The following is a 57,671-nucleotide window of genomic DNA, read 5'->3' as shown; positions in this document are numbered from 1 at the left end:
TTGATCAACGAGAGCCGTCGATTTCAGGGTCAGTCTTAAACGTGTGGCACATGCTCCAGTCTCTAAAACATTCTCTATACCACCAATCGCGGCAATAATCGTGTCGACATCCTGATCCATGTTTGGATTTACCTGAGTCAGGAACTTTAAAAAACGTTTGAGACCTTTCAGCATGTTGTTGTCTACCTCTGGAACTTGGAGTCTAATGTATAGCGTAAATGCACCTATACATTTGAGGGATAAAGCACAGAGTTATATTTTTCAACAAATAGCCAGTGAGAATAAAGCGAGAAAAAAGAGGCTCCCTAGTGGGGTAATACCAGTCACTTAAGGGCTCCCATACGGTCATTCCAGCGAGCCTAGGAATCTAGTATCAGCTCGCTGGAATATAGAGAAATATCTTTGATAACAAAGTACTCGGATTGAAGATCCTGAATCACGCTCTATTGTCACGGTTTAGGGTGACGGCTGACTGGAGTATCTGCTTACTGTTAACTGGTTAGCTTTTCATCGACGAATCGTTTGAGGTAAGTTGTGAGATTGCCTCGACGATCGGTGCAGGCGTCAGCGTGTGAGGAACTTTGGTGATCAAGGTTCCGTCAGGTTTCAAGAAGTAGAAGTAGGAGCTGTGGTCCAGTGTGTATTTCAGCTCAGAGCCTTCTAATTCTGTTTTGCGGAAAATAACGCCATAGCTGTGTGCCAGCGGAGTCGTGATGTCTAGCGGCGCAGATAACCCCTCAATCATAGGATGGAAGTAGTGCGCGTATTTTGCCGATGCATCCGCTTCATCACGCTCAGGATCGAGAGAGATAAACATTGGGCGTAGCTGGGCCTTTTGTTTTTCGTCAATTTGGTTGAGTGCGCCTGCTAACATAGCGAGTGAAGTCGGACAAACATCAGGACAGCGTGTAAAGCCAAAGTAGACAATACGAATACGAGGGTCACTGACATCGAAAATGTTGACTGGCTGGTCGTTTTCGCCAAACAACACCGACTGCTCTGACTTAGCTGGTTCAGTCTGTTCGTTAGGGACAGCGTCTTGGCTGTCTAAATAGCTTTTAGCGCCAAATCCGAGTACGAAAGCGACGACGAGAAATAGGGACCAGTTGCGGCTCATAATGATTCCTTATCTTTGCATTTTGATAGCGGGGTAAATGGTGTCTTGTCCGTCGGTGAGCTCTCCTACCCAAGTCATCGACTCTTGAGTGCAGACTGGCAAGATCAATTCACCCGTGTATTTTCCTGGAGACACTTTGTTTAATAGGAACTTAGGTTCACCCATTTCCATTTCTAGCCCTGACAAGCTCAGTACGAGTTGTTCGGTTTTGCTGTCTGGCCATTCGACAGTGAGCTGAGCAGGGACTAAGGGCTGAGTGTTGTCTACATTTAGTGTCATGGAGACGTCTTGTTGGACGCAAGATGTGGTCGATAAAAAGCAGTATTCCTCAAGCGGTTTTAGCTCTGAAGAAGCCGATAAGCTTTTGAGTAAAGTCGGGGCGTAAAAACCTGCGACCAGTGCCACAGCGACGCTTGTTATGTTTAACAGTTTCATTAATGCTCAGCATTTATCACTTAACAAGAACCGCATCCTAGCACATCTGAGTAATGCGGAACGAGACAAGTTCGAGAAAATGTGTTCACCTTATTAGATTGAATAAAAAACGGAGCCATCGGCTCCGTTTAGAGAATCATGTTTACTTATCTGAATCAGCGAACTTTTCCAGGCTCAGTACCAGAGCGATCGCTGCCAGCATCATGATAATGGCGATAACGATCTGTGACGGCTGAGAAGTTATGTGTTCATATTCAAACGGCGTCAAGTTGTGCTGAAGTAGCGGAACTTGTTCACCTTTTGAGTTTGTGCGCCAGGTTAACGTTTCTTTCCATGGCCAAATTTTAGGCAGTGTACCAATCATCAAACCGGTTAGGAACATCAATGTTGCGTCTCTAAAGTGGCGCAATAACCAAGAAAGCAAATGTGAGAACGTCAGTAGGCCGATAACACAACCTGTTAAAAATAGCGCTAAGACGTCTACTTGGAAGCCTTTCACTGCCGCTAGTACGGGAGTGTACATGCCGATGAGCAGCAAAATGAAGCTGCCTGAAATGCCCGGCAGAATCATGGCACAAATAGCGATAGAGCCAGCGATAAGTGTATTCACCATTGTCGGCTCCATATGCAGTGGCTTAAGCACTGTAATGCTGTAAGCGAATGCCACGCCTACCAATAAGGTAATGAAGCGAATTGCGTCGCGTTTTTCTACCTGACGCACGATGTGGTAAACCGAAACCAAAATCAGTCCAAAAAAGAATGACCAGATTGGAATAGGGTGCGTATTCAGAAGCCAGGTAATCAGTTTTGCTAGTGTTGCAATGCTAACGCAAATACCGGAAAACAGCGTGATAAGGAAAAAACCATTGATATGGTTAAACGCGGCTTTCGTTCCTTCTCTTTTCCAGATGGATAAAAGCCTTGGGTTGATGCGTCGAATGCTCTCTAGCAAGGTGTCGTAAATGCCTGTAATAAAAGCGATAGTACCGCCAGAGACGCCGGGAACCACATCGGCTGCACCCATCGCCAACCCTTTAAAGAAAGTAATTAGATAGTTCATTGTTGTACTGTTCATTTCTGTTGATGGGACAGAGTATACAAACATTGCCAGTAAAAAAGTATGAAATAGTATTGTTATGACAGCATAATTTCATCCCTAACCAGTTGATTGCAATTCAAACTTTGGCCGTTTTATTCAGTTATCAATAAATAGATCAATAATTGCAGTCGAAGTTTTTTTGCAAATTGCAATTGCTAAATGCAATACCGTTTTTTCGATTTGCTACAGATAATGTTGTAGATATTTAGCTATTGGGATCTCGAGCCCAAAAATAACGCTTTTAATGTTGGCATGTTTTATGCATAATGCTCAGCGACCCTTATTAAGCCGAGGGTCACCTAGCCAACTGACGTTGTTAGTGAATACAGATTGTTCACATTAAATATCAGCCAATCGCGATTATTGCGATTGGCTATTTTTTTGCCTGAGTAAAAGGCTATTTCTGCTTAACCACAGCTAAGTGCAATTCTGAAAGCACAAGTTAAATAAAAAGGGCTGACGCTTTCACGCCAACCCTTCGTTTTAAGCTACTGAGTGGTTTATCTCTTCTAGTAACCCATCAATTGCAGTAAGTTTTCTGCCGTGATAATCGCTTCTTTACGGTTCGCAATGTTCAGTTTCTGATACAGATTACGGATGTGGGTTTTAATGGTTGTCCCAGCCACATCAAGCTCCTGAGCAATTTGTTCATTACTGAAGCCTGAGTAAATCAATCCAAGTACCTGCCACTCACGCTGAGTTAGCGGGCTAGTGCGTACTAACTCTGGCACGTTCGGGTGGTTCACCAAGTTCTCAATGAACTCTTCATCGAAGTGAATTGAACGGCTGCGCTGATTTGACGAAATGTCTTTCATCAGTTGCTGTGCGCGGTGACGTTCTAAATCGCCCAACTCATGGCGCAGGCTAAGCTTCTCTAACAAACCGCCAATGGTTGCCCCATCAATCAAGAAGTTGCCAACCATACCTGTCTGGTTGGTCATTACTAATGCTTCTTTAAGTAAGGCTTTCGCTTGTTCTTCATCTTTCTGACGCGCGGCTAATACCGCTTCAACAACTAAGTTTCGGTTAGTATCAGTGACTAAGTTACTGCGATGCGCTTCACTTTGCAGGAAATTCAACGCTTGGCGAGCTTCGTCATATTGACCAAGATTAATGTGCGCACGAACAATATTACGCCACTGCAATTGACAGAAGTGGTTACACGCAGATTCTGGACGAACTGCACTGTTGAGCCACTCTTGTATTGCATCCATATTGCCGCGAGCTTGCCAAAATAAGATGAGGGACAATGATGCGTTCGCCGTCCAGTCGACGTGGTAGGTCGATTGTTTCATCAAGTGTTGAATATGCTCTATAAACTTACCCGCTTTGTCGAGCTCTCCACGTCCAACGGCGATACGCGCAAGCATTGAATAGCTATGTAAGTGCTTGCTTGGCGAATGGCTTTCTAAGATCTGTAATCCCTTATAAGCACACTCTTCGGCTTCATCCAGACGATTCCAGCACCAAAGCACTTGCGCTCGGATACGGAGTAGAAACTCATGCAGTGGCACGTGCTGAAGCTGATGCTCTTCTATCAGACGGAAACCCGAATCTTGCAACTCAAAGGCAGCCTGAACATAGCCCTGAGCAATCAAAATTTCACTTTGTTGTAGAATCGCCCATAACGCCTGATGGTAAACCTGATACTGGCGAGCCAGCTTTTCCGTTTGCTGCATCATTGGTAGTGCGCGATCGAGCTTACCCAGTACGTGGTTGACTTCACCAACGACTGAGGTCGCCACGATTCGGCTGCGATAGATAGTGTGGTCTAACTCACTAAGTGCGAGCTCTGCCAACTCGAGTGCTTTTTCTGGCTGGTTACTGTTAATCGCGACCTGAGCAAGCAGCGCATTGGCCTGACCCTGATAGTGGACATCCAGCTCAATATCGCGCTTTTGGTGCTCCGCTTCTGCTTCTTCAAGTAACTGACCAACCTGATTGTAACGGTGCTGACTTTGCGCCAGCCATGCACGTAACATCGTCAGTTTTGGGTGACTAAACAGCAGTTCTGAGTCAAGTTGATGAATGGCATTTTCCAAGGTGCTTAACTCGCCTTGGTTAAACATTTTCCAGCCAAATTCGTTAAGAATTTCAACCACTAAATCTTTATCGTCAGATTTCTGAGCGTGGTGAATCGCTTGGTGAGGCGATTTTTGTTGTAACCAAGCTAATGCAGCATTGCGGTGTAGATCTTTTTCTTGCTGCGGAATGCGAGCCTGACGTTCATGAGACAAAAACTCACCAAACAGGTTGTGGAATCGGAACCAGTTATGTTCACCCTCGAGAGGGTAAATAAACAAACCGTAGCGATTCAGAGATTCAATCATACCGAGCGCATCTTCACGCTGAGTCAACGCGAATACCAACTCGTCGTTGAAATGATCCAGAACAGAAACCTGCATCAGGAATTGGCGAGTTTCATGATCGAGCAGATCAAATACCTCTTCTACCAGGTAATCCCATAGATGTGCGTGGTTGAACTGAGAAACAGACTCTACCGTCTGCGCCAGGGTACGGTTTTGATGCTGCGCCTGCAGAGCGATAAGTTGCAATGCAGAAGGCCAGCCTTCAACATAAGTTCTCAGGCTATTAGCCATGTCTTCATCAATACCGTCAGCGATGCGCTGGTTAAAGAAACGGGTCGTTTCTTCCGTGTCGAAGGCTAACATGTCGTTGCCGATTTCGATCATCAAGTCACGCACACGCAGGTTTGCAGTACCTAATGGCGGTGTCGCACGGCTTGTGACGACGACGGTTAAGTTGTCTGGCATGTGCTTTAAAAAGAAGCGCATCGATTCATGAATTTCATCATTGGTGATTAAGTGATAGTCATCGAGTACCACGTAACATTCCTGATGAAAGTCAGCCATTTCGGCAAACAGTTCGCTATACAATGAGCGTAAAGAGGAAATTTGGCGTTTTTCGGCCAGTTTCTGTGCATTAGAACAACTGAAGTTTGTTGCTTTGTTTAATGCCTGCAACAGGTAATTGACAAAACGGAAGCCGTCATTATCGCTGTCATCAATACTGTACCAACCAACATTAGGCTTATCCGACAGCCACTGCGCTGCCATTGTTGTTTTACCGTAACCGGCAGGTGAGCGAAACAAAACCAATTTGTAATAAGGCGCTTGTTGCAGTAAGTCCAGCACTCTTGGACGCACTATGGCGTTATGTAACCGGCCTGGGCGAGTGAGCTTAGATGGAATCCACATTATTCGTTATGTCCTTAATTTATGTAATCTAGCGAAATCTGAAAACGGTTTTCGTCACCAAATTTTAATCTGTTTAAAAAGTAAACAAAAATACAAGTCGAGTGGGATGTTACGACATCGCCATTACAGCTTACTTTGATCCACTTCCTAATTCTCACGAGATGAGGGAAATGGCACCGACTACGCCCTGTATTTGTGAATTTAATCACCTTTTTATCCTAGTTTGTTATGCCCTGTAGGAATTCTTGCACGATGGATATGTAATTTTTGTGTTTGTGAACAAGGGGAGTGTGATCGCTAAGACAAAATTTACATCGTGGTTCGACGGTGTCTTAAAAACTTCATGAGTAAATTTTAGCCTTTTCTCATATTCGCCTGTGATCGAAATCACTAAGAAGCAGAGCGTAAAAAGCTTTGTTGCGATTTAGATCACTAACTGATCGGTTGTACCCCCCTCTACGCCCTCATTCCTCCTCCTTCAAAGGAGGAGAAACAGGAGGATGCTTATTCACACCGGTAAATGCACGATATATGGCAGATGAATTACTAAAAGACGTGAGAATTTCTTAATGAAACCTACACAACAGAAAAAATTTGATAAAAAGTCGTTCCAAGACAGCGTAAAGAAACACCTATCAGTGACTTACGCACATACTGTTGAAAACGCAGATAGCCGCGCATGGTACCTAGCAATGGGTCGTGCACTAGCGGAAATCACTACTTTTGATTTGCTTGCTACTGAAGAAGATCCTCGCATCAAAGGTGCTAAGAGCGTTAACTACCTTTCTCTAGAATTCCTGATTGGCCGTTTAACGGGCAATAACTTAATCAGCATGGGTCTGTACGAGCAAGTAACAGAAGCAATGGCTGAATTGGGTCATAGCGTAACGGACCTTCTTGAAGAAGAACGCGATCCTTCATTGGGTAACGGCGGTCTTGGCCGTCTGGCGGCTTGTTTCATGGATTCATGTGCCGCGCAAGAATACCCAACAGTGGGTTACGGCCTACACTACGAATACGGTCTATTTAAGCAATCTTTCAAAGACGGCCGTCAACAAGAAGCACCTGATGCATGGTGTGGCGTAGAAGGTTACCCTTGGGAAGTGGCTCGTCCAGAGCTTGCTCAAGAAATCGGCTTCTACGGTCATGTTGAAGTGGTCAACGAGAACGGTAAAGAAATTCGTAAATGGGTTCCAGGCATGACAGTAAAAGCGATGCCTTGGGATCTACCAATCGTCGGTTACGAATCAGAAACGGTTTACCCGTTGCGTCTTTGGGAATGTCAGGCAATTGCACCATTCTCATTGGCAAGCTTTAACAATGGTAACTACTTCGAAGCTCAGCATGCGCTGATCGATGCAGGTAACATCACTAAAGTGCTTTACCCGAATGACAACCACGAGAAAGGAAAAACACTTCGTCTAATGCAACAGTACTTCCACTCTGCAGCGTCAGTACGCGATATTCTTCGCCGCCACGAAGCAGCAGGCTACTCATTAGAAGAACTGCCAAAGCAAGAGACTATCCAGCTTAACGATACGCACCCAACTATCGCTATTCCTGAGCTAATGCGCATCCTGGTTGACGAGAAAGGCCTGTCTTGGGAAGCTGCTTGGGAAATCAGCTCGCATACGTTTGCGTACACGAACCACACATTGCTTCCAGAAGCACTAGAGACATGGCCTGAGTCGCTCATTCAGCATTTGCTTCCACGTCACATGGAAATCATTTACGAAATCAACCACCGCTTCCTGCAAGAAGTTCGTGCTAAGTGGCCTGGTGATGTTGCGAAACAGCAAAAACTGTCGATCATCGAAGACGGTTTCCACCGCATGGTACGTATGGCTAACCTGAGTGTAATCGGTTCATACGCGGTTAATGGTGTAGCAGCACTTCACTCTGAATTGGTTAAGAAAGACCTGTTCCCTGAGTTCCATGAGCTGTACCCAACTCGTCTACACAATGTGACGAACGGTATCACGCCTCGTCGTTGGTTGAAGTTCTGTAACCCAGGTCTGTCTCAGTTAATTACTGACAAGATCGGTGGCGAATGGCCAGCGAAACTGGAGCTGTTGGAAGGCATTGCGAAATACGCTACTGACGAGAAATTCCAAAAAGAATTCATGGCAGTGAAGAAAGAGAACAAAGAACGCCTTGCTCACTGGGTGAAAGAAAACATGGGTATCGAGCTGGATACCAATGCGATCTTCGATGTTCAAATCAAGCGTCTACACGAGTACAAGCGTCAGCACCTAGATTTGCTACACGTGTTGTCTCTGTACCATCGTATTCTTAACGAGCCTGGGTTTGATTGTGTACCACGTGTTGTATTCTTCGCAGCGAAAGCAGCACCGGGTTACCACCTAGCGAAAGAAATCATCTTCGCAATCAACAAAATTGCAGAGAAGATCAACAGCGACCCTCGCATCGGTAACAAGCTTAAAGTGGTATTCATCCCTGACTACCGCGTGAGCATGGCAGAAATCATCATTCCTGCGGCGGACGTATCACAACAAATCTCGCTAGCAGGTAAAGAAGCATCGGGTACTGGTAACATGAAGATGGCGCTAAACGGTGCCCTGACTATCGGTACAATGGATGGTGCGAACGTTGAGATTCGTGAAGAAGTGGGTGACGAGAACATCTACATCTTCGGTCTGGATGTTGAAGGGGTGAAAGCGACTAAAGCTCAAGGCTACAACCCGTTTGATTACTACAATGCGGACCATCTACTCAAAGCGTCAATGGATCTTCTTGTCGGTGAAGAATTCACACCAGGTCAGCCGGGTCTGTTACGTGCAACGTACGACAGCCTGCTGGATGGCGGTGACCCTTACCTATGTCTTGCAGACTTCGCGTCTTACGTGAAAGCGCATGAAGAGATGGGCGAGCAATACAAAGACCAGGCTGGTTGGGCGAAGAAAGCCATCCTCAATACCGCCCTTGTTGGCAAGTTCACCTCAGACCGCTCAATTCGAGACTATGTGAACAACATCTGGAAACTGGAACCAGTTCACCGTTAATAAAAGTAAAAACCAAGGTAGCCCTGCGCTACCTTTGGTTATTTTCAAATATAAGTTATTGATAACAATAAAACCCTACATGGAAGGTGTTTGCATTACCTTCGGAGAAAGCGATGAAAGAACTAACAGCATTAAAGAAAGTCGCGGAAATGGCGAGATTGGCTGACAGTTACGTCAGTGCATGGGGAGATGAGGCTAAAGTGTCTGATGAGACTCTGCGCCGTTTGCTCGCTTCACTTGGCTACGATACTAGCAGCGATGAAAAACTATTGGCTTCTGCTGAGAAGAAGCATAAGAAAGACGTACTAGCCCCTGTTCTTGTTTTACGCGACGGCGAGCCTGTCGAAGTAGAACTAAACCTAGGTACGAGTGCTCGTGAGAGTGAATTCAGCTGGCGTTTAGAAACAGAGCAAGGAGAGGTACTTGAAGGCTATCTTCAGTCTCAAATTGTTCGTGATGAACGTGCTGAGGGTGGCCCTCTAGTGTTTGCATTGCCAAAGAACTTGGCATGGGGTTACCACAAATTGATCATCAGTCGTAAGCGTCGTAAAACGCCTTATGAAATGTCGCTGATCATCACTCCAAAAGCTTGTTACAAACAAGATGCGCTTAACGAACACAAAAAGCTGTGGGGGCCAAGTATCCAGCTTTACACACTGCGTACTCAGCATAACTGGGGTATCGGTGATTTCGGAGACCTAAAGCAACTGGTTAGTGACATTGCTTCGCGTGGTGGGGACTTCATTGGCCTGAACCCAATCCACTCGTTGTTCCCGGCAAACCCAGAAGGTGCGAGCCCATACAGCCCATCGTCTCGCCGCTGGTTGAACATCATGTATATTGATGTGGTATCCGTACCTGAATTCGCTCTGAGTGCAGAAGCGCAGCAACAAGTTGGCAGTGCTGAATTCCAGCAGCGCCTGCAAAAAGCTCGTGATTCTCATTGGGTTAATTACACCGAAGTCTCAGCTCTTAAGATGAGTGTACTGCCGTTACTGTTTAGCGAGTTCAAAGCTCGTCATCTAGACAAAAATACCGACCGTGCTCGTACTTTCTTGGACTTTGTAGAGAAAGGCGGTGACAGCTTGTTACACCAAGCGGCCTTTGACGCACTTCATGCCGATCTTCATGCGGAAGATGCCAATATGTGGGGCTGGCCGGCATTCCCTGACAAATTCCGCACATTCGAGTCCGCGGGGACGCAAAAGTACATTAAAGAGCAGAAAGACCGCGTTCATCTGTACATGTACTTACAGTGGATCGCGGACGATCAGATCAAAGAAACTCAAGTACTGGCAGAAGAAAAAGGCATGTCTGTGGGTCTGTACCGTGACCTTGCAGTAGGCGTAGCGGATTCTGGCAGTGAAACTTGGGCTGACGAAGGTAACCTTGTTCTGGACGCAAGTATTGGTGCGCCACCAGATGTACTGGGCCCACTAGGTCAAAACTGGGGTCTGCCTCCACTAAACCCACAAGTGCTTGAAGCAACGGGGTACGAAGCTTTCATCCAACTGCTGCGTGCCAACATGAAGCATTGTGGTTCGCTACGTATTGACCATGTACTTGGTTTGCTGCGTCTATGGTGGATTCCAAAAGGTGAAAAGGCAACAGAAGGGGCTTACCTGTACTACCCAGTCGAAGATATGTTGGCAATTTTAGCGCTTGAATCTCATCGTCATCAATGTTCAGTTATCGGTGAAGACTTAGGTACTGTGCCTGATGAAATCGTGGATATTCTTCGCGATGCCGGTGTGCACTCATACAAAGTATTTTTCTTTGAAACCTCAAAAGACGACGGCGGCTTCATTTCTCCTAAGCATTATGCTGAGCAATCTATGGCGGCACTGTGTACGCACGATATGCCGACGCTACGCGGTTTCTGGCACTGTGATGATTTGAAAATGGGTCGTGAGATCGGTCTGTACCCAGATGAAGAGCAACTAGAAGGTCTGTTTGCTGATCGTCTGAAGTGCAAGCAAGGCATTCTGGATAGCGTTCGCTGGCATGGTTACCTGCCTGAAGGCATTGGTCACGATGCGCAGTTCGTACCTATGGATTCGTACTTAAGCGAAGCGCTTCAACTGCATGTTGCCGCAGGTGGTTCTGCTCTGCTTAGCGTTCAGCTGGAAGACTGGCTAGAGATGGACCAACCGGTCAATATCCCTGGTACTGTTGATGAGTATCCAAACTGGCGTCGTAAGCTGTCGATGAACCTTGACGAAATTTTCAGTCGTGAAGATGTGAATCGAATTGCAAAACGTTTAACGGAAGTCCGCGCTCAGGCAAGTAAGTAAGGACAAATAGAGTGAGTGAGAAAGCGAGCTGATTATAAATTTGTTTGCTTTGAGATAAGAAATTCCCATCTACGTCACTCATTCTATAAAAACAATCCGTTAGGATGGAGTACTGTTATTATGCCCGCAATAATAGCGGGCATTTTCGTTTTTTAATGCTGCTTGCAAACATTGACGTTCGAAGCAGTGCTTTTTAGTAAGTTTACAATGTTGGCTGTGCAAGCCAATATTTTCTTAAACTCGGTGTGTTTAAGGTGGATATTGGTTTTAGGGAGAAAGGTTTGAAAAACACGAAAACAAATAAAATAAAGAGAACAAAGAAAAAGTATGAACGTGCCTATGAACTGCTAGCTCAGGCTTCTTACTCGGATCCGTTTGCGACGCTGGGGCCATTTATTGATGATGGTGAAGGTTCCCTAAGAGTCTGGATGCCAGGTGCAGATAAAGTTGAATTATTGGTTGAAGGGGAGCCAAGAGTTGCCCTTGAACGAGAAGGTGAAAGCGGATTTATTCTCAAAGAAAAACGCGATTTACACCTTACCCATTACCGCTTAGCCGTAGACTGGAATGGCGTTGAGCAGATCATTGACGACCCATACCAATACCACAATATTTACCAAGAGTACGAACACCTGCACACACCGAAAGACATGTATCACTACATGGGTTCGCACTTTGTCACTCTAGAGCGTGGAGGTAAACATATCTCTGGCGTTCGTTTCCTAGTTTATGCACCACATGCGTCAGCCGTGAGTTTAATCGGCGGGTTTAACCAGTGGGATGGCCGTCGTCAGCCAATGCAACGCCTCGATTACGGTATTTGGGGCTTGTTCGTTCCTGGCTTAGAAGAGGGCGTACAATACAAATACGAACTGAAAGGTCCACATGGAGAAGGGTTGCCTCATAAGCAAGACCCATGGGGTTTTTATTCAGAACAGTACCCGTCATTTGCATCCATCACTTACGACCACAATCGTTACCAATGGCAGGATGCTCAATGGCAAAGCCGCCCTGTGACTGAAAAGCGTCATGAAGCATTGTCTTTCTATGAGCTGCATGCTGGCTCTTGGAAACGCGACGATCAGGGAGAGTTTCTTAACTACCGTGACCTGGCTGAACAGTTAGTACCATACTTAGTCGACATGGAGTATACCCACGTTGAGCTGATGCCAGTTTCTGAGCATCCATTCTATGGCTCTTGGGGTTATCAACCTGTGGGGTTGTTTGCGCCAACCAGTCGTTATGGATCGCCAGATGATTTCAAATACTTCGTTGATGCTTGTCACCAGGCGGGTATTGGTGTAGTTCTTGACTGGGTACCAGCGCACTTCCCATCCGATGACCATGGTTTGGCGAATTTTGATGGTACACCTTTGTTCCACGATCCTGACCCGCGTCGCGGCTGGCACCAAGATTGGAACTCCTATATCTATGATGTAGGCCGTGAGCATGTTCGTCGTTTTCTGGTCGCTAATGCACTGTACTGGTTCGAACAATTCCATATCGATGGTATTCGCGTTGATGCGGTTGCTTCCATGATCTACCTAGATTACTCGCGTAGTCACGATCAGTGGATCCCAAATATTGATGGCGGAAATGAAAACTATGAAGCGATCGCGACGCTAAAATGGATGAACGAGGAAGTGTACAAACATTTCCCGAACGCTATGACGATTGCTGAAGAGTCTACGGCATTCCCTGGTGTTTCAGCGCCAACCTTCATGGGGGGCTTAGGCTTTGGATTTAAGTGGAATATGGGCTGGATGCACGACAGTCTTTCTTACATGAAAGAAGATCCTGTTCACCGCAAATACCACCACAATACCATCACATTCCCACTTATATACGCCCACAGCGAGAACTACGTTTTGTCATTGTCACACGACGAAGTGGTGTACGGTAAAGGTTCTATTCACAACAAAATGCCAGGTGATGAGTGGCAACAGACCGCGAACTTGCGTGCCTACTACGGTCACATGTACGGTCAACCAGGTAAAAAGCTCAACTTTATGGGCGCAGAGTTAGGTCAGACAGCGGAATGGAACCACGACGATCAACTGCAGTGGTTCTTATTGGAGTTTGGACGCCACAAAGGGGTGCAAGATCTGACTCGCGACCTGAACCATCTTTACCGAACTGAACCGGCTATGCATGATCAGGATTGTGTTCCAGCTGGCTTTGAATGGCGTCTTCAAGATGAAGCGGACGCGAGTATTTTGGCGCATGAGCGTATTAGTCAGGATGGTGAGCGCATTTTGGTTATCACCAACTTCACACCGGTACCCCACGAGAAGTTCCGTTTAGGCGTTCCGAATGAAGGGAAATACGAACTTCTGCTTAATACCGATGACAGCAAATACGATGGTAGTGGCTTTAAGGTTCTCAACAGTGCTGAGACTGAATCAATTGAAAGTGAATCGCTGCCACAATCTCTTGGGCTGCGTATTCCACCGTTATCGACGGTGTTCTACAAGCTTGTTAAATAAGCCTCTTCTCTAAATCATTAAGCCCGCTTTACATTGTAAATCGGGCTTTTTTTGACCAAACTTTAACCTCAGAAACTTGTTGTTCTTTGCAGATTACGGCAATCTTGATCGCTTGCTTGTAAGGCTGTGAGTTGTCGGGATACGGTGAATGTTCAAAAGGCTAAAGTCATTTCTAATTAAAGTGGTGTTGGTACTGTTGCTCGCTCCTGTTGTACTAGTCGGGGCGGTAAAGTTTGTCGATCCTCCAATTTGGGGCTGGAAGCTCAGTCGCCTTGTCTCACCTCCAACAAATTATCCTGAAAAAAGTCAGCACGAATGGGTACCTTTGTCGCAAATCTCCAAGAACATGCAGCTTGCTGTGATTGCAACCGAAGATCAGAAATTCCCGACGCACTATGGGGTCGACTTTGAGTCTCTATTTAACGTGATAGCGAATGCGGACGAAAATGGCCCATCCCGTGGAGCAAGCACGATTACTCAACAAACCGCTAAGAACGTTTTTTTGTTTCCTGCTCATTCTTATGTGCGTAAGGCCTATGAGCTTTACTTTGCTCTGCTAATGGAAGCGATGTGGAGTAAAAAGCGCATTCTGGAAGTCTACCTAAACGTGGTTGAATTTGGTCCGGGTATTTATGGCACAGAAGCGGCTGCTCAGAACTACTTTGGGGTTAGCTCGGACAGGTTGTCGAAGTGGCAAGCGGCGCAATTAGCTGTCGTGCTGCCTAATCCTTATCGTATAAAAGTTTACCCGCAAAGCGACTATACTCAGCGCCGCACCAGATGGGCGATGAATCAAATGCGGAATTTAGGCAGTGTTCAGTTGTAGAAATATCTAACTACGCCTTGATAAAGCAAAAATGTGAGTTAATCCAAGCTTTAGGGCGTAGTCTATTAGAATGATGTGCTCAAATTTTCATCCATTTACTATTAGTGCGAATAAAACTAATAAATTTGCGTGGGTTACATACGCAATCAATGGATGGAACGATGAAACTGAATCTGATCACGACGACATTATTACTCGCCTCGGCAAGCGCTATCGCTGAACCCAATATCACCATATCTACCACAACCAATAGCCGCGACTTTCCACTCAGTGCCGAGCAACCTTTAGTCGTGCCGCTTACCAAAGACGGCTACACACTAAAAATAACCGGTGTCGAGGGAAGTTGTACCGCGCCCGACGGACAAAACGTAAAGTTCAATACACCCATTTCACTGAACTGTGGCGAGCCGACAGAACTTGCGCTGAAAATACGTTTTACCGGCGATTACTCGTTTGCCTATGATGAGCAGGCAAAAACACTTCTGTTTAAGCGAGAACCAAAGAAAGCGGCGAAGACTGAGTTCAAACGCTCGATCCCAAAAGTCCAATGTGAAGTCTATCAAGGTGGCGAAGTGTCCATTGCATTGGGTGATAGTTTCCCCGATGGAACCAAATTGCGGGATGCTTACTCAGGGCAGGTAGCCGAAGTAAAAAATCAGCAAGTCTCTTTGGTGCCAGACCAAGCGTCAGGTGGAATCGTACTTCTCGAGCCGATAAAGAAAACTAGGCAAGCAATACCGTTTGATTACCGCAATGCCAATATCTACTTTGTGATGGTTGATAGATTCAACAACGCAGATAGCAGCAATGACGCCAGCTATGGGCGTAAAAAAGACGGGAAAGAAGAAATCGGTACCTTCCACGGTGGTGATCTCAAAGGAGTGATTGAGAAGCTCGACTACATTAAGAATTTGGGGACGGATGCAATTTGGCTCTCACCGATCGTTGAGCAGGTACACGGTTTTGTTGGCGGTGGCGACAGTGGCTCGTTCCCATTTTATGCTTATCATGGTTACTGGACCCGTGACTTCACTAAGATCGACGAAAACTTCGGCAGTGAAGCTGACTTAAAGATGCTGGTGGACGAAGCGCACAAACGCGGGCTAAAAGTGCTGATGGATGCCGTCATCAACCACACAGGTTACTCCACACTTGCCGATTTACAGTTTGATGGTATCGAAGTGCTCAAACCGGGCGCTGATTTGCCAAAAAAGTGGGCGAACTGGCAACCAAAGAGTGGCGAAAACTGGCATAGCTATCACCAATATATTAATTACCAAAGTCCGAACTGGGTTAGCTGGTGGGGCGGTGATTGGGTAAGAGCCGGTTTACCGGGCTATCCTGAGCCGGGCAGTAGCGATATCACAATGTCGCTCGCTGGGTTGCCGGACTTTGTCACCGAATCTGATAAAGCGGTAACGCCACCTAAGTGGCTACTAGACAATCCGGGTACGCGTGTTAAAGCGCGAGACAATTTCACCGTGTCTGATTATTTAATTGAATGGCAAACGGATTGGGTGAAGCGCTTTGGCATTGATGGATATCGCGTCGACACAGTAAAACACGTCGAAGGTGACGTATGGAAACGCCTGAAGCAGGAAGCTTCTCAAAGCTTGGAGCAGTGGCGTGAAGAAAACGGTAAATCCGGTCAACCGTTCTGGATGATGGGCGAAGTTTGGGGACATACGGCCTATCGCAGCCCTTACTTTGATGATGGTTTTGATGCACTGATCAATTTTGATATGCAGAAGAAACTCGATAAAGGCGCAGCCTGTTTTAGCCAAATGGCTGACACCTACCAAAGCTATGCCGACACCATCGCCAACGAGAAAGACTTTAACCCTGTCAGCTATATGTCCTCTCACGATACCGAGTTGTTCTTCTCACGCTTCAAAGACTACGCCATGCAGCGTAACGCAGCGAATGCGCTGTTATTAAGCCCTGGCGCTGTACAGGTCTATTATGGCGATGAAGTGGGGCGTAACATTGGCCCGTATGCAGACGACTTCCACCAAGGCACTCGCTCTGACATGGTGTGGGAGCTGACTGACGACAAGCAATCGTTGTTGAAACATTGGCAGACACTAGGGCAGTTCCGTAAAGCACACCCTGCGATTGGAGCGGGTAAGCATCGCGTAATCGCTCAGGATGGAGCGTACGTTTTCTCTCGTACTCTTGCTGGAGACAAGGTAGTGGTTGCGTTTGTCGGCAGAGAGAAACCGTAAGTCACTAGTTCAAAAAGCGAATTCTGGCTTTTAATCTAGATTTCAAAAGTCATAGCCCTCAGACTTAGGTTTGGGGGCTTTGTTCTTTTCGTCATCCTTTTCATTTCAGTAAAGAAGCCCCATTAATGTTACGTTCAGATTTGATCATTACTATTATTGCAATCGTCATAACTACCGGAGGCAATGATGACTACAGCCATGTCTTTAAAATCGGCGCCTAATGACGCCGTTGATGACACGCTAAAAGTGCCAGATGAAAAAACGTTTTGGCACAAGATGAAAAGATCGGTCAAGAAAGCGGGTGAAGAGCTCGCGGTGATGGGGATTAAATCCTGGCTCGCGATGACAGACGCTAATACCTCTGTTCGCCATAAAGCGATTCTTGGTGGGGCATTAGCGTATTTCGTTCTCCCAACGGATATGGTGCCCGATGTGCTGGCTGGCGTTGGATTCACTGATGATATGGCAGCGCTCACATTAGCTGCGAACACGGTTGGCAACGCTATTACGCCAGAGCATGAAGAACAAGCCAGAGCGAAACTGAATTCAATGGCTAATGACTAAAAGCCTTTAAGATTGCTGAATAAACCTTTCTCAATGAACAAAGCCCCGATGTTTCCATCGGGGCTTTGTTTTAGACAGGATAACCGTAAAACGGTTTAAGCGTCAGCGCGTTTAAGATGCACTTCTTCTTCGGCTACGCCGGCCATTGGATCGTTGAAGCGAGCTTCATCCAATGCACCTTCTGATTTAGCAACAATAACCGTTACTGCGCTATCACCAGTAATGTTTACTGCGGTACGAATCATATCCAGTAGACGGTCAACACCCATAATCAGAGCGATACCTTCCAGAGGCAAGCCTACTTGGTTTAGTACCATCGCTAGCATTACAAGGCCAACACCAGGAACACCAGCAGTACCTATAGATGCCAGAGTCGCCGTCATGATAACCATCAGGTAGTCACCCATGGTTAAATCAATGTTGAATGCCTGTGCGATAAACGCGGTAGCGACACCTTGCATGATCGCCGTTCCGTCCATGTTCACGGTTGCACCAAGTGGTACAGTGAACGAAGACACACGGTTTTCTACGCCCATGCGGTGTTTTGCTGTTTCCATCGTAACAGGAATGGTCGCGTTCGATGATGCAGTCGAGAATGCAAACATCACAGCATCTTCCATTTTACGTAGGAAGGTGATTGGGCTAAGACCAGTAAAGCCTTTTAACATCACGCTGTAGGTAACCAGACCGTGTAGCAATAGTGTGCCGGCTAGTACGATAAAGTACTCGGCAAGGTTTAGGATTGCACCCAGACCAAGACCAGTAAACAGCTTCGCCATCAGGAAGAACACACCGAATGGTGCAAGGTTCATTAAAATAGCAACCAGCTTCATGATCACTTCATTCAAGTCTGAGAAGAATGCAGCGATGCGCTCACCTGGCTTACCTGCAGCACTGATCGCGATACCAAATAAAACGGCAAACACGATAACTTGAAGCGTTTTGCCTTCAGCCATTGCACTGATTGGGTTAGTCGGGAACATGTCGATGATCACTTGACCCAAAGACGGTGCTTCTGCTGACTTAAATGAACTTACCGCCGTAAGATCAGCGCCAGCGCCTGGCTGGAACACGGTGCCCATTGTCAGAGCAAGCGTGATAGCGACCGCTGTTGTTACAATGTATAAAGCAAGGGTTTTACCACCCATGCGACCTAAGGTAGATAGGTCTTTAAGAGAGCTAGTACCACAAACCAGTGATACAAATACCAAAGGTACTACTAGCATCTTCAAGCTGGCGACAAAGATCTGTCCACCAACTTCAAATAGTCCATTAACAATGTATGCGTCGACAAATCCGTTGTCGGCAAAAAGTGTGCGAATTGCAAATCCTGTCAAGATACCCGCCACCATACCGAAAATAACACGGCTGGTAAGCGACATCGGTTTCTTGGTATTCATGAGAACACTCCTTATAGTTATGCACTCTGAGTTCACTTCAAAGTGGCGTGCAGGTTAGCAGCGGAGTGAAAAAACACGAAAGAAAAAACCTATTCTTGGTCAGTAGATGTGACCAGGGTCACCATAAAAAATGTCACTTTAACACTTATTTAACTTTGTGGTTGGTTGTAATGGCTATTTTTTAACACTTTTATCGAGTATAAAACTACTGTTTACGTTTTGTTACACTTTCTTGTTTTGCGGTTTGGTTGCATATTGAGCTAGTGGTTATTCACCTCCAACCATGCGGGACTAAATATGCAACTTAAGCTTGTTTATATAATGCGCATTAATAGTCGATAATTCGAGCAACACATTTATCTCACTATCCGTATCGCTCTCTTATTTTTAGCCACTAAGTAGGTAAATTCAGCGCCATATCAACATGGTACATGGGACAGGCTAGATAGCTGCACATGATCCCACTCCCAACGGCTTTTGTTGTTGTTTGGAATTCCACCAACCCAATATTGTTGCTCAAATTTAGCGTTACCGTTTAAGCACTGTATTCCATGCTCGGTTATACACACTTGTTGCTCCCACCAGTTTTTTTCTAACGCATCTACAGCTATCAGTGGTTTCTCATTGGTCGCTAAAGGAAGGACCAGTGCGTAGAACATCACATCACCCAGGTAGGGTAAAGGTTCGCTCTGCTGATAAAGCTGAAACCACTTACTCACTGAAATCGCGTTGCTTTGTTCCTTAAGTGCATTGAGTGCGAGACGCTGAGTGAAGCTCAACCCTGACATTGAATGGGGGAGCTCGCGCAAATGCCGCATAAGAACTGCATTTATATTTGGCAAGCAATCCAATTCATGTTGATCTAATAAAGAGACAATAGAATCTGGCGTTTCTTCTGTGATAGCTTGCCAACACCGACTGGCCTGGCTCATTAATCTTGCGTTTATCGGCTTGCGATCATGCCAGCATGAACGAATCGCCTCTGCGGGTAGCTGTCCAAAGCCGATAAAACGTTCTGTACCTGGGAATTGGTTCAATTCAATAATCTCAATGACTTTATCTTTTACGTTCTCAAGATAAGTCAGGCAACGGATCAACATGAGTTGATCATAGCTATCATGCTCCACCCAAAATACGATGCGCTCAAACTTATCGTCTAGCAGAGTCTCTACGTTACGCTGCTCTTGCTGAGCGACGTTTTGAACAGATTCTTTATGCCCCATGACGGGCAGCAGCGTATCAACAACGAACTGAGCGCGTATGACTAAAAATGATTGCTCAGCTTTAGGAATAGGACCCATGCATAGTGGATCAATCATGGGTAGAAACCGACCTTCAAAGCCGCTTTCTTTAAGCTTTTCCTGAATATCATGCCCACAACGAACATGGAGTGTACTCAGGCTACTGTCTAACGCTTTTTCTCGTTTAGCGATAGCGTTCTTATGCGATTCTAAACGTTCCACGTGAGCTTTTAGTTTGTTCCAACTCGGTAAGCCGAGCTCTCTTGCTAAAGCATGTTGAACATCAGCAAGCCGAATAGACTCGAAAGATAGAGCCTTGGGTTGGGAGTGAAACTGTTTAACCAGATTTAGCGTATTGAAGTCACGTTGACGAATTGCCTTTAAACGCTTTTTAGCGATGACTTTTTGCTGATTGAGATTAATTGAGAAGCTATTGTGAGGTTGCATTTTTCACCTTTCTTATTCTCTTCCACACTCGCCTGAACAGAAGCTTAAAGAAGGTAAAAACAGATTGTACCTGCTGGAAATGCAGGGAAGCCAAATTGCCGTGAACCGAGTTCTTTCCGCGAGTGTTGGGTGCTTTAGGCGTGAGCTCGTTTATCATAGGCGACGGTTGAATGACTGGCAACCGAAAATCAGGGGGCAGGGTGGGGATCGTTAATAAAAACAAAGCCCCACCTCGATTGGCATCATACCGTTCGTTTAACAGCGAACGGTAGATCACAATCATCCGTCATTCTGGATAGCGACGAAGGAGCGTGATTCAGAATCTTATATCCGAGCACTTTGACGCCAAAAATATGCCTATATTTGTTAGCTTGCTGATAATAGATTCCTAGTCTCGCTGGAATGACCCGCTAAGGGCGTTAAGCGATTGTCAGGGCATTGGTCCGTTCAATTTACCGCTTTGCTAATCCTTTGCCATTTAAATAAGGCAGAATATGCGGGCGAGACTCTCCGGCCAATTTCGTCGTCACTTCCTCAGACCAGGTGCTTTGCTTTTGATTACTTGAACGTGTGGCGTAGTAATCGTGCATGGTTTGGTCGTAAGCTTTTATGTCTTCGAGATTTAAAGCTTGGTACTGATTTTCGTGTACGATCACTTTTGCTGGTAAGCGAGGTTTAACTTCTGGATTTTGTTCTGGATGACCAAGACACATGCCAAACAAAATAGCAGTATTGGCAGGTAAGCCGAGCAACTCATCAACACCTTGAGCATTGTTTCTTAAGCCACCAATGTATACGCCACCCAATCCCAGTGATTCTGCTGCTAATAGACAGTTTTGCGCCATGATGCCGGAATCAACGGCACCAATCAGTGTTAACTCGGTAAAGTCTGCTTGTACTTGAGGGTTAATAGCCGAGTGACGCTGATAATCAATGCAGAACACTAAAAACTCCGCCGCACTCGCAACGTAAGCTTGGTTACCTGCGTATTGCGCCAGTTGTGCGCGTTTTTCTGGATCAGTGACTCGGATGATGGAAACGACTTGCAGCATGCTGGAAGAAGATGCAGCGAGGCCAGCTTGAATAATCGTGTCCAGTTGAGTTTTATCTATTGGTTGCGGGCTGAATTTTCTAATCGAGCGGTGGCTCATTATAGTTTCAATCGTATCGTTCATGATGATTTAACATCCTTTGTTATTGTTTTCATATTTCGTGGAACTCACCTTATCGGCATTTGATGGCTGGGTAAACTTTCTCCAAAGAAAAAAGCTCAAAAGAAAAGATCAAACGAAAAAAGTGTGTCTTAAAGCATAAGTTTTACCAGAGACAATCAGTAATCAGGCAAGTCCGAAAATATGGGTATATACTGTCTTAAAATCAATGAATTACATGCGGTAAAAAGATGCAAGAGTTAATCGTTCACACAGTAACGGTATTTATGGGTTTCTTCGCTATCATGAACCCTATCGCGAATATTCCCATATTCTTGAGCTTAACCGCAGATGAAGATAAAGAGACGGTTCGTTCCATTGCACTGCGTTCCGTATTCATTGCCTTTATCATCGTTGCGGTGTTTTCAATTGCGGGAAAACTGATTTTCGATTTATTTGGGATTACGCTTTATGCACTGCGTATTACTGGCGGCATTCTGGTCTTTTTGATTGGTTACAACATGCTACAAGGTGATACTACCCATCAAAAGACCAAGGAAAAGGCTTACTCACCTGCCCAGCAACAAGCAGCGTTAAGTATCGCGGTTTCCCCTCTCGCGATGCCAATATTAGCCGGTCCTGGCACTATCGCAACGGCGATGAACTTTGCGACCGCTGGTGGGTTTGATCAAACAATCATTACCATCATTTCATTTGCTGTACTTTGTATTATTACTTATATCCTGTTCTTATTTGGCGATAAATTAGTTAAAGCGGTTGGTCCTAGTGCGCTCAATGTTGTGACCAAAATGATGGGTCTGATATTGGCGGTCATTGGCACTCAAATGCTGATAGATGGGGCTGCTGAAGCGTATAAGAACGTTTTCTCTTAATCCTACTAGGCTTATGTAAGGTGTAGGCATGGTTACAGGTTGTACTTTGTAGCGAAATCTGACTTGAGTATAGGAATCACCTATCTAAATAATAAGAATAACCAATTGTTTCTATTGCCTTACTTTCAATACTATTTTGAAGCACAGTATTGGGGAGGAAACATGGTTAAAAAAGCAATTGTGGTTGAAGGTGGTGCGATGCGAGGCGTCTTCGCTAGTGGCGTGCTAGACGCATTCATGGAGCAAAATTACAAGCCGTTTGATTTTGCAATCGGTGTATCGGCAGGTGCATCGAATCTGATTGGTTACTTAACTGATTACCCACATCGCAGTATTAATATCATCACCAAGCTTGCAACCTGTAAACGTTTCTTCGATCCAACCCGCTTTATAAAGGGCGGTGACCTTATTGACGTTAAATGGTTATTTGAAGAGTCTAACCGTTTATATCCAGTCGATGAAAAGAAGCTGTTCGATGGCATCCCATTTTTTGCGACCACAACCAATGTTGATACAGGTAAAGCTGACTACTATCGAGTCAATCGCGATAACTTCCATCACGCGCTAGAAGCGACGACTGCTTTGCCTATCGCGTACAAACATACCCCTTGCTTTTCTGGTGGCTGCTACACCGACGGAGGCGTGGCGGACTCAATTCCGGTTCGCGAAGCTTACCGAAGAGGCGCGAGAGACATTACTGTGGTGTTATCCCACCCGCTGAATTATTCGAAGAAGCCTGCCAAAACAACCTGGCTCACTAAGAAGCTGTTTGCCGAGCATCCTAAAATGGTCGAAGCAATGTTGCACCGAACAGAGAACTATAACGAATCGTTGGCGTTTATTCGTAACCCGCCGGAAGATGCGCGTATCCGCGTTATTGCTCCGCCTGATAATTTTCATGTACAGCGTTTATCAATGCGTCAGTCTGTGTTGCTTGAAGGTTATGAGATGGGGCTTGCAGAGGGCAGAGCACACCTGAAAAATCTTGCTGGTGCTCATGGCCTAGATCGAGAAAACTGTCACTTCTGTATTTAGCGCAGCGACGCTTAATCTTTCGTCACTCGTAAATAGGTAAATTGGCTAACCATAGAATATGGTTAGCCAATAAGCGTTAGGCTTGTTTACGCTGTGCTTCTTTTTGAGCAATCTTAGCCGCACGTCGCTCTTCACGTTGCTTCGCGCTTTCACCGCCAACGTGCTGTTCACCACGTTGATCAGCTAAAGAAATTTGCTTTTCACGCTCGCGGAATCGAGCAATCTGCTCTTCTGAATGCGTACCGTGACATTTAGGGCAGCTTACGCCTTGTTCGTAAAGGTCTGACTGTTTGTCTTCTTCTGTGATTGGCAGACGACAAGCGTTACATAAGTCGTAGTCAGCTTTCTCTAGCTGGTGGTTTACAGCAACACGACCATCGAATACGTAGCAATCACCTTCCCACATGCTCTCTTCTTGTGGTACTTCTTCCAAGTACTTTAGGATGCCGCCTTCAAGGTGATAAACTTCGTCAAAGCCTTGCTCTTTCATGTAAGCGGTTGATTTCTCACAACGGATACCACCGGTACAGAACATCGCCACTTTCTTATGCTTGGTCGGGTCCATGTTTTCTTTTACGTAGTCTGGAAACTCACGGAAAGTTTCAGTGTTCGGGTTTACCGCACCTTTAAAAGTACCGATTTCGATTTCGTAATCATTACGCGTATCAACAACAAACACTTCTGGATCTGCGATAAGATCGTTCCAGTCTTTTGGTTTTATATAAGTGCCAACTACATGACGCGGATCGATGCCTTCAACACCTAAAGTTACGATCTCTTTTTTGAGTTTTACTTTAGTGCGGTTAAAAGGCTGTGTCTCAGCAAGCGACTCTTTATAAACAGTGCCCGCAAGACGAGGCTCTGCATTTAGCCATTCAAGCAGGGTATCAATACCCGCACGGTCGGAAGCAACGGTACCGTTGATACCTTCACTTGCCAGCAGAAGGGTGCCACGAATCTGGTTCTTTTCCATCAGTGCAAGCAATGGTTCGCGTAGCTCTTGATAGTTACCTAGTTCCACAAACTTGTACAGCGCACAGACAACATACTGACTCATGAGATTTCCTTTAAAAAAACAGGCTTTAATAAAACAGGTGGTCGACGACCATTAAATTAACGGCCCGGAGTATACCTGACTAAAACGGTCAGGTATACAATTAAACCCATCGATATCAAACAAGCATAATGGCTGATTGGTTAATCTTTTGGTCAAGCCAAAGTCGCCGCAGTCTGGTTACCCATAGCGATTAAGGTATCCAGAATGCGCTCACCGTCAGCACGCAGACCATTGTGTTCATATTCGTTGGTGATCCACGCTTTTGCATTCGGCATGGATGTGAGTGTTTCTCGGCTGATGTCCATTTCCACAAACATATCGTCGGCGTAAACCGCACAGCTTACCGGGACTTGGTTCATTGCCAGTTGGTTTTGGTCATAAAGTGATGGCCAATCTTCTTTACTCGCCAGCATTTCAGCGGCTTGTTTCAATGGTTTTAGGTTAACGTATTGGTCAAACATCCATGGGAAAACCATTTCTCCGGTAAAGTAGAAAGGCTTACCTTTTTCATAGTTAAACGCTTGGTTTGACTGCCGTACCCGGTGTGCACTCCAGTTTGAAGCAAAGCCCTGGCAGTATATCGATTCGTGCAAAATGGCGTAAATTGGGTTGGTTTGGAAGTTTTGCTGCGCCAGCATGTCACTTAAAAATTCGTAACGCAGCTGCGCTTTTCCGTTTACTTCTATTAATGCGCTTTCAAGCCAGTAATACGTTGGTAAGAAGGTATCGCTGACCCCAAAATTAATCCCAATCTGTTGGAATTGCTCAACGGTAAAGCGTTGCCCATTTGGCAGGAACTCTTCATTTTCTAGCAGGTGATCGGCAATCGTTTGGCAAAGCTGTTGTGCTTTAGGAAATTGCTGGAAAAACGCCCGGTTTTTATCCATCGTACGTTTAAACGTTGCTTGATAGACATCGTCTGGGTGACGCGAAACAGATGGCACGCCACCAGTAATGTAGCTTCGAGTCAGACTTTCAGGGAACAGCGACAAATAGGTTAAAGAGCAAAATCCACCGAAGCTTTGTCCTAATATCGCCCATTTTTCTACACCAAATTGCTGACGTATAAATTCAGCATCACGAACGATATTGTCTGCGCGGAAATGACTCAGGTGTTCCGCCTGCTGCTGTGGTGTCAGGTGCGCCAGCGTTTGATGATTGATTACTGAGCTGTTTCCGGTACCTCGCTGATCAAGCAGTAATACCCGGTACTCTTGAAGCGCTCGTTTTATCCAGCCGTTGTGGCCATTTTGACGTGGAGAAGCAAAGCCGGGACCACCTTGGAGATACACCAGCCATGGCTTTGTTGAGCCTTCATCTCCCACCAGGCAAACCGAGCGGGCAAAGACTACAATGGTGCCTTTGCTCTCATCTTTGTAATCCAAAGGGACCTTAAATGTGTGAGGAGTGTAGTGTAATCCTGCGTCGACAAACGATTGAGCATTCATTGTTATTGTTTATATCCTTGTTGGGTTCAGCATCTAGTAGACCTTACGCTCGTTACTTTACTTGGAAATGCGTGATTAACCAAGATTCCGCAACTGAGTTGGTCTCTCCTGAGCATTAACTCTCTTTTGTAAAATCAGCGTAAGTTCAAGGAATTGAAACGATTAGCGACTGGTGCAACTGGTTGAGTGAGCTATGCTAAGTAGAGTTGCTACAAAGTGCAGTGCGAATCGTGGAGGATGTTGAATGAAAGTGTCACTGGCTCGATGGATTATCGTGACTTGTTTAGTGAGCGTGCCAGCCTTTGCAGTGGTTACGCCAAGCCCACCTCAGTTACAGGCAAAAGGGTATGTGTTAATGGACTTTCAATCGGGAGCCATTATTGCAGAACAGAACGGGAGAGCTGGATTAGCACCTGCAAGTTTAACCAAACTTATGACAGCGTATGTTGTGGGTCAGGAAATCAAAGAAGGCCGACTCAATTGGGATGATTTAGTGACGGTCAGCGAAAATGCATGGTCAGAAAAATTCCCCGGCTCCTCAAAAATGTTCATCAAACCGAAAGATGAAATCAGCGTTGCGAATCTAATGCGTGGTGTCATTATTCAATCGGGAAACGACGCATGTGTTGCGCTTGCTGAGCACATAGCTGGTAGTGAACGTGGATTTGTTGCGTTGATGAATGGCTGGGCCGAAAAGCTCGGGCTTCAAGATACTTACTTTGTAAATTCTCACGGGCTTGATAGTGAAGGGATTCAAACTTCTCCTATCGATATGGCAACCTTGATGCAATCGATCATCAACGATGTGCCTGATGTCTATGCGCTTTACAATGAAAAGGTGTTCAAGTGGAACGATATTACCCAATACAACCGTAATAAACTGTTGTGGGATAAGTCTGTAAGAGTGGATGGTGGCAAAACAGGTTACACCAGCAACGCAGGGTATAGTCTGGTCAGCTCAGCAACCGAGGGTAAAATGCGGTTGATATCTGTCGTGATGGGAACACCTAGCCCACAGGCGCGCATCAGTCAGTCTAAAAACTTGCTCAGCTATGGTTTCCGCTTTTATGACACTAGGAAGGTGGCCACACAGGGACAAGTAGAATCAAAAGTTAGAGTTTGGAAGGGAAAGGTGAGTGAAATAGAAGCAAGCTTTCCGAAGGATGCTTACTTGACCTTGCCTCGCTCAATGACCGCAGGATTAGACAGGAGCGTCGAAATCAAGGAGCCTTTGATGGCGCCAATTGAGCAAGGAGAAGTGGTTGGTAAAGTCGTCTGGAAAGATAACGATGAAACCGTAGCCAGTTATCCACTGGTCAGCAACCAAGCTGTTGAACCTGCTTCGTGGTTTGGCCAAATTTGGGATAGCATTGTTTTATGGGTAAAATCGTTCTTTTAGCAAATCGAACATTGGTTAGCTGATCAAGCGATGAATCGAACAAACAACAGCCTGCTTTTAGTCGGGCTGTTTTCAGTCTAATACAAATAACAGTTGGGTATCTCGTTGCCTTCAGTTAGATTAGCCCACCAAATCGCCTGATAAATTGTTGGATTGAAATCATGAGCAACGAACAACCGAATAACCCATTGCACGGGTTGAGTTTAGAAAAAATTGTCACCCGTTTGGTTGAGCACCTTGGCTGGAATGGCATGTATGAACGTGTTCGTGTTAACTGCTTTAAAAAAGACCCGTCTATTAAGTCGTCGTTAAAGTTTCTGCGTAAGACGCAATGGGCCAGAGATAAAGTTGAAGCTCTGTATATCGAGACTTTTTGTTGATTAGCAAAATAAGGTAATGATTCCCGAAAGCGACGAATGCGCGCTGTCGGGAATCTGAACGTGATGATTACTCTAGATGGTGAGTACTCCCCACAGTCGCTTCCAGTTCCAGAATCGACTTACGGACGTTGTCTGGAATCTCAGTCTTAGTGTTATTTTTAAAATCAAACATCACACCTGTTGCCGTCGCGACGGTGACCACTTTTCCCCACTTTTTACTGAATACCTGATATTCCATCGTCATGCGGTCCCCCTGCATGTCGATTACTCGTGAGCCAACCAGCAGGGTGTCTGGGTAAGTCACAGGTAACTTGTAGCGACACTGAGTTTCACTCAAAACAGGACTAATTTGCGAGGTTTGCAGGTCAACGAGCAAATTAATCGCTTCGAAATAATCCAAACGCGCGGTTTCAAAGTAACGAAAGTAGACGACGTTGTTGACATGCTGCAAGGCATCCATCTCTCCCCAAGCGACTCTGATCTCAGTAATGACAGGGAAATCTTTTAGTTGTGTGTCCATTTTTTTGGTTCCTTTTTCATCAACGTTGCCACAAATTGTGAGGTTACTTATTAGTCTGAGTATTTATTCTAGATGCAATTCTTTAAGATGTAATAAAATTGTTCTGTAAGTGTGAAATAAAATGACTCAATATGTAAAGTTAAATCTTTACATAGTGTCGTTGGAAGCGTAAGTTTATTTGAGAGTAGTTAAAATGGAGAGGTCTCATGGCAGAACTGAAAAATTTCAATCTCGCCAGAGTTGAGAAGCGAATAGACTGGACACAAGATCTGTTCAGCTTAAGAGTATCTGGCGCTCCACTTTCCTTTAAAGCTGGTCAATTTACCAAACTCGGGCTGTTAGATTACAGTGGAAATCTTATTAGCCGTGCATACTCCGTGGTGAATGCTCCGAGCGAACAGTTTGACTGGCTGGAGTTTTTGATTGTCGCCGACCCACAAGGGCAATTGTCTCCAAAACTGCAAAAGCTAAAGACTGGTGACAGCCTCTATGTTGGTGAAACAGCACACGGTGATTTGATCCACGATACAATTCCAAAGCAAGCACATGATCTTTGGTTGCTTTCAACCGGTACCGGTATCGGGCCATTTTTGTCTTTATTAGATGATATCAATCTGCTTCCGCATAACGAAAAGATTGTTTTGGTTCATGGAGTTCGCTACGAGAAAGACTTGGTGTACAAATATTTAATTGAACACCTGGAACAGCGTTATGAAGGCCGGTTGAAGTATGTGCCGATAGTGAGTCGAGAAACGGTGGAAGGTAAGTTGCAAGGCCGAATTCCAGACTTTATTGCTTCTGGAGAGCTTTGCGAACGAGCTGATGTAGAGTTTTCACCTGGAAGTAGCTTTGTCATGTTGTGTGGCAACCCAGGAATGATTAAAGATACTTTACCCGTGTTACAAGGGCGCGGTTTAGATAAGTTTCGAACCAATACTGGTGGTAACATCATTTACGAACGTTACTGGTAAGTCTGAAAGTAGTTAGATACTCCATTGGTCAATACCCTTAATCAATGGATTAAGGGGATAGTATAGTCATGGTAAATTTAACTCCCTCAGTGCGAAATTTACCATGAAGGTTTGAGTGATAAAAAATGAAACCAAATAAGCTGCTGAAATTAAAGGATTAAAAAGTTGGCATCGTACGTGCTTTGTAAACATGTACCCAAAATAAACTGCTAATCCTCAAGGAGCTTGCTATGAAAAGCGTATTTCTTTCTACTCTTGGTCTTATTGCTGTCATGTCATCATCAATCGCTGCTGCTAACACGCTAGACAAGGAGGAGTGGAGCTCTGATTTACGTCAAGACTTCTCTGCAATGAAGCAAGAAGCGATAGCGGATGTTCAGCAAATGAATATGGATGAGATCGATGCTCGAGATGCACGATTCGTTAAACGTATTAAAGAAGAGCAGGCGCAATTGGTAAAGGTTGCGTGCCAAAAATCAGAAGCGAGTAAGTCATAGTTTCTGAATGGCCCTGGTCAAAATAAAGAATGACTCCTAATACACGTTCAGCGCTAGATAGCAGTAGGCGCTGATCTTGTTGCTCAACTTGCCAGCTTACAAAAGCTGGCTTTTTTCTGTCCATCAGTAAATCGCAGGCAGAAAAAAGCCCGCAAAGAACGATCTTTGCGGGCGAAAAAGGGCACCAAATTCGGTGTCTATTCATTATGGAGATGGTCGAACATCCTTATCAAACTGACAATAGCTTGGTGAGAGGCTTACCACCAGTGCGACCAACTGCGCTAAAGTTAACATTGTTGTAATGATTGTTAAAATGTTAATTTCTCAATCAATGATTTCATTATCGTTACTTATAATTGCGAATATGTTGTTGTCCTGTGTTTGGGGTGTGCTAAAACTAAGGTTTTGATAACATTTTGATTTGTAAACGGCAGGCTGAGCATCATTTTGCACATGTGAGCTCAGTTGTGTATGGCGTGATGTTTTATACTTTGCTTAGTCCAATCAATTAAACTGCTTGCTTTTGTTAATGACATGTTTCAATTCATAATGCATTCAGCTAATCGATACTTAGGTTTTTTAGTGTGAATAGAGAAAGAGTAGCTTTCCGTGCTACTCTTTTTGATTGGATTAGAAGTAAATGTTCGACAAGATATGTCTAACTAGTCCCAACTTAATACCGTCCAGTTTGGCTGATTCGCATGCTCTCGCAGGCGAGGGCATGGATTGACCAAATAGGCGTAGTCAGCGTGCTGACAAAGCGGTAAGTCGTTGATCGAATCGGTATAAAAGTGAATTTCTGAGTACAATTCTGGCTGTGCTTCTAGCCATTGCTGCAGTCTGGTGACCTTACCCTCTCTGTAGCTTGGTATCCCAGAAATCTCAGAGCTGTAAGTGCCTTTTTGTTCAATCAAGTCGATCCCCAATGACGTTGGGATTCCCAAACGTTGGCCTACCGCTTCGACTAAGAAAGTCACGCTCGCGGAAATGATCACCATATCAATGCCATCTCGGGAAAGTTGTGCGATCAACGTTTTGGACTGCTTAAACTGCTTGGGTAGAATCTGTTTGTCTACGCACTCTGCAACTAACATTTTTACTTGCTCAATAGGCATGTCAGAAAGTGGTGCCATGCAAAACTCAAGGTAGTCTTCCATGTCCATTTTTCCCTCAGCGTAGAGCTTCATCAGGCGTCGATCTTCTTCGATAAAGTTGGGCTCTGTCGCGATGCCCTTCTCGACCAAAAATGCGTTCCAAATCATTGCACAGTCTGCGTTGATTAAGGTTTCGTCCATATCAAAAACATACAAAGGTTTGGACATCTTAAGCTCTCACTGGTTGAATTTCGTTTAGATTAAAAAGTAGTTCTAACTGGCTGCCATTTGCTAATAGTCGCTCAGATGAACGGTTGAGTAAATCAACGGTGAGTTCGCACTCGTTAACATCCACCTGATAGCGAATCACATTACCCAGCAACTGGTGATTTTTGATAATACCGCTTTGTGGTGCGGAAATGTGGTTACCATACTGACGGCCTTGCTCTTTGACATAAATCGATTCAGGGCGAATAGCCACTTTGCTTTGCGTATCGATATTAAAAAGCTGTTTGGCGTGGTCGGCTTCCACCAGGTTGTAGTGTCCCATAAAACCGGCAACAAACTCGTTGGCTGGTTGCGTGTAAATCTCTTCGGGCGTGCCAGCCTGAACGATTTCCCCTTTATTCATCAGAAAGATACGATCAGACATGATCATGGCTTCTTCCTGATCATGAGTAACGAAGATCGTAGTCAGGTTCATTTCTTTCTGGATGTCGCGAATTTGTTGACGAAGGTGCTTACGGATTTTGGCATCCAGAGCTGACAAAGGTTCGTCGAGGAGCAAAATGCGCGGCTTCACCACCAAGGCGCGTGCTAGTGCGACACGCTGACGTTGCCCGCCTGAAAGTTGATGCGGGTACTGTTTTTCTTTACCTTTCAGGTCAACCAGCTCAATCACTTTCGCCACTTCGCGCTGTATGATGTCAGCGACTAGTTTTTTCATTTTCAGGCCAAACGCAATGTTACCTTCCACCGTCATATTGGGAAACAGAGCATAAGACTGAAACACCATGCCAATGCCACGCTCCTGCGGTACTTGGTGGGTGATGTCCTCTCCGTTAACCGAAATGGTACCACCATCAACAGGGTTAAGCCCCGCCAGGCTGCGAAGAAGAGTGGATTTACCACATCCACTTGGTCCAAGCAGAGTAATAAACTCGCCCTGTTCAATGCCGAATTGGATACCTTCAAAGACCGTATTGTCACCAAAACGTTTGGTCAGGTTTTTTGCGGTTACGTAGCTCATGATTTAGCGCCTCGACTGAAACGACTTGCCAGCCAAGTCAGTAAGAAAATAAACAGGAAATAGGTCATGACCAGCGCAGACGTAAAGTGTCCGCTTGTCTGACGCATGTTGTACAAATAGATTTGCAGGGTTTCATAGCGTGTGCCAACAAGAATATTGGCAAACACAAACTCACCGAGCAGAAAGGAGAAAGAGAGAAACAGCGACGCCATTAAGCCTTTCTTCAAGTTTGGCAAAATGATCAGCAAAAACGCTTTGTTTGTGCTTGCGCCAAGTAAATGCGCTGCGTCCATCAAGTCATGCAAATTGATCGCCTCAAAGCTGTTTGAAATTGCACGGTACATGAAAGGCAAAGCGATTGTGAAGTAAGTGCCGATCAAAATCCATGGCGTGCCAATTAAGGAAATATCGCTATTGGCATAAAGTTGTAATAGGCCAACTGATGACACCACTGGCGGTACAGCAAACGGAAGCAAGATTAGAATGTTCATCAGCTTGTCGAGTTTTGGGAAGTAGTAAAACACCACAAAAATCGCAGGCAGAATCAGAACAACGCTCAATGCCAGAGCAGAAATACAAATAAACAGAGAACGACCAAATGCTTGCAGGAAGCGCGGGTCAGTCAACAGTTTGATGTACCAGTCCAGCGTAAATCCGTCCGGTAGAATGGTCGCTCCCCAGCGGGAGGAGAGCGAATAAACGAAGGTCGCAATGATTGGGACCAACATAATACCGACAATGGAGTACACCACCGTTTTGTGGAAGCGAGTATTAACGTTTTGCATTAGCTTGTTTACCTGCGTAGCTCTTAGTAATCAGCCATTGGTTAATCACAGTGATAAAGGCCAGCATCGCCATCAAAATAACCGAGATTGCGGCGGCGAGATTGGGCTCAAGGAACAAATCGCCCGAGACTAAGCTCGCAATGCGAATAGTAATGAGGTTGTAGTTACCGGAAGTTAACGCATACACACTGGCATAAGCGCCAATGGCATTTGCGATCAGGATGATAAACGTGCCCAACAGAGCAGGAGAAAGCACGGGTAAGGCGATGCGTATCCAGTATTGTGATGTCTTTGCGCCAAGTAGTGCGGCTGCCGCTTGCCAATCGTCACTTAAGGCATCGAATGCCGGGTAGAGCAACAGTACTGCCAACGGGATCTGGAAGTAGATGTAAATTGCCATCAATCCCCATTTGCCATAAAGGTCAAAATCGCCGAGCAAACCGTATTGCTTGAGCAATAAAGTGACCGCACCGTTAGTGCCTAAAATGATGATGAACGCGAATGCCAGAGGCACGCCAGAAAAGTTGCTGCTCATGTTGGTGAAGGCAATCACACCGTCGCGGATTTTTGAATCGACACGACGTAACGAAGAAACCAGTACGGTTGCAACCAGTAAACCAGCAATACTCGACCAGAATGAGAGCCACAAGCTGTTGCCGAAGGCTTGCATCATGAAAGTTGAATCAAACACTTCCAGATAGTTGTCGAACGCGAACTCTTCGTCGTAAATAAAGCTGTTAATCAGCACCCAAACAATCGGTGCAAGCTGAAACAGGTAGAAAAACAGAGCGAAAGGGGCAAGCCACAATGCAGGCTTACTCCTTTTTAACCAACAACTTATTCGACGCTGTTTCACGCTTACGTTGCTGGTTGTTGATGAGATGGCAGAACTGCTCATAGTGCTAACAATTCCTGTGTGTAAGGCTTTGAGTGATCAAGGTTGAGAAGCTGGCAAACCGAGCCACAAATCTCAGTTTGTTTCACGTGGCATTCTTGGTGGGTGAACATATCGCCAATCACAAACAGTGGAACTTCTCTTTCTTCTGGTAAGATGCCGCCATGAGATAAATCGTTGTTCATGCCATGATCGCTGGTCACAATGATCTGGTAACCATCAGCAAGCCACTGATCGATGTAGTTGGAAAGAATGATGTCTGCGCCACGCGCACAATTGCGGTATTGACGAGAATCTAAGCCGAATTTATGGCCTGTATCATCAATGTTCATCGGGTGAATCAACAAAAAATCCGGCTGATGCTCACGGCGTAAATGTTCGGCATCCAGAAACAGAGCCTCATCAGGGTACTGGTCCCAGTGATAAAAACAGCCATGTTGAATATTCAGTGTTTCATCACTGGTGAAGCGGTCGCGCACAGCGTTATAAGGGGCGCGATTATAAAGTTCGCTCACCCAGTGATATGCCGCTGCTGCGGTCACTTTTCCCTGAGATTTTGCCAGACTGAAGATTGAATCCTGATTCGACAAACGAACGATATTATTGTTAACGATGCCGCTATCAACCGGACGAACACCGGTTAGGATGCACTCATAAAGCGGGCGGGACATCGAAGGCAGTTCACATTGAACCGGATACAGTGTTGCACGTTGTTGTTCTAACAGACCGTTTAGGTAGCCCATACAATCACGGGCTACCTGATAGTTCAGTCCATCTAGAACAACAAGGATAACCTTATTGCTCATGATATTTTCTCGTTACTTCTTAGGAGAGGGTGTTGCTTAATATTACTGCTGATGAATCAGTACGTTCTCTTGCCATTGGCGCGGTAGCTTACGTGCCGATTTTTCCCATGCAGAGAAGTCCGTAACCGGTTTAGCATTTGTGTACTGGTCGTTCGAGATCAACTTGTCCTGAATGGACTTTGGTAGAGTGATGTTGCTGCGAATCGGACGTGCATAACCTTCTGCAAGGTTGATCTGGCCTTGGTCACTGAAGATGTATTCACGAGCTAGCTTTGCTGCGTTCGGGTTTTTCGCGTATTTGTTGATGATGGTTGTGTAGCCTGAAATCACAGAGCCGTCTTGAGGAATGTTGACACTAAATTGCTCGCGGTCAATCTGATCACGGTAGTTCAGTGCGTTGAAATCCCACAGGATAGCCACTTCGACTTCACCTTTTTCAAGGTTTGCGATGCTAGGATCCGTAAATGACAAACGACCTTGTTTGGCTAATTTTGCAAAATACTCGATAGCTGGTGTTAAGTTTGACTCGTCACCACCATGCGCAAAGGCTGCCGCAAGTACTGCATTGTTAGCTTGTGCCGCCACACCTACATCACCAACGGTTACTTTGTAGTCGCCTTTTAGCAGATCATCCCAGGTTTTGGGTGCGTTTTTCACTAGGTTATTGTTTGAGATGAAAGAGATAGTACCAGTATAAGCCAATGCCCAGTGACCATCTTTGTCTTTCGCCCAATCAGGAATATCACTCCAAGTCGTTGGTTTGTATGGCTGTGTTACACCTTTTTTAACGGCTACTCGTGCAAAGGCAAAACCTACATCACCAATATCAGCGGTCGCATTTTTCTTTTCAGCTTCGAATTTTGCGATCTCCTGAGCGGAGCTCATGTCCGTGTCCTGATGCTTCAAACCGTAGTTTGATTGCAAGTCCGTCCATGTGTCTTTCCAGTTTGCCCAACTGCCAGGCATACCCACACTGTATACGGCACCTTCTTGTTGAGCCGCTTTTACTAATGTGTCTAGGTTTGCGTTTGTTTCTTGTGTCGCGGAAAACGCAGAGGTAGATAGTGTTGCTGCAATCAGAGTGGCTGATGTTACAGCGGAACGGCTAAGCAAAGTTTTCATTGTCTCTATCCTTCTGGACTAGGTCAGTAAGTTCGATTGTTATCCTATGGATGGAATGTGACGTTTTGGCGCAGAAGATTTGACAGTTATGCTGATTTTCTGTGGCAGTTATATTTCACCTGAATGCAGGTTAACCACTCGTTAGCTGTCATATTTCTGTTATCCAACTGACCTATCGTGTTCATCAAATAACTATGGACTAGATCAGAAATGAACACTTTGGGCACTGCTTACTCGGGAAAGCAGTCAGGGACGCAACTGGGAAAAATCAGAGCGACGCTTCGTGAACAAATTCATTCAGGCGTTATCGTACAAGGGCAAAAGTTACCGTCGGAACGAGAGTTGAGTGAGCTTTTTTCGACGACCAGAATCACCATTAAGGACGCTTTAGTTTCGTTAGAAACGGAGGGAATCATTTATCGTGAGGAGAGACGAGGTTGGTATGTTTCTCCACCAAGAGTCTGCTATAACCCCTTATCCCGCTCTCACTTTCATCAAATGATTCGCGAACAGGACCGTATCGCGGAAACCAAGTTAATCAATGTGCGCAGTGAAATGGCGTCTGGTGAGTATGCCAGGGTATTAGAAGTTGAGCAGATCACGCCAATTTATATTATTGAACGATTACGCCATATTGATGGCCGTGCAGTACTGTTTGTCGAAAACGTTCTGAAATCGTCGTTATTTGAAGGGATCTTAGCGGAAAACCTGACCATGTCACTGACAGGCATATATAGGAAGAACTATGGGTTTGAAACAAAACGCTCCCGATTTGATGTGATTCCAACCTCTGCGCCTGCTCATGTTGCTAAATCTCTGAATCTGGCTGAGGGACAACCCGTTCTTAAGATCTGTCGGGTGAACTATAACCAACATGGTGAGTTGATGGATTGTGAGCTGGAATATTGGCGCCCGGATGCGGTGAGAATTTGCATCGACAGTGTAGAGTGAATAAGAGATTCCCGATAACTTTTAGATGATTACCGGGAATCATAACTTAAGCGATTAAACTAAACCTTGCTCTTTCGCCATTTGTTTTGCAATGCTTGGAGCTTTCCAGATGCTTGGTAACAGAATGAAAGACACAGGCACTGCAGTAATTACAATAAAGGATTGTAACGCAGAGATACCGCCCGACCCCATCGAGATCAGAACAATCGCCACTAGGCCCATAATCAATCCCCAAAATGAACGGATCATCGCATTAGGTTCTGTTGACCCTGTCATTACAACGCTGATGGTATAGGTCATCGAGTCACCGGTGGTCACAATGAAGGTCGTAGTCAACACCAAGAAAAGCACTGAAATGACCATTGGGTATGGCACCTGTGAGGTAATGGCTAGTAAAACCGCCGGAAGGTTAAAGCCTTCAAACGCGCCTGAAATCAAGCCTGGGTTTTCTAGTTCAAATGCTAACCCACTACCACCAACAATACTGAACCAAAAGCATGTGATCAGCGGTGCAGCGATACTAATTGCCATGATCAACTGACGAATCGAACGGCCACGAGAGATACGAGCGATAAAAATTGCCATCATTGGACCATAACCAATAAACCAGCCCCAGAAAAATACGGTCCACCAGCTTAGCCAGTCTGTATCACCACGATAAAGAGCCATTGGGAAGAAGTTGTCTACCAAACGGCCCATGCCTTGAATATAACCATCAACAATAAACGAAGTCGGACCCACAAACAGAAGATAGCTAACTAACAGGATGGAGAGAATGATGTTGTAGCGACTGATGATTTGAATACCTTTACTTACCCCACTCAATGCGGAAAGGGTGTACATCAAAATCGCAGCAATAATGACCATACTTTGAATCACAAAGGTATCCGGTAGACCGAATAATGCGTTAAGCGCGTAGCTGATTTGTAAGCCCAGAAAGCCAATTGGACCGATTGTTCCTGCTGCAGCGGCGATGATGCTACATGCGTCAGCTACGTTACCTATCCAGCCATTGATGGCTTTATCCCCTAAAACAGGGTAAAGCAGCGTACGTGGTTTTAATGGCAGACCCTTGTCGTAATGGAGGTGCATTAACACAATAGAGGAAAGGCCACCAAGGATCGCCCAGGCTAAGAAGCCCCAGTGCATAAAGGACTGAGATAACGCATTGATTGCGGCACTTTTGGGAGAGGCATCACCATAGAGTGGTGGAGCAGTAACGAAATGGGCGATAGGCTCAGCCGCTGCCCAAAAAACGCCGCCACCAGCGAGTAGGGTGCAGAGTACAATCGATAGCCATTTGAAATTATCGATTTCTGGTTCCGCTACACTTCCTAAACGTACATCACCAGTACGTCCAAAAGCGAGAGCCAAACCAATTAAGAAATTGAGAAGAAGCAATACTTGCCAGTAAGCTCCGAAATATTTTGTGGCAAAGCCAAAGCCACTGTTCACCATTGCGGTTAGAGAGTCAGTATTCGTCAGAGCGAGCAGAACGAACAGAGTGAGAAAGCTACCACTTAACCAAAATACTGGATTAGTGAGTTCGAGTCGCTTAACTAGGGAAGGAGGGTGGATCGCGGCATAGTCTGCTTCCTGAACAGGAGCGTGGGAGGCGGTATTCGTCATATTTGACATAAGCACTTCGCTTTTTTGGGCTCGGAAGCCGTGTATTTCCCCTCACATCCAGTCGATGAAAAGTGTGAGAGACTTCAAAAAGCCGCAAATACTAGCACGTCGAGATTATGAATTTAACCGTAGATTTAAGTTCATTGTTTGTGTGTAAGCCAAGGCATTGATTTCTTGAATCAGGTGACCCAGAAGTGGAGGGGGGTTATTTAAGTTTCTGATGTAGTCGATAACCAACCACGTAACCGATGTAGAACAGAGCGGCGAGTGTAATTAGGGCTGTGATATAAGAGAGAGTACGGTTAAGCCCGATGCCAAAAGCAAAGGTAAACGCAATACCGTTGACCGCTTCCGCAGGAAAGTTGTACCAAGCACCATGGACCGAGGACCCAAAAAGCAGCATTGTGCTGATTAAAAAGAGCACGCCGCCCAATAAGCCGAACCATCTGCTGTTGTTCATGTTTATTCTCAAGTGTTACCTAAGTAACGTAACAAAATATTTCAGGGAAACTATTATATACCCAAATGACCTCAAGATGCGTGGTTATTTGGGTATATATCTGGGTGAGGGTGTTAGTCGTAGCAATATTTGATGAATAGTTAGGGGACTTTCTTTTAGAAGATCGTTAGATAGCGAGTTCTTAGTTCGACCATGAGCCAACCATGCAAGACTTGCAGGGGCAAGTGAACAAGCCTAAAAATAACTACTCGCTGCTATACATTTGGGGCGTAACTGGGATCAGTAACAACGAATCAGAAATCAATAACGATAACAAGCGCGATTGCGCTCACTTGAAATATCGTAGTTAAGGACTCTGAACACCCCTCATCATTGATGTGACGAGGGGGTTTTTATCAGCTAAACAGCTCGTGTCACCAAGCAGAAATGTTTTTTTCCGCGCTGAAGTAGCCAGTATTGGTCAAACAGTGGGAAGCTCAAAATTGGCGCTTTACTGGCGACTTTTTCGCCGTTAATACTGATGGCATTGTTACCTATCAACTCTCTGGCAATACGTTTCGAGCTTGCCAGACCTGACTCAATAAGCAGTTCCACCAAGTCTTGTTGATGACTTTTTATGCTTGGTAAACCATCCAACTCAAGCTGTTTTAGTTCACTTAAACTCAGTTGTTGCACATCACCGCTAAACAGTGCCTGAGTAATACGCTCGGCACTTGCTAAGCCAGCCGCGCCATGAACAAAACGTGTCATTTCCTCGGCAAGAATACGCTGTGCCTGTGGCTTTCCTTTGCTTGAAGTATCTTGTGTTTCGATTGCGGTAATTTCTTCACAGCTTAAGAACGTGTAGTAACGCAAGAAGTGGTAAACATCCGCATCTTCTACTGCCAGCCAGAATTGGTAAAACGCGTAAGGTGAGGTTTTGGTTGGATCCAGCCAAACTGCGCCGCCTTCCGTTTTACCAAATTTGGTGCCATCGGATTTGGTGATAAGCGGTAATGTTAAGCCAAATACCTGCTCGCCATTTTGACGGCGTGTTAAGTCTATCCCGCTGACAATGTTACCCCATTGATCATTCCCGCCTATCTGTAATCGACAGCCGTACCGACGGTTTAGTTGTGCAAAATCGTAGGACTGTAAAAGCGCGTAGCTAAATTCGGTAAAGGAGATCCCTTGATCTGGTCGCTGCAGGCGTTGTTTCACCGATTCGCGATTGATCATAGTGTTGATAGAAAAGTGCTTACCGACATCGCGGAAAAAATCGATCACATTAATCTGCTGCATCCAGTTTGCATTGTTAACCAAAAGCATTGGCGTCGCCAGTTGAGGATTCATCAGTTGGTGGATTTGTTTGGACAGATCATTCACCCAACCAGTCACCGTTTCTTGCGAGTTAAGGTTACGCTCGGTGGCTTTAAAACTTGGGTCGCCAATCATACCTGTTGCACCGCCAATCAGAGCAATGGCTTGATGTCCTGCATCTTGAAAGCGCTTGAGCATAATTAGCGGTACCAGATGCCCGATATGCAGGCTGCCAGCGGTTGGATCGAAACCGCAGTATACGGTTTGTGGCTCCGATAAAAGTGTTTGAATTTGTTCTAAATCGCTGACCTGCGCGATCAAACCTCGCGCTTGTAAATCTTCAATCAATGTCATTGTCTTGTCCGCCTGAGTTATGGTTTCATTCAGACTAAAGCTCGACAGTGTTGATCGACATATCCCTAAGGGGACAGTTTGTTATCTCACGCGGGTAATCAGATGATTTAAAAACAGCTGAAATAGCTCGCCAAGTGAAGTGACTTTCAACTGCGAGTAAATCCGTTTGCGATGATTTTTGACCGTGCCTTGCACCAGTTCCAGTCGAGTCGCAATTTCTTTACTATCAAACCCTTGTACGAGCAGCTGGGCGACTTCCTGCTCTCGTCGGGTTAACGTATCGGTGCCAAATGTTGTCAAAGCGTGTTCTATAACTTCTCGCAGATTGCCTGAAAATGTCTCGGGATTAAAAACGGGCTCAGACATTGAAAACTCAGTTTGTTTCCAGTGTTGTTGGCACAGCGATTGAAGTATCGAAAAGTAAGCTTGTAATCGGTTTATTTGCTGCTTTGAGAAGCGTTTGCCTTCTTCCAGGTAGCCGAAATAGAACATTACCCAGGAATGAGCTTCGACTTGGACCAGCATACTGAGTTCATCTTTCCAGCCAGTCTGGCGATAAAATTGGTCGCAATAGGCTTGGTAATCCACTCCCTTACACACCACGTCTTTTAGCGTAAAAATCCCTTGTTGTTTGCTGTCGTTTAGCTTCTGGAAAAAGGGATCATTTTGAAACGAATTGGTGAGATAGCGTTGAAAGAGCAAGTCACGCTCATTTTGAATCGAATCATAAAGATAAATAGGGTGTTTGTTTTCACGATATCCCAGTATCACCGCGCAATCAAAATCGAATAAAGCGCTGATCACCCGCATCAATTTCGGCGTGAAATTGGGCGTATTTAAGGCAGAGATGGCCTCTGCGAGGAGCGTATTAAAGTGACTGTCAGACATGTGAAGTTGAGTTGATGTGATTTCATGCAAGCATAACCAAAATCGATGCATCGAGAAAGGGGGGCGTCACCTTTTGCTTGGTTGATTCTCCCCTTTGTTTCTATTGGTTCCCGCGTCGCTCGCTTATTGAGAATTGGTTAACTCCTTGTTGACCCAGTATTTAGAACCAGACACATTGGCATCGACTAACAGGCCTTTTGAGTTCAACTGGTATACCGCAACACCACTGCTAAAGTGCGTGCTGAGTTCTTCACCCTCATCGCCTGCAAGAGCCGTTGCTTCACTGGACGCTTCCCAGCCTTCACTAACGAAAGTGTCGAAATCTTTTTGGTTTTCAAACAGAACCACTTGTTGATAAAACTTGCCGCCAGCGCCAAGTGCCAAGCCCATTCCGAACATGTTCATGTAAGTGCGTTTTTCTGTCTCTTTATTTACCGCAACGCCAGAGCCTGAGTTGGTATGGAACATTAGAGACAATTTGCGAGAGTCAAATACCGCGTAGCCATATGCTTGATCGTAGAGTGCCTTCGCTTCCGGTTTTTCATTGAAGAGTTTGAACATGGTGCTGTCAGCCATCAAATCGACCGCTTGTCGGGCTTCTTCCGGTGTATCGCCATCCATCAGCTCATCAATCTTTTTATCCGCGATATCAATCCATTCTTTACTTTTTTCAATGCTCGCATCCGTCCATTCACCAGCCGTGTTCATCGCTTCTTCTGACCAGTTCATGAAATCTTGCCAAGCTTGTTTGGAAAACGTTTTAGTACTGTCCCATGCCTCTTGCGCGCCTTCCGCAACCGCATCACCCAGCTCAGACATTTTTTCGGAAATTTTATCCCAGTCTGCATGGGCCGGAGAGGAAAGTAACATTAGCGTTGTTAAGATAACGATCGGTTTTTTCATCGACTTCAATCTCTTGCGAAATGGATTTCTTTTCATTCTAGGTGAAAATTCGCGCAGGGAAAATTACGCATGACGCTAGGTTGAGAAAAGTGTCACGAACTCACGCAATATTGACATAAAGTCTTGCTACAGAATGCAAAAAGCCCCCAAACCGAAGTTTGAGGGCTTTAGGTTAGAGAATTCTAACGCGAATTACTTGCTAACTTTACCTAGCTGCAACCAAGTATCGATAACCGTATCTGGGTTAAGTGATACCGAGCTGATGCCTTGCTCCATCAACCATTCCGCTAAATCTTCATGGTCAGAAGGGCCTTGGCCACAAATACCGACGTATTTGCCTGCTTTTGTTGCGGCGTCGATAGCCATTTTCAGCATGACTTTAACCGCAGCGTTACGCTCATCAAATAGGTGAGCCACGTCGCCAGAGTCACGGTCCAGACCAAGTGTTAGCTGAGTCATGTCGTTTGAACCGATAGAGAAGCCGTCGAAGTACTTCAAGAACTCATCTGCCAGTACTGCGTTTGAAGGCAGTTCACACATCATGATAACTTTCAGACCCTGGTCACCACGGCGTAGGTCGAACTTAGCCAACAGGTCGATAACCGACGCTGCTTCGCTTGGAGTACGAACGAACGGGATCATGATCTCGATGTTCTTCAAGCCCATTTCGTTACGAACGCGCTTGATTGCCTGAGTTTCTAGTTCGAAACAGTCTTCAAACACTGGTGAAATGTAACGAGATGCACCACGGAAGCCCAGCATTGGGTTTTCTTCATGCGGCTCATAAGATTTACCACCAACCAGGTTGCTGTATTCGTTCGACTTAAAGTCAGACATACGAACGATAACGCGTTTTGGCCAGAATGCAGAAGCGATAGTCGCGATGCCTTCTGTCAGCTTGCTTACGTAGAAATCGATAGGATCTTTGTAACCACGGATGCGCTGCGTGATTTCTGCTTTTAGCTCATCGCTTTGAGCATCAAAGTTCAGTAGCGCTTTCGGGTGAATACCGATCATCTTGTTGATGATGAATTCAAGACGCGCAAGACCAACCCCTTCGTTTGGAATCTGAGCGAAGTCGAATGCACGATCCGGGTTACCCACGTTCATCATTACTTTAGTCGGTAGAAGAGGTAGCTCGTCTACTGAAGAACGTTTCACTTCAAAATCAAGATCGCCTTGGTAAACGTAACCTGTTTCACCTTCTGCACAAGATACTGTCACTTCGATACCGTCAGTCAGTTTGCTGGTTGCATCACCACAACCAACGATAGCCGGGATACCAAGTTCACGAGCGATGATCGCTGCGTGACAAGTACGGCCGCCACGGTTGGTTACGATAGCTGACGCTTTCTTCATGACGGGCTCCCAATCTGGGTCAGTCATGTCAGTGACTAGTACGTCGCCGTCTTGAACCAGTGACATTTGGTCTAGTGAATCGACTAAACGTACCGCACCTTTACCGATACGTTGACCGATTGCACGACCTTCAACTAAAACGTCTGCTTTGTTGTTTAGCTCGTAACGCTCGATAACGTTCTTTTCGCTTTGAGAACATACGGTCTCTGGGCGAGCCTGAACGATGTAAAGCTTACCGTCGATGCCGTCTTTAGCCCACTCGATGTCCATTGGACGCTGGTAGTGCTTCTCGATGATCATCGCTTGTTTTGCAAGCTCTTTAATTTCTTCGTCGTTTAGAGAGAAAGTGTTGCGCTCTTCATCTGACGTATCAATGATGTCTACTTGTTTGCCGATCTCTTGGCTGTTTGAGTAGATCATTTTGATCTGTTTAGAACCGAATGTTTTCTTCACGATTGGGTGAGCATCTGCTTCCAACATTGGCTTGTGAACGTAAAACTCATCCGGGTTAACTGCACCCTGAACCACCATTTCACCCAGACCCCAAGACGAAGTGATGAATACCACTTGGTCGAAGCCTGATTCTGTGTCCAGAGTAAACATGACGCCTGAAGAAGCTTTGTCAGAACGCACCATGCGCTGGATACCTGCTGACAGTGAGATACCACGGTGGTCAAAACCCTGGTGTACACGGTAAGAGATAGCGCGGTCGTTAAATAGAGAAGCGTAAACGTGCTTGGTCGCTTCCATTACAGCGTCAATACCTTTGACGTTCAGGAAGGTCTCTTGCTGACCAGCAAAAGATGCATCAGGTAAGTCTTCCGCTGTTGCAGAAGAGCGAACTGCAACTGAAAGTTCAGGGTTACCTTCAACCAGTTCTTGATAGTTCTCACGGATATCTTGTTCAAGATCTGCTGGGAAAGGGGCATCTAAAACCCATTGACGGATGGTTGCGCCTGTCTTACGCAGAGCTTCCACATCTTCAACATCCAGTTCATCGAGTAGTTGGTGAATACGATCGTCCAAACCTTCATGATCAAGGAATTTATTGAACGCGTATGAGGTTGTCGCAAAACCATTTGGAACAGAAACGCCAACGTTAGCTAGGTTAGAAACCATTTCACCAAGCGAAGCGTTCTTACCGCCGACTTTGTCGACATCATTCATGGATAGGCCATTGAACCAGAGGGTGTTCTTTTGCATGTCTTTCTCCAGAAACATTGCAGCTTTTGTAGGGGGACTTAAGTCAATCTAAACAAATGCTTACTCGTTATTGTCAGTTAAAATCACACAGGGTGTTGTTATAAATTGTGTAACCAGAGTAATAAGCTACTGCAATCTATAATTCACTAAGAGCGACTTTTTCTGAACAATTTTCGACCATTTACTTGTTCAGGTTGAAATCAAAGGCAATCGATTACGTTCTCGCTAAAAAAAACTCAACGAATTTTCAAAGCTGTGGGGAACCTAACTGAAAGCCAAACTGATTTATTAATATTATGTTGACCATCCTACTCAAAAGATTTTGAAATATTAAACAAAAATGCAAACAAATACCCAAAGTCGTGATGTATTCTATGTTTCTGATGGTACGGCGATAACATGTGAGACATTAGCCCATGTTGTTCTAGGTCAATTTTCATTCATTCCTAATGAAAAAACCTTTCCTTTTGTGGAAACTCCAGACAAAGGATTGGATGTTGTCAAAGAAATTGAAGCTTCCTATCGCCGAAATGGTGTTAAGCCTCTGGTGTTTTTCTCAATAGTTGTGCCAGAAGTGCGGGAAATGCTGCTTGCGGCTCCGGCTTTCAGCTACGATGTGCTTGAAAGCATTGTGCAAAAAGTCCAGAACGACATTCAGATGGCTCCCGCGCCAAAGTTGCAGCGCTCCCGAAGTGTGGGTAAAGACTCCGATACTTACTTTGATCGTATTGCTGCAATCGAATATACGCTCGCCCATGATGATGGCATTACGCTAAAGGGCTTGGAGCAGGCAGATATCATTCTTCTGGGTGTATCGCGCAGTGGCAAAACCCCAACCAGCTTATATATGGCCATGCAGTTTGGTTTGCGCGTGGTGAACTACCCGTTTATTGCGGAAGACGTAAAGATGCTGCGCTTGTTGCCTGAGTTTGAGATACATCGTCATAAGCTGTTTGGACTGACCATTACGCCTGAACGATTGAATGAAATTCGTGAAAATCGTTTGTCGGGCAGTGATTACGCCAGCGAAGAGCAATGTAAATTGGAGTTGAATACGGTTGAAGCGCTGTTCCGAAGAGAAGCGATTCCTTATATCAACACGTCGTCACTTTCTGTTGAGGAAATTTCGACTCGAATTCTAGAAAGGGCGGGGATGAAGCGCCGATTGTTTTAAAGGGAAACTGCTCTAACCGGAAACGGTTTTCTGTCAGATTTCAAAAATAAAAAAAAAGCGGCTTTACCCCGGAAAAGATAAAAGCCGCTGCCAAAAGATGTGGGCTACCAACGTTGGTTGGTACCCATCACACCTTAACGCATAATCATTTGTTCACGACCAGGACCCACAGACACCATTTTTACTGGTACGCCCATTAGCTCTTCAATACGCAATACGTATTTCTGTGCCGCTACTGGTAGCTCTTCAAACTGACGACAACCAGTGATGTCTTCGCTCCAGCTTTCCATTTTCTCGTAGATTGGTGCCAGTGCGGCTGTTTGAGGCCAGATTGGGTTTTCACTGTGATCGCCTTCGTAGCCAACACAGATTTTAAGATCGTTAAGACCCGTCAGACAGTCTACTTTGGTTAGCGCGATTTCAGTCGCTGCTTGTAGCTCAACGCCGTTTTTGGTTGCGACTGCGTCGAAGTAACCCATGTCGCGTGGACGGCCTGTTGTCGCGCCGAACTCACCTGCAAGTTCGCGGAATGCATCTTGCTCTTCCATTGCAGTGATCAGCGTGCCTGTACCTACTGATGAGCTGAATGCTTTCGCCACTGCAATCACACGTTCTGGACGAAGGGCTGGTAGACCACTGCCGATACCTGCGTACATAGACACAACATTTGAAGACGTCGTCCATGGGTATTCACCGTATACAAGGTCACGGCCAGCACCAAGTTGTGCTTCAAATAGCAGTGTCTTGTCTTCTGCTTGCAGCTCTTTAAGAGGAAGCGTTACGTTACAGATAGCATCACGCCATGGTGCCGATACTTCTAGTAGCCAGTTCGCTAACTCTTCTGCCGTCTGTTCAAACTCAAATGTAGGATAAAGCGCACGCAGTTGAGGTAGTTTCCAATCCATCATAAATTGAAGACGTTCAACTAGCACTTCAGGTTGCTTTAACCAACCAACAAGAATGCCTTTTTTCATCACACGGTCACCGTACGCAGGTGCAATACCTTGACGAGTAGATCCATATGCTTTGTCGCCTAAACGCTGTTCTTCTAGCGTATCTTCAAGTGCATGCAGAGGTAGACACAGTGTTGCGCGATCAGAAATGCGCATATTCACTTTAACGCCCGCTTCTTCAACTTCCGCAATCTCCTGAGACAGCAACGCAGGGCTGATAACCATACCCGGACCTAAAACTGCCAAACAGTCTGGGTTGAATACGCCACTTGGAAGTTGGTGCAGCTTAAACGTGCCCAGGTCGTTAACGACAGTGTGACCCGCGTTATTACCACCTTGGAAACGAATACTCGCAGAAGCTTGCTCTGCCAAAAAGTCAACGATGCGGCCTTTGCCTTCATCACCCCAGTTTGCACCCACAACAACAATAGACGACATAATTTGTTCTCCCATAACAGACCAAAAAATCTTATGTTGTTCGCATCAATAAGAGAAATTAATTATACTCATCGACTTGATAAGAATTTCATATCAGGTGGTGAGCTATGTTGGATTTGAATTGGCTGAGGACGTTTGTCACTTTGGCTGACGTTAGGCATTTCGGCAAAACGGCAACCGAGCTGCATATGACTCAGCCGAATGTCAGCTTGCACATTAAGCAGCTTGAGCAAGCCACACGGACGAAATTAATTGAACGAAATCCTGTGCAACTGACTCAGGCTGGAAAGCGCTTGTTGAATACTGCGCAACACATGCTGAACGAGCTGCAGATCTGTCAGTCGGATCTTAATGCGATTAACGATCTTACTCAGGGAACGCTTTCGATTGCTGCCAGCGACATTGTCTCGCGCTTATTGCTCATCAAGCCGTTTCAAAAGTTTAAAGATGAGTACCCGGGTATCGACTTAGCTCTGTTCAATACTACTTCTTCTCAAGCGGTGGATTTAGTGAAACGTGCCCGAGCAGACATTGGGTTTGTTATCGCTCAGAAAGAGAGTCAACCGCTTCACTTTACCCCTCTTACCCAAATTCACTGGTGTGCTTTTGGCGACAATATCTTTGAGTGGCAGGAAAACAAAAAGGAAAGCCAGACGCTTATACTGCTTGGGCACGATACTCGTACGCGAGAATTGATTGATGCTTCATTGCCAGAGCTGAAGTTGCCAAAGCATAGGGTGATGGAAGTAGGCAGTGTGGAAGCGCAAATAGACTGGGCGGAAGCCGGTTTTGGCACCGCGATTGTTCCGGATTTTTCCATTGACCCAAGGCTGAAGTTAACCAGAGAGGTGATACCGTTACCAAGCTTCCCTAACACAGACTTTGGCTACATCGTTCGCCAGAATCAGGTTTTATCCAAAGCGGCTAAACAGTTACTGACTTGGGTTGGAGAGAATGTGTCAGTGGTAAGTTGATCTGAGTTGGAAGGGGACGTTAAACATGACTGTGAAGGTGATGTTAGCAACGCAACAGGTGAATACAGCCTGTTGCGTTTATTGAGTTAATTCAGCTATCAGCTATCGCTGGCGGTTTCTCTGTCTTTCTTGTTGACCTGAAAACGCAGTATGTGAGTACGTTCGATCAGAACATAAAGGACAACCCCTGTTACTAGCCCCCAGCTTGCGCCATAGACAGCAAGAACCACGCCCATCATTCCGGCAATACCACGCTCGGTGTTATTGTTTAGCTGCTCTAGTCCTACCATCAGGCAGATGTAACCCGTTAATAGCAGAGTTAACGACAGCGCTATCGGCAGCACAGGTTGGAAGAAACTAACCAGTGGAAGCGCGAACAGAGCAATAAAACCGGTGATCCAAAACGTACCCGCGCCGCTGTAGATAGAGTCCATTGCTTCGCGTCCATGCTTGTAACGCTCTGCCATTGTTGCAGCAACTGCGGTCCACAGTGGACCAGCTAGCCCTGGGTATGGTGCGAAGAAAGCGTGCAGGGCGTTACGAACTGCTGTAACTAGATGAACACGGTCAATATTGTTTTCAATAACTTCATCGGTGCGTAGTTCATCTGCGCGCTGCATCAATGATTGACCTACAATGATGTCGCCGAAGGCAATAATGTAAGCAATGACTGCGGTTGGAATGGCCATAAGGAATACATCTAAATCCGGGAAACCGATATTGAATGGTAAGTACTGCCACATTCCGACAAAGTCAGGTTGAGTAATTCCCCATTGGATATCAGGCATTGGGTATTCACCGACCAAAATGCCCACTGAAATGGCAATGAGCATGCCCGGTACCATGCCGTAATTAACGATTTTTTTCGCCAGCGGCACTCTATCAATCAATCCTTTGAAAGATACTGAGAACATCAAATACAGGCAGACCAAACTACCAATGCTCAGAGAGATTGGAGTGGCAGCCAGGCGTCCGCCACTGGAGATCTCGCCCATTATGGCTGCGATCCCGGCACCGATGATGATCCCTGCCTTGAGCGAGTTCGGCACCAGTTTAACCATCGCGGAGCCTAAACGAGTCACGCCGAGGACCAAGAAGATGATAAATACCAGTAGTTGAAGAGCGAACAGCGCTTGTATCGCTTCTGGTCCTGGCTTGAAGTCGCCAAGAAACAGTAAAACCACCGGAATACCCGGAGTGATCCAACCGGGCACAAAAGGTACACCGAAGAGTGCTGGAATCATAAAGCCAATTCCGCATACCACTACGTAGGCCAGAGCGATGTCATAAGGTAGTCCGAGATATTTCTCTAAAAGGGGGATCATCGCTAAGCTCACTACAAACATAATTAGCGCTTGTAGCATTTCCGCAAATTCCCAGCGGTAGTGAATGAAAGGCAGTCGAATTTTAAAAGGCCCCAGTGGCCAGTATGGTTGTTCGGTTCCCTGCTGTCGTTTATAAACTTGCATGGCGTCTTCCTTGTTGACGTTATCGGGGGAGTATTACTTTGCTGTGTTGCAGTAAAAGATGGGGAAGCAATGCCTCCCGATCTACTTACTTATTTATTTAGATTTATTATTTACTTAGATTTCTTTTGCCCAGTCGCGAAGAATGTACTTCTGCACTTTCCCTGTGGACGTTTTGGGTAAGTTGGTAAAGACAATGGTCTTTGGAATTTTAAAGCCAGCCAAGTGCTCACGGCAGTAATCGAGAATTTCATTTTCACTCGTGAATTTGTTTTGCTTAAGAGTGATAAATGCGCATGGCGACTCGCCCCAGCGTTCATCTGGCTTGGCGACGACGGAAACCTCGAGAATATCGGGATGTTTGTAGAGAACGTCTTCCAGCTCGATGGTAGAAATGTTTTCTCCACCTGAGATGATAATGTCTTTAAGGCGGTCTTTGATCTCTATATAGCCGTTAGGGTGGCATACGCCTAAGTCGCCGGTGTGGAACCAACCACCCTCAAAGGCTTCTGCCGTAGCGCTTGGATTTTTCAGGTAGCCTTTCATTACGGTGTTACCTCGCATGAAAACCTCACCGATCGTTTTACCGTCTTTGGCGACTGGTTTGAGTGTTTGAGTATCGGCCACCATCGCACCTTCAAGCGTTGGGTAACGGACGCCCTGACGCGATTTTAACGTTGCTCGCTCTTCAAGACTGAGCTCATCCCAGCTTTCGTGCCATGCGCAGACAGTGACTGGCCCGTAGACTTCGGTTAATCCATAAACATGGGTAATATTGATGCCCATTTTTTCTACATCGCCAATCACTTTTGCTGGTGGCGCTGCGCCTGCAACCATCGCGTTAACTGGATGGTCAATTGCCGCTTTGGCTTCTTCGGGCATGTTAACCAGAGCGTTTAGAACAATTGGTGCTCCGCATAAGTGGCTAACTTTATGCTCACGGATCAGAGTGAGGACTTTTTGTGGGTCAACTCGGCGAAGGAACACATGTACCCCAGCCAAAGCCGTAATGGTCCATGGGTAACACCAGCCGTTACAGTGGAACATTGGCAGGGTCCAGAGGTAGACAGGGTGATGCCCCATTGACCAGGTCATTTGGTTGCCGAGTGAATTCAGGTAAGCGCCACGATGATGGTAAACCACGCCTTTCGGGTTACCGGTCGTGCCTGATGTGTAGTTGAGAGAAATCGCCTGCCATTCGTCTTCTGGCCATTGCCACTCATAGTTAGGATCGCCTTCAGCCAGAAAGGCTTCATAATCGAGATCACTGGTCGCTTCTTCTCCGCCGTATTCTGGATCGTTGACATCAATAATCAGTGGAGGATTATCGATCAAAGCCAGTGCTTCAGTTATCACAGCATGAAATTCGCGGTCGCAGATAAGTACTTTGGCTTCGCTATGTTTCAGCATGAAAGCGATGGTTTCGGCATCAAGTCTAACGTTCAGAGTGTTGAGAACCGCCCCAATCATAGGGACACCGAAATGCGCTTCTAGCATTGCCGGAATATTTGGCAGCATCACTGATACGGTATCACCTTTACCAATACCACGGCCGGATAACGCCGAAGCAAGTTGGCGGCAGCGTTGATAGGTTTCTGACCAGTTACGGCGGATACTACCATGAATGACTGCTGGATAGTCAGGGTAGACGTTTGCGGTTCGCTCCAAAAAACTCAGTGGAGTGAGGGCCATGTGATTCACTGCGCAATGAGTAAGATCGTTATCATAGATTGACATTTAAGATCCTTTTTAGCTGTTGGTGATTCCGTTACTAGGTTACTTCTCGTTAACAAGTTGGTTGTTTAAATTTAATGTTTTAATAACATGTGGTAGTTTATAGCATACCCAAATGGAATATAGTAATAGCCTATAGTCTTATAGTATTTATCCTATAACCCCTTATGCTAGGTAGAAAATAACGGCAGGCTTAAGTTACTCGTCATCCTGAACTGCGACGAAGGAGCGTGATTCAGGATCTCGTTTTCGAGCACTTTATGATCCAAGTTATTTCATAACTGCTTAGTGCGCTGATATTAGATTCCTAGTCTCGCTAGGGCTCGCTGGAATGACTCAGATAAAAATCGTTAGGCGAATGGCGTTAAGACTTAAGGGAAGAATGTTTTGATAACCACATCTTTGGAAGACGGCATGGAAAGTGAACGTGCACAACTTTATCTCGATTTATGGTTGAGTTTATTGAATCAAGGCTCCGCCGCAGATCAGTCCTCAGCCTTGTGTCGCTATGTCTCGACTTGGCCTGGCGTTGAAAAGGTGTTTTGGCTCCCTTGGCAGCCCTCTGAGCAGGTTTATACCAATGATGAAGATGGCCCTGCACTTCCGTCTGGCCAAGGTAATCCGCTTAATGCCAGTGATGATGGAATACGCCAACAATTACAAAACCAGATTTGTGTTCCCTTGCAGGATATTCGCCTTGGAGACTCTTGGCTGGCTGGACGTTTACGTCGTGCGGGGTTAGCTCATGGCGGGGTGATTTCTCTGATGCCAAAGGGGGGAACAGATGAAGGGGAAGCGGCTGAAGAGGAAGGGATACTGGTTATCTCAACCGAGCAGCCCAGTCAGGTCGCATCTTTGGCTGCCATGGGGACTCTACTAAAAACACTGCTGGCAAATCTCTTGGCGCAACCATCTGAGGGCTTATTGCAAAGTGATCCGTTACCCACGGTACGCTTTGACAAGCAAGCCAGGCCTAAGGCCATCAATATTTCCATGCAGAACCTCCTGTCCTGTCGAGATGATTTGTCACTACAAGATCTGTTGCCAGTTAACTACGTTCAATTAATTGCCTCTTGTCTGAAGCAGGAAAGAGTCATAGCAGAAGTGGAATCTAAATTAGATGAACGCTACTTTCTATGGCAGTTTTTCCCTGAGCCTTCAATGGGATCGGTCATCGTTCGTTGTCGAGATGCAACGCAAGAAATCCTGAATAAAAGAGAGGCAGAAACCGCCTCAAGGCTTTATCGCCTGATCACGGAAAACACGACGGATTTGATCTCTCGTCATAGCCCCGATGGTGGTTTTTTGGATGCTTCGGCTGCCTCTTGGACTCTACTGGGATATTGGCCTGAAGAGTTACGTGGTATACCAGTTCGGGAAATGGTCCACCCTAGCGACCAAGATTTGCTCCTTTTGCAAATGGTTGAACCCCTGGAGCGAGATGGCTACCTGACTTTGACTTATCGTATTCGTCATCGTGATGGACACTACTTGTGGTTTGAAACTGCGTTTCGTGGCATTCGGGAAACGTATACTGGCGATGTGGTGGAAATTGTCGGCATATCGAGGGATATCACTGCAAGAGTAAGGGCAGAAGAGGAAAACAGACGACTGGCGGAAGTCGTCAGAGCCAACACCGATTTAGTACTGTTTACGGATTCACACTGGCAATTGACCAAGATGAACCCTTCTGCTCGCAAGGCGTTGGGGATATGCGAAGAGGTAGAACTGCCGAATCTGGCTGAGTTCCTGAGCCCTCTGGATTTTGGCAGGCTTCGAGAGGAAGGTTGGGAGGAGGCTATCCGAAAGGGGGCGTGGACCACCGAAGTGAAATTAACTCCGCTGAAGCATAAAACAGGTTTTGTCGCATCGTTAGTATTACTCGCTCATAAAGGCGCAGGAGGGCAGTATTACGCCTCGCTGGTTGCACGGGACATGACTGAGCGAGAGTTACGTGAGGCAGAGCAAAGGCGTCATCAGGATGAGTTAGCACATACTGCTCGCCTGGTTACGATGGGTGAATTGGCATCCGGCATTGCTCATGAGCTGAATCAGCCCCTGGCTGCCGTGATTAACTATGCTAATGCCAGCCAGCGTTATTTAGAAACCCTTCCTCAAAATCCTCAAAACGCTGCGCGCGTTGCAGAAGGGCTGCAATTGATTTGTGGCCAGGCGAGTCATGCATCAGCTGTCATTAACCGTCTACGAAATTTTTTGCGCAAGAGCCCGCGAAATATTCAACCGCTAGATATCGATATGGTGGTGTGGGAAGCAGTGGGGCTTTGTGCGAGTGAAGCCAGTCGATATAAAGTCACCATCAATTATTGCCATGCAGAACATGAGAAACGACCGCTTGTATATGGCGATGCTGTTTTGTTGGAGCAGGTGCTGATTAATCTGCTGCGAAATGCCATTGATGCCAACTGGAGTGCGCATCCTAATCAAGAGTCACAGGTCGATATTAATGTGAGCACTAATGCGCAATGGTTGCTTATTCATGTTAAGGATCAGGGGCCAGGGTTAAAGCCTGATGAAAGTGACAAACTTTTTACCCCGTTTTATACCAGTAAACCGGATGGGCTAGGGCTTGGGCTATCAATGAGCCGAACGATAGTGGAAGGCTTTGGTGGCAGTCTCGATGTTGAGCCCTCAACGAATAGAGGATTAACATTTTGTTGCTCATTGCCACTACGCAGCAATAAAGATAGATCAGGGGAGAACAGTGGTCCCCGCAGCAACGCTTGTTAGGAGTATGACATGCAGAGTGAACAGATTGTATATGTGGTTGATGATGATCAGGGAATGCTCGATTCAACGGTTTGGTTGTTTGAGTCGGTAGGGCTAAAAGCGGTGCCGTTTTCTTCCGGACAAGATTTCTTGTCGTCATGTGATCCCGACGCTAATGCGTGTGTATTACTTGATATCCGTATGCCTGGTATGGGCGGGCTAAACGTACAGGAAGAAATGCGCCGTCGTGGTATTAAACTGCCAGTCATTTTTGTTAGTGGTCACGCTGATGTACCCATTGTCGTACGTGCATTTAAGTCGGGTGCTGTCGATTTCATCGAAAAACCTTACAACGATCAGTTATTACTAGACAGCGTTCAGGATTCACTTCAAAGCGAGCCGAGTGTGATCAGAAGTAATGCTCAGCAATTGATAAAGGAAAAACTGGCTTCGCTCACCCCTCGCGAGCAAGACGTTTTTTTACCTTTAATTCAAGGGTATACAAGTCGAGAGATAGCTGAGCAGTTGGCAATTAGCATCAAAACGGTCGATTTATATCGTTCTCGAATTATGAAACGTCTTGAGGCCAATAACTTACCCGAATTAGTCGGTATGGCGATTGTGGCTGGGGCTGTTGATCCACTTAACTTACGGGCAAATAAAAACTGACAAGCTATGTAGTGAGGTTAAGTGCTTAACCTCTCAATTGGGGATCAAGTTTGCCTACATCTAGCTAATGCTAATTTTATGGTTAAAGGGTTACGTACCAGGCATGACCATGTAGGCAAACATTCGGGTAAGCAACCTATCGCTGAGTCGTCATCAGTCGTATCAAAATAGGTTTGATATTAAGAAGACAGCCGAGAAATCAAAGTTTCACGACGAAGATCATGAATCTCGTTTAACAACTGCTCTTGAGAATTTAAGCCAAAATGCTCGGCATACGTTTTCACTTTTTTAACTTCATCGGAGTTGAGTTTATAAACTTCTTTCTTGAGCAGTGCTTGTGCCTCTTTTTTGATTAAACCTCTGTTTTCTTGCATCAATTTGATGATTTTCTTATCTAAAGGGTGTGGTTTTCGTGACATGCGTACCAACTAAATTAATCGACCATATGCATTGTGTGCAACAAATTATGGTCGCATAATTTATCTGTTCCGTATGACAATGATATTGCAGTTCTATTTGGAGCTTTATTTTTTATTTGCTAACTTTGTGTCGAATGAAGTGAGGTAATCAATAAAAAATGCAGCGATTTGTGCTTTGATAAATGAGTTGTAGATACGCGGGCATGGGTTTATGAGCAATGCCGCAAGCTCAATTGCGGCATTGTGTTTTTACAATGTAAATGCACAGAAAACGGTAGTGCTAATCCCCGTCGTGATAGCGCTGTTCTACTTCATCTTGAGCTTCAAACTCTTGATGAATAACTTCGGTGACTTCTTTACTGGTGTAGCTGACCGTTGTAGGTAGCGAATAGTTTGGCACGTCATCGTAGCTAAACACGGAGTAGTACTTTGCTAGGTTGGCGTTGCCAAAGCGGTCGTAAGTGAAGTCGTCTTTACCTGCGTAAAGTTTTACGCCATCAAGTGCGTTTCTGGGTGGATGGAAGCTGTTACGTACGACATAGCTGCCCACCCATGCAGGATGGTCTGGGTTATCCCAAGTGAGTTTTACGACACCATTTTCCACATTGGCTTGCAGATTGTTTGGTGCTGCTAACGCCTCTTTTCGTCGTTCGACATAGGTGAGCATCAGTTTTGGCGTGACTGATTCATCATTTATCTGAGTTTTCCATGTCACGCGGCTATCCATAGTGTCGGTGTCTGACGTAGGTATGATGATCAGACGAACAGAGCGCCCCTGGTCGTGCAAGTCTTCAACATATTGACGAGCAGAGCTATCAAACAGGAAGGTTTGGCGTGGGTTACGGTTGAGATCTTGTGAGCTCACTTCGTAACCCACGTATTCCAGTTGAGCAAAATCTAGCGGCAACTCATCAAGCTCAGTTTCACTGTCCACAAGCGCCACGCTAAAGCGCATCGAGTGATTCAAGGCATGCGTACTATCCACATCAAGGATGATGGCAGCTTCGGTGATCACCAGCTCTTTTGGATTGGTGAGCTGCGGTAGCTCAAACACCATTTGACCAATTTCTGCGTTGCCATAGCTATCATAGCCAGTAGTCAGAAGGCTATTGACCAATTCACTATGTTGGAAGGTTTGGCATTGAGCGGCAGACAGCTGCAGCGTGGTAGTTTTACGTCGATAAATCACATACAAGCTTGGGCGATAGTGAATGCCTCCGCCAAAGCGGCCATAACCAATATCAAATTGCATCATTTGAGAGTCATTACCGAGAGGCAATTTATCAGGACCTTGAATGCGCAGTAGCAAGCGTCCACGTTTTAACTGCTCTTCGAGGATGCGTTTTTCCATCGCACTAAACTGCCAACTATGCCAAATACCTTGCGTTAAACGATCGGAATCTATAGTTTCACCCAAGGTCTGAATTGGCGTGGCTTGATGAATTTGCTCAAAGTTGCTGATGTCGGTGATGTCCGCTGGATTGAGGATCGACACCGACCACTCACCATAATTTTCAATTTTAGCGCCCACGCGGTTCATCGGGTAAAGCGAGAACTCGGCCAGACTAATATGCGAGTCTTCCGACAAACGGCTAAGATCATAATCGATCACGCCATAACAAATGCCTTTGGTGTTATTGACCCCAACAAACAGCGAGTTATGACCAAAATGTTCGCTATTGTTCTTAGTGAGCTCACCAACATAGCCTACTTTTTCTGGAGTCGGGAATAACGTAAACGAGCAATCGGCTTTATCCAGCGGTGTTTTGATGCGGATTTCTGGCGCAAAAGGGGAAGCAATTTTCTTGTATTTATCGACACGGTGTAGGTTGTAAAAATAACGCTTACCGGCTTTAAGTTGCTTGTCGGTGAAGCCAGTTTGTGACGTGATAGCAATCAGGTTTTCCTTGGTGCAAGGCGCTTTCGGACTTTCACTACGATATACCTGATAGTGACAACCAGTGTCACTATCATCCGCTTCTTGCCACACTAACTCTGCCTGGGTGGCATCGACACGTTTCACCGAAAAATACTCAGGTCTTTTGGGAGCAAGATCCGAATAATTGATCGCACTGCGCAAAGCATAAAGCAGGGCAGGGATGTTTTCATCCACACTTTGCGCCATGTTGATCAGATAATCCGGGATATTGCGGCTGCCCACTTCCACCACAGTGGCAAGAATACCACGGTTGTAATACCACTCGCGTCCGCTGCCATGGATCAAGTTGGCTGGTGGCTTACCGCGGTGAATACCATATTGGCGCTTGGTGACCTTATAGATCTCTTGCGCCATATTGGCACACAACACATTAAGATCGGTGCCTTCAATTTCAGCTTCATGGTTAAACTTGTGTGCTGGGAAAAACACGTTGCCTTGTGAATGGTAATCGAGCG

General features: G+C 45.7%; 46 protein-coding genes (2 of these 46 cut by a window edge). 18 read left to right on the top strand and 28 right to left on the bottom strand.

Annotated features, from left to right (window positions below):
• The 5 genes from OO774_RS17235 to malT all read right to left on the bottom strand — a co-directional run.
• Positions 1-174: the 5' portion of a PTS glucose/sucrose transporter subunit IIB gene (locus OO774_RS17235; protein WP_264907817.1), read on the bottom strand. Its footprint begins 129 nt before the window's first position; 174 of the gene's 303 nt are visible here — the first part of the coding sequence; it begins with the start codon at positions 172-174; its stop codon lies beyond the left edge, outside the window.
• A gap of 325 nt (positions 175-499) precedes the next feature.
• A complete protein-coding gene (locus OO774_RS17230; RefSeq protein WP_264907815.1) occupies positions 500-1,117 on the bottom strand; it encodes an SCO family protein in 618 nt (205 codons plus the stop codon).
• Positions 1,118-1,126: 9 nt separating this feature from the next.
• The gene (locus OO774_RS17225; RefSeq protein ID WP_264907813.1) at positions 1,127-1,552 is read right to left on the bottom strand and encodes a hypothetical protein; all 426 of its coding nucleotides are present in this window, start codon (positions 1,550-1,552) and stop codon (positions 1,127-1,129) included.
• 142 nt (positions 1,553-1,694) lie between these two features.
• The gene (locus tag OO774_RS17220; RefSeq protein ID WP_264907811.1) at positions 1,695-2,612 is read right to left on the bottom strand and encodes a DUF368 domain-containing protein; all 918 of its coding nucleotides are present in this window, start codon (positions 2,610-2,612) and stop codon (positions 1,695-1,697) included.
• Between the two features lie 548 nt (positions 2,613-3,160).
• Positions 3,161-5,869, bottom strand: a complete 2,709-nt coding sequence (malT, locus tag OO774_RS17215; protein WP_264907810.1) for an HTH-type transcriptional regulator MalT — start codon at positions 5,867-5,869, stop codon at positions 3,161-3,163.
• A 569-nt stretch (positions 5,870-6,438) separates the two neighbouring features.
• Here malT and OO774_RS17210 point away from each other — a divergent pair.
• The 6 genes from OO774_RS17210 (at position 6,439) to OO774_RS17185 (ending at position 17,287) form a co-directional block, all read left to right on the top strand.
• On the top strand, positions 6,439-8,892 hold the full coding sequence (locus OO774_RS17210; RefSeq protein ID WP_264907808.1) for a glycogen/starch/alpha-glucan phosphorylase: 2,454 nt from the start codon (positions 6,439-6,441) through the stop codon (positions 8,890-8,892).
• 113 nt (positions 8,893-9,005) lie between these two features.
• On the top strand, positions 9,006-11,186 hold the full coding sequence (gene malQ / locus OO774_RS17205) for a 4-alpha-glucanotransferase (RefSeq protein WP_264907807.1): 2,181 nt from the start codon (positions 9,006-9,008) through the stop codon (positions 11,184-11,186).
• A 281-nt stretch (positions 11,187-11,467) separates the two neighbouring features.
• Positions 11,468-13,672 (top strand): 1,4-alpha-glucan branching protein GlgB, encoded by a 2,205-nt coding sequence (gene glgB, locus OO774_RS17200; RefSeq protein WP_264907806.1) that lies wholly within the window; start codon positions 11,468-11,470, stop codon positions 13,670-13,672.
• Between the two features lie 148 nt (positions 13,673-13,820).
• Positions 13,821-14,498: a monofunctional biosynthetic peptidoglycan transglycosylase gene (gene mtgA / locus OO774_RS17195; RefSeq protein ID WP_264907804.1), complete on the top strand. Its 678-nt coding sequence runs from the start codon at positions 13,821-13,823 to the stop codon at positions 14,496-14,498.
• A gap of 161 nt (positions 14,499-14,659) precedes the next feature.
• The gene (locus OO774_RS17190) at positions 14,660-16,723 is read left to right on the top strand and encodes an alpha-amylase (RefSeq protein WP_264907803.1); all 2,064 of its coding nucleotides are present in this window, start codon (positions 14,660-14,662) and stop codon (positions 16,721-16,723) included.
• Positions 16,724-16,909: 186 nt separating this feature from the next.
• Entirely contained in the window at positions 16,910-17,287 is a 378-nt protein-coding gene (locus OO774_RS17185; protein WP_264908724.1) for a YkvA family protein, read from the top strand.
• A 95-nt stretch (positions 17,288-17,382) separates the two neighbouring features.
• Here the strand turns inward: OO774_RS17185 and OO774_RS17180 are convergent, their stop codons facing one another.
• The 3 genes from OO774_RS17180 to nfsA form a co-directional block, all read right to left on the bottom strand.
• The gene (locus OO774_RS17180) at positions 17,383-18,687 is read right to left on the bottom strand and encodes a dicarboxylate/amino acid:cation symporter (RefSeq protein WP_264907802.1); all 1,305 of its coding nucleotides are present in this window, start codon (positions 18,685-18,687) and stop codon (positions 17,383-17,385) included.
• Positions 18,688-19,106: 419 nt separating this feature from the next.
• Positions 19,107-20,375, bottom strand: a complete 1,269-nt coding sequence (locus OO774_RS17175; RefSeq protein WP_264907800.1) for a DUF1835 domain-containing protein — start codon at positions 20,373-20,375, stop codon at positions 19,107-19,109.
• Positions 20,376-20,827: 452 nt separating this feature from the next.
• On the bottom strand, positions 20,828-21,550 hold the full coding sequence (gene nfsA / locus OO774_RS17170) for an oxygen-insensitive NADPH nitroreductase (protein WP_264907798.1): 723 nt from the start codon (positions 21,548-21,550) through the stop codon (positions 20,828-20,830).
• 227 nt (positions 21,551-21,777) lie between these two features.
• On the opposite strand from nfsA, the gene OO774_RS17165 reads away from it, so the two are divergent.
• Both OO774_RS17165 and OO774_RS17160 read left to right on the top strand, forming a co-directional pair.
• A complete protein-coding gene (locus tag OO774_RS17165; protein ID WP_264907796.1) occupies positions 21,778-22,419 on the top strand; it encodes a MarC family protein in 642 nt (213 codons plus the stop codon).
• A 162-nt stretch (positions 22,420-22,581) separates the two neighbouring features.
• On the top strand, positions 22,582-23,454 hold the full coding sequence (locus tag OO774_RS17160; protein WP_014234977.1) for a patatin family protein: 873 nt from the start codon (positions 22,582-22,584) through the stop codon (positions 23,452-23,454).
• A 76-nt stretch (positions 23,455-23,530) separates the two neighbouring features.
• Here OO774_RS17160 and OO774_RS17155 read toward each other — a convergent pair whose 3' ends face one another.
• A complete protein-coding gene (locus tag OO774_RS17155) occupies positions 23,531-24,511 on the bottom strand; it encodes a rhodanese-related sulfurtransferase (RefSeq protein WP_264907791.1) in 981 nt (326 codons plus the stop codon).
• 152 nt (positions 24,512-24,663) lie between these two features.
• Positions 24,664-25,959 carry an alpha/beta hydrolase gene (locus OO774_RS17150; RefSeq protein ID WP_264907790.1) on the bottom strand — a complete coding sequence of 432 codons (1,296 nt, stop codon included), beginning with the start codon at positions 25,957-25,959 and terminating at the stop codon, positions 24,664-24,666.
• 244 nt (positions 25,960-26,203) lie between these two features.
• Here OO774_RS17150 and OO774_RS17145 point away from each other — a divergent pair, with 244 nt between their 5' ends.
• Complete coding sequence (locus OO774_RS17145; protein WP_264907789.1) at positions 26,204-27,358, top strand: D-alanyl-D-alanine carboxypeptidase family protein; 1,155 nt, start codon at positions 26,204-26,206, stop codon at positions 27,356-27,358.
• Positions 27,359-27,519: 161 nt separating this feature from the next.
• A complete protein-coding gene (locus OO774_RS17140; RefSeq protein ID WP_264907788.1) occupies positions 27,520-27,738 on the top strand; it encodes a VF530 family protein in 219 nt (72 codons plus the stop codon).
• Between the two features lie 67 nt (positions 27,739-27,805).
• Here OO774_RS17140 and OO774_RS17135 read toward each other — a convergent pair whose 3' ends face one another.
• Positions 27,806-28,258, bottom strand: a complete 453-nt coding sequence (locus tag OO774_RS17135) for a thioesterase family protein (RefSeq protein ID WP_264907786.1) — start codon at positions 28,256-28,258, stop codon at positions 27,806-27,808.
• Positions 28,259-28,464: 206 nt separating this feature from the next.
• Between OO774_RS17135 and OO774_RS17130 the strand changes: the two genes are divergently transcribed.
• Positions 28,465-29,229, top strand: coding sequence for a ferredoxin--NADP reductase (locus OO774_RS17130; RefSeq protein ID WP_264907784.1), 765 nt, complete (start codon positions 28,465-28,467; stop codon positions 29,227-29,229).
• Positions 29,230-29,459: 230 nt separating this feature from the next.
• Entirely contained in the window at positions 29,460-29,726 is a 267-nt protein-coding gene (locus OO774_RS17125) for a hypothetical protein (RefSeq protein ID WP_264907782.1), read from the top strand.
• A 662-nt stretch (positions 29,727-30,388) separates the two neighbouring features.
• On the opposite strand, the gene OO774_RS17120 is transcribed toward OO774_RS17125, so the two are convergent.
• The 6 genes from OO774_RS17120 to OO774_RS17095 are packed head-to-tail and all read right to left on the bottom strand — an operon-like array spanning position 30,389 to position 35,677.
• Positions 30,389-31,048 (bottom strand): HAD family hydrolase, encoded by a 660-nt coding sequence (locus OO774_RS17120; RefSeq protein WP_264907781.1) that lies wholly within the window; start codon positions 31,046-31,048, stop codon positions 30,389-30,391.
• Position 31,049: 1 nt separating this feature from the next.
• Positions 31,050-32,069, bottom strand: a complete 1,020-nt coding sequence (locus tag OO774_RS17115; RefSeq protein ID WP_264907780.1) for an ABC transporter ATP-binding protein — start codon at positions 32,067-32,069, stop codon at positions 31,050-31,052.
• Positions 32,066-32,854 carry an ABC transporter permease gene (locus OO774_RS17110; RefSeq protein ID WP_264907779.1) on the bottom strand — a complete coding sequence of 263 codons (789 nt, stop codon included), beginning with the start codon at positions 32,852-32,854 and terminating at the stop codon, positions 32,066-32,068. The genes OO774_RS17115 and OO774_RS17110 overlap by 4 nt, the downstream gene beginning before the upstream one ends.
• Positions 32,841-33,752: an ABC transporter permease subunit gene (locus OO774_RS17105; protein ID WP_264907778.1), complete on the bottom strand. Its 912-nt coding sequence runs from the start codon at positions 33,750-33,752 to the stop codon at positions 32,841-32,843. Before OO774_RS17105 ends, OO774_RS17110 begins: the two co-directional genes overlap by 14 nt.
• Positions 33,749-34,555, bottom strand: a complete 807-nt coding sequence (locus tag OO774_RS17100) for an alkaline phosphatase family protein (RefSeq protein ID WP_264907776.1) — start codon at positions 34,553-34,555, stop codon at positions 33,749-33,751. The genes OO774_RS17105 and OO774_RS17100 overlap by 4 nt, the downstream gene beginning before the upstream one ends.
• A gap of 42 nt (positions 34,556-34,597) precedes the next feature.
• Complete coding sequence (locus tag OO774_RS17095) at positions 34,598-35,677, bottom strand: ABC transporter substrate-binding protein (RefSeq protein ID WP_264907774.1); 1,080 nt, start codon at positions 35,675-35,677, stop codon at positions 34,598-34,600.
• A gap of 210 nt (positions 35,678-35,887) precedes the next feature.
• Between OO774_RS17095 and OO774_RS17090 the strand changes: the two genes are divergently transcribed.
• The gene (locus OO774_RS17090) at positions 35,888-36,628 is read left to right on the top strand and encodes a UTRA domain-containing protein (protein ID WP_264907772.1); all 741 of its coding nucleotides are present in this window, start codon (positions 35,888-35,890) and stop codon (positions 36,626-36,628) included.
• Positions 36,629-36,682: 54 nt separating this feature from the next.
• Here OO774_RS17090 and OO774_RS17085 read toward each other — a convergent pair whose 3' ends face one another.
• Together OO774_RS17085 and OO774_RS17080 are read right to left on the bottom strand one after the other, a co-directional pair.
• Complete coding sequence (locus OO774_RS17085) at positions 36,683-38,266, bottom strand: BCCT family transporter (protein WP_264907770.1); 1,584 nt, start codon at positions 38,264-38,266, stop codon at positions 36,683-36,685.
• Positions 38,267-38,462: 196 nt separating this feature from the next.
• Entirely contained in the window at positions 38,463-38,717 is a 255-nt protein-coding gene (locus OO774_RS17080) for a hypothetical protein (RefSeq protein WP_264907768.1), read from the bottom strand.
• A 203-nt stretch (positions 38,718-38,920) separates the two neighbouring features.
• On the opposite strand from OO774_RS17080, the gene OO774_RS17075 reads away from it, so the two are divergent.
• Positions 38,921-39,067, top strand: coding sequence for a hypothetical protein (locus OO774_RS17075; protein ID WP_264907766.1), 147 nt, complete (start codon positions 38,921-38,923; stop codon positions 39,065-39,067).
• 49 nt (positions 39,068-39,116) lie between these two features.
• On the opposite strand, the gene tyrS is transcribed toward OO774_RS17075, so the two are convergent.
• The 4 genes from tyrS to ppsA all read right to left on the bottom strand — a co-directional run bounded on the left by tyrS (position 39,117) and on the right by ppsA (position 44,723).
• The gene (gene tyrS, locus OO774_RS17070) at positions 39,117-40,370 is read right to left on the bottom strand and encodes a tyrosine--tRNA ligase (RefSeq protein WP_264907764.1); all 1,254 of its coding nucleotides are present in this window, start codon (positions 40,368-40,370) and stop codon (positions 39,117-39,119) included.
• An 81-nt stretch (positions 40,371-40,451) separates the two neighbouring features.
• Positions 40,452-41,258: a LuxR family transcriptional regulator gene (locus OO774_RS17065; protein ID WP_264907762.1), complete on the bottom strand. Its 807-nt coding sequence runs from the start codon at positions 41,256-41,258 to the stop codon at positions 40,452-40,454.
• A gap of 123 nt (positions 41,259-41,381) precedes the next feature.
• Positions 41,382-42,161: a YSC84-related protein gene (locus OO774_RS17060; protein WP_264907760.1), complete on the bottom strand. Its 780-nt coding sequence runs from the start codon at positions 42,159-42,161 to the stop codon at positions 41,382-41,384.
• Between the two features lie 192 nt (positions 42,162-42,353).
• Entirely contained in the window at positions 42,354-44,723 is a 2,370-nt protein-coding gene (gene ppsA / locus OO774_RS17055) for a phosphoenolpyruvate synthase (RefSeq protein ID WP_264907757.1), read from the bottom strand.
• Between the two features lie 340 nt (positions 44,724-45,063).
• Between ppsA and OO774_RS17050 the strand changes: the two genes are divergently transcribed.
• Positions 45,064-45,897 (top strand): pyruvate, water dikinase regulatory protein, encoded by an 834-nt coding sequence (locus tag OO774_RS17050; protein WP_264907754.1) that lies wholly within the window; start codon positions 45,064-45,066, stop codon positions 45,895-45,897.
• 134 nt (positions 45,898-46,031) lie between these two features.
• On the opposite strand, the gene OO774_RS17045 is transcribed toward OO774_RS17050, so the two are convergent.
• On the bottom strand, positions 46,032-47,288 hold the full coding sequence (locus tag OO774_RS17045; RefSeq protein WP_029825740.1) for an adenylosuccinate synthase: 1,257 nt from the start codon (positions 47,286-47,288) through the stop codon (positions 46,032-46,034).
• Positions 47,289-47,395: 107 nt separating this feature from the next.
• Between OO774_RS17045 and OO774_RS17040 the strand changes: the two genes are divergently transcribed.
• Positions 47,396-48,262, top strand: coding sequence for a LysR family transcriptional regulator (locus OO774_RS17040; RefSeq protein ID WP_264907750.1), 867 nt, complete (start codon positions 47,396-47,398; stop codon positions 48,260-48,262).
• A 98-nt stretch (positions 48,263-48,360) separates the two neighbouring features.
• Here the strand turns inward: OO774_RS17040 and OO774_RS17035 are convergent, their stop codons facing one another.
• A complete protein-coding gene (locus OO774_RS17035) occupies positions 48,361-49,731 on the bottom strand; it encodes a xanthine/uracil/vitamin C permease (protein WP_264907749.1) in 1,371 nt (456 codons plus the stop codon).
• Between the two features lie 114 nt (positions 49,732-49,845).
• Positions 49,846-51,465 carry an acyl-CoA synthetase gene (locus tag OO774_RS17030; protein ID WP_264907748.1) on the bottom strand — a complete coding sequence of 540 codons (1,620 nt, stop codon included), beginning with the start codon at positions 51,463-51,465 and terminating at the stop codon, positions 49,846-49,848.
• A gap of 411 nt (positions 51,466-51,876) precedes the next feature.
• Here OO774_RS17030 and OO774_RS17025 point away from each other — a divergent pair, with 411 nt between their 5' ends.
• Positions 51,877-54,210 carry an ATP-binding protein gene (locus OO774_RS17025; RefSeq protein WP_264907747.1) on the top strand — a complete coding sequence of 778 codons (2,334 nt, stop codon included), beginning with the start codon at positions 51,877-51,879 and terminating at the stop codon, positions 54,208-54,210.
• Positions 54,211-54,219: 9 nt separating this feature from the next.
• On the top strand, positions 54,220-54,858 hold the full coding sequence (locus OO774_RS17020) for a response regulator transcription factor (protein WP_264907745.1): 639 nt from the start codon (positions 54,220-54,222) through the stop codon (positions 54,856-54,858).
• A gap of 179 nt (positions 54,859-55,037) precedes the next feature.
• Here the strand turns inward: OO774_RS17020 and OO774_RS17015 are convergent, their stop codons facing one another.
• Together OO774_RS17015 and OO774_RS17010 are read right to left on the bottom strand one after the other, a co-directional pair.
• A complete protein-coding gene (locus OO774_RS17015; RefSeq protein ID WP_264907743.1) occupies positions 55,038-55,277 on the bottom strand; it encodes a hypothetical protein in 240 nt (79 codons plus the stop codon).
• 280 nt (positions 55,278-55,557) lie between these two features.
• On the bottom strand, positions 55,558-57,671 hold the 3' portion of the coding sequence (locus OO774_RS17010; RefSeq protein WP_264907742.1) for a M14 family zinc carboxypeptidase. The gene runs 550 nt beyond the window's last position; only the last 2,114 of its 2,664 coding nucleotides appear in the window; the start codon falls outside the window, past its right edge; the stop codon is at positions 55,558-55,560.

It is taken from the genome of Vibrio sp. STUT-A11, from assembly GCF_026000435.1.
Classification (GTDB): domain Bacteria; phylum Pseudomonadota; class Gammaproteobacteria; order Enterobacterales; family Vibrionaceae; genus Vibrio.
This window is presented reverse-complemented; position numbering and strand designations above follow the sequence as displayed.

Coding starts and splice junctions, on each gene's coding strand:
- OO774_RS17230 (WP_264907815.1), bottom strand. CDS start 1,117: ATGAGCCGCAACTGGTCCCTATTTCTCGTCGTCGCTTTCGTACTCGGA.
- OO774_RS17225 (WP_264907813.1), bottom strand. CDS start 1,552: ATGAAACTGTTAAACATAACAAGCGTCGCTGTGGCACTGGTCGCAGGT.
- OO774_RS17220 (WP_264907811.1), bottom strand. CDS start 2,612: ATGAACTATCTAATTACTTTCTTTAAAGGGTTGGCGATGGGTGCAGCC.
- malT (WP_264907810.1), bottom strand. CDS start 5,869: ATGTGGATTCCATCTAAGCTCACTCGCCCAGGCCGGTTACATAACGCC.
- OO774_RS17210 (WP_264907808.1), top strand. CDS start 6,439: ATGAAACCTACACAACAGAAAAAATTTGATAAAAAGTCGTTCCAAGAC.
- malQ (WP_264907807.1), top strand. CDS start 9,006: ATGAAAGAACTAACAGCATTAAAGAAAGTCGCGGAAATGGCGAGATTG.
- mtgA (WP_264907804.1), top strand. CDS start 13,821: ATGTTCAAAAGGCTAAAGTCATTTCTAATTAAAGTGGTGTTGGTACTG.
- OO774_RS17190 (WP_264907803.1), top strand. CDS start 14,660: ATGAAACTGAATCTGATCACGACGACATTATTACTCGCCTCGGCAAGC.
- OO774_RS17185 (WP_264908724.1), top strand. CDS start 16,910: ATGACTACAGCCATGTCTTTAAAATCGGCGCCTAATGACGCCGTTGAT.
- OO774_RS17180 (WP_264907802.1), bottom strand. CDS start 18,687: ATGAATACCAAGAAACCGATGTCGCTTACCAGCCGTGTTATTTTCGGT.
- OO774_RS17175 (WP_264907800.1), bottom strand. CDS start 20,375: ATGCAACCTCACAATAGCTTCTCAATTAATCTCAATCAGCAAAAAGTC.
- nfsA (WP_264907798.1), bottom strand. CDS start 21,550: ATGAACGATACGATTGAAACTATAATGAGCCACCGCTCGATTAGAAAA.
- OO774_RS17165 (WP_264907796.1), top strand. CDS start 21,778: ATGCAAGAGTTAATCGTTCACACAGTAACGGTATTTATGGGTTTCTTC.
- OO774_RS17160 (WP_014234977.1), top strand. CDS start 22,582: ATGGTTAAAAAAGCAATTGTGGTTGAAGGTGGTGCGATGCGAGGCGTC.
- OO774_RS17155 (WP_264907791.1), bottom strand. CDS start 24,511: ATGAGTCAGTATGTTGTCTGTGCGCTGTACAAGTTTGTGGAACTAGGT.
- OO774_RS17150 (WP_264907790.1), bottom strand. CDS start 25,959: ATGAATGCTCAATCGTTTGTCGACGCAGGATTACACTACACTCCTCAC.
- OO774_RS17145 (WP_264907789.1), top strand. CDS start 26,204: ATGAAAGTGTCACTGGCTCGATGGATTATCGTGACTTGTTTAGTGAGC.
- OO774_RS17140 (WP_264907788.1), top strand. CDS start 27,520: ATGAGCAACGAACAACCGAATAACCCATTGCACGGGTTGAGTTTAGAA.
- OO774_RS17135 (WP_264907786.1), bottom strand. CDS start 28,258: ATGGACACACAACTAAAAGATTTCCCTGTCATTACTGAGATCAGAGTC.
- OO774_RS17130 (WP_264907784.1), top strand. CDS start 28,465: ATGGCAGAACTGAAAAATTTCAATCTCGCCAGAGTTGAGAAGCGAATA.
- OO774_RS17125 (WP_264907782.1), top strand. CDS start 29,460: ATGAAAAGCGTATTTCTTTCTACTCTTGGTCTTATTGCTGTCATGTCA.
- OO774_RS17120 (WP_264907781.1), bottom strand. CDS start 31,048: ATGTCCAAACCTTTGTATGTTTTTGATATGGACGAAACCTTAATCAAC.
- OO774_RS17115 (WP_264907780.1), bottom strand. CDS start 32,069: ATGAGCTACGTAACCGCAAAAAACCTGACCAAACGTTTTGGTGACAAT.
- OO774_RS17110 (WP_264907779.1), bottom strand. CDS start 32,854: ATGCAAAACGTTAATACTCGCTTCCACAAAACGGTGGTGTACTCCATT.
- OO774_RS17105 (WP_264907778.1), bottom strand. CDS start 33,752: ATGAGCAGTTCTGCCATCTCATCAACAACCAGCAACGTAAGCGTGAAA.
- OO774_RS17100 (WP_264907776.1), bottom strand. CDS start 34,555: ATGAGCAATAAGGTTATCCTTGTTGTTCTAGATGGACTGAACTATCAG.
- OO774_RS17095 (WP_264907774.1), bottom strand. CDS start 35,677: ATGAAAACTTTGCTTAGCCGTTCCGCTGTAACATCAGCCACTCTGATT.
- OO774_RS17090 (WP_264907772.1), top strand. CDS start 35,888: ATGAACACTTTGGGCACTGCTTACTCGGGAAAGCAGTCAGGGACGCAA.
- OO774_RS17085 (WP_264907770.1), bottom strand. CDS start 38,266: ATGTCAAATATGACGAATACCGCCTCCCACGCTCCTGTTCAGGAAGCA.
- OO774_RS17080 (WP_264907768.1), bottom strand. CDS start 38,717: ATGAACAACAGCAGATGGTTCGGCTTATTGGGCGGCGTGCTCTTTTTA.
- OO774_RS17075 (WP_264907766.1), top strand. CDS start 38,921: ATGCAAGACTTGCAGGGGCAAGTGAACAAGCCTAAAAATAACTACTCG.
- tyrS (WP_264907764.1), bottom strand. CDS start 40,370: ATGACATTGATTGAAGATTTACAAGCGCGAGGTTTGATCGCGCAGGTC.
- OO774_RS17065 (WP_264907762.1), bottom strand. CDS start 41,258: ATGTCTGACAGTCACTTTAATACGCTCCTCGCAGAGGCCATCTCTGCC.
- OO774_RS17060 (WP_264907760.1), bottom strand. CDS start 42,161: ATGAAAAAACCGATCGTTATCTTAACAACGCTAATGTTACTTTCCTCT.
- ppsA (WP_264907757.1), bottom strand. CDS start 44,723: ATGCAAAAGAACACCCTCTGGTTCAATGGCCTATCCATGAATGATGTC.
- OO774_RS17050 (WP_264907754.1), top strand. CDS start 45,064: ATGCAAACAAATACCCAAAGTCGTGATGTATTCTATGTTTCTGATGGT.
- OO774_RS17045 (WP_029825740.1), bottom strand. CDS start 47,288: ATGTCGTCTATTGTTGTTGTGGGTGCAAACTGGGGTGATGAAGGCAAA.
- OO774_RS17040 (WP_264907750.1), top strand. CDS start 47,396: ATGTTGGATTTGAATTGGCTGAGGACGTTTGTCACTTTGGCTGACGTT.
- OO774_RS17035 (WP_264907749.1), bottom strand. CDS start 49,731: ATGCAAGTTTATAAACGACAGCAGGGAACCGAACAACCATACTGGCCA.
- OO774_RS17030 (WP_264907748.1), bottom strand. CDS start 51,465: ATGTCAATCTATGATAACGATCTTACTCATTGCGCAGTGAATCACATG.
- OO774_RS17025 (WP_264907747.1), top strand. CDS start 51,877: ATGGAAAGTGAACGTGCACAACTTTATCTCGATTTATGGTTGAGTTTA.
- OO774_RS17020 (WP_264907745.1), top strand. CDS start 54,220: ATGCAGAGTGAACAGATTGTATATGTGGTTGATGATGATCAGGGAATG.
- OO774_RS17015 (WP_264907743.1), bottom strand. CDS start 55,277: ATGTCACGAAAACCACACCCTTTAGATAAGAAAATCATCAAATTGATG.